Annotated in this window: 63 protein-coding genes (2 of these 63 cut by a window edge); 22 read left to right on the plus strand and 41 right to left on the minus strand. The window is 70.6% G+C overall.

Translation table 11 applies throughout. The annotated features are described in order from the left end of the window. Positions 1 to 1,215, plus strand: partial view of a phosphoribosylformylglycinamidine synthase subunit PurL gene (purL, locus tag ACZ61C_RS39040; RefSeq protein ID WP_465312957.1) — the 3' portion only. Its footprint begins 1,092 nt before the window's first position; only the last 1,215 of its 2,307 coding nucleotides appear in the window; the start codon falls outside the window, past its left edge; the stop codon is at positions 1,213 to 1,215. Positions 1,216 to 1,262: 47 nt separating this feature from the next. Here purL and ACZ61C_RS39045 read toward each other — a convergent pair whose 3' ends face one another. The 5 genes from ACZ61C_RS39045 to ACZ61C_RS39065 form a co-directional block, all read right to left on the minus strand. Beyond that, complete coding sequence (locus tag ACZ61C_RS39045) at positions 1,263 to 2,339, minus strand: pentapeptide repeat-containing protein (protein WP_465312958.1); 1,077 nt, start codon at positions 2,337 to 2,339, stop codon at positions 1,263 to 1,265. Between the two features lie 4 nt (positions 2,340 to 2,343). Continuing rightward, a complete protein-coding gene (locus ACZ61C_RS39050; protein ID WP_465312959.1) occupies positions 2,344 to 3,273 on the minus strand; it encodes a hypothetical protein in 930 nt (309 codons plus the stop codon). Between the two features lie 175 nt (positions 3,274 to 3,448). Then, positions 3,449 to 4,318 carry a lysozyme gene (locus ACZ61C_RS39055; RefSeq protein WP_465312960.1) on the minus strand — a complete coding sequence of 290 codons (870 nt, stop codon included), beginning with the start codon at positions 4,316 to 4,318 and terminating at the stop codon, positions 3,449 to 3,451. Between the two features lie 287 nt (positions 4,319 to 4,605). After that, entirely contained in the window at positions 4,606 to 5,409 is an 804-nt protein-coding gene (locus tag ACZ61C_RS39060) for a lysozyme (protein WP_465312961.1), read from the minus strand. A 98-nt stretch (positions 5,410 to 5,507) separates the two neighbouring features. Continuing rightward, positions 5,508 to 6,197: a type VII secretion system-associated protein gene (locus ACZ61C_RS39065; protein WP_465312962.1), complete on the minus strand. Its 690-nt coding sequence runs from the start codon at positions 6,195 to 6,197 to the stop codon at positions 5,508 to 5,510. Between the two features lie 61 nt (positions 6,198 to 6,258). Here ACZ61C_RS39065 and ACZ61C_RS39070 point away from each other — a divergent pair, with 61 nt between their 5' ends. After that, positions 6,259 to 6,639 carry a sterol carrier family protein gene (locus ACZ61C_RS39070; RefSeq protein WP_465312963.1) on the plus strand — a complete coding sequence of 127 codons (381 nt, stop codon included), beginning with the start codon at positions 6,259 to 6,261 and terminating at the stop codon, positions 6,637 to 6,639. Here ACZ61C_RS39070 and ACZ61C_RS39075 read toward each other — a convergent pair whose 3' ends face one another. Then, positions 6,640 to 7,437 (minus strand): SAM-dependent methyltransferase, encoded by a 798-nt coding sequence (locus ACZ61C_RS39075; protein ID WP_465313124.1) that lies wholly within the window; start codon positions 7,435 to 7,437, stop codon positions 6,640 to 6,642. It abuts the gene before it with no gap. 200 nt (positions 7,438 to 7,637) lie between these two features. Between ACZ61C_RS39075 and ACZ61C_RS39080 the strand changes: the two genes are divergently transcribed. The 6 genes from ACZ61C_RS39080 to arfB all read left to right on the plus strand — a co-directional run bounded on the left by ACZ61C_RS39080 (position 7,638) and on the right by arfB (position 12,466). Then, positions 7,638 to 8,516: a helix-turn-helix domain-containing protein gene (locus ACZ61C_RS39080; RefSeq protein ID WP_465312964.1), complete on the plus strand. Its 879-nt coding sequence runs from the start codon at positions 7,638 to 7,640 to the stop codon at positions 8,514 to 8,516. A gap of 197 nt (positions 8,517 to 8,713) precedes the next feature. Further along, on the plus strand, positions 8,714 to 8,953 hold the full coding sequence (locus ACZ61C_RS39085) for a DUF397 domain-containing protein (RefSeq protein WP_364522306.1): 240 nt from the start codon (positions 8,714 to 8,716) through the stop codon (positions 8,951 to 8,953). Continuing rightward, on the plus strand, positions 8,940 to 9,245 hold the full coding sequence (locus tag ACZ61C_RS39090; protein WP_465312965.1) for a hypothetical protein: 306 nt from the start codon (positions 8,940 to 8,942) through the stop codon (positions 9,243 to 9,245). The genes ACZ61C_RS39085 and ACZ61C_RS39090 overlap by 14 nt, the downstream gene beginning before the upstream one ends. A gap of 118 nt (positions 9,246 to 9,363) precedes the next feature. Beyond that, the gene (purF, locus tag ACZ61C_RS39095) at positions 9,364 to 10,890 is read left to right on the plus strand and encodes an amidophosphoribosyltransferase (protein WP_465312966.1); all 1,527 of its coding nucleotides are present in this window, start codon (positions 9,364 to 9,366) and stop codon (positions 10,888 to 10,890) included. A 40-nt stretch (positions 10,891 to 10,930) separates the two neighbouring features. After that, on the plus strand, positions 10,931 to 12,001 hold the full coding sequence (purM, locus tag ACZ61C_RS39100) for a phosphoribosylformylglycinamidine cyclo-ligase (protein WP_465312967.1): 1,071 nt from the start codon (positions 10,931 to 10,933) through the stop codon (positions 11,999 to 12,001). A 48-nt stretch (positions 12,002 to 12,049) separates the two neighbouring features. Continuing rightward, positions 12,050 to 12,466, plus strand: coding sequence for an alternative ribosome rescue aminoacyl-tRNA hydrolase ArfB (gene arfB / locus ACZ61C_RS39105; protein ID WP_465313125.1), 417 nt, complete (start codon positions 12,050 to 12,052; stop codon positions 12,464 to 12,466). Here the strand turns inward: arfB and ACZ61C_RS39110 are convergent. From ACZ61C_RS39110 to ACZ61C_RS39120, 3 genes are all read right to left on the minus strand, one after another. Then, positions 12,463 to 13,197, minus strand: coding sequence for a GNAT family N-acetyltransferase (locus tag ACZ61C_RS39110; RefSeq protein WP_465312968.1), 735 nt, complete (start codon positions 13,195 to 13,197; stop codon positions 12,463 to 12,465). The two genes, arfB and ACZ61C_RS39110, sit on opposite strands and share 4 nt — an antisense overlap. 181 nt (positions 13,198 to 13,378) lie before the next feature. Beyond that, complete coding sequence (locus tag ACZ61C_RS39115; RefSeq protein ID WP_465312969.1) at positions 13,379 to 14,035, minus strand: VanZ family protein; 657 nt, start codon at positions 14,033 to 14,035, stop codon at positions 13,379 to 13,381. Positions 14,036 to 14,302: 267 nt separating this feature from the next. Beyond that, entirely contained in the window at positions 14,303 to 15,208 is a 906-nt protein-coding gene (locus ACZ61C_RS39120; protein WP_465312970.1) for a Gfo/Idh/MocA family protein, read from the minus strand. 66 nt (positions 15,209 to 15,274) lie between these two features. Between ACZ61C_RS39120 and ACZ61C_RS39125 the strand changes: the two genes are divergently transcribed. From ACZ61C_RS39125 to ACZ61C_RS39145, 5 genes are read left to right on the plus strand one after another with little or no spacing between them, the layout of a single operon-like run. Next, positions 15,275 to 15,904, plus strand: a complete 630-nt coding sequence (locus ACZ61C_RS39125) for a hypothetical protein (protein ID WP_465312971.1) — start codon at positions 15,275 to 15,277, stop codon at positions 15,902 to 15,904. Continuing rightward, on the plus strand, positions 15,894 to 16,991 hold the full coding sequence (locus ACZ61C_RS39130; protein ID WP_465312972.1) for a CbiQ family ECF transporter T component: 1,098 nt from the start codon (positions 15,894 to 15,896) through the stop codon (positions 16,989 to 16,991). Before ACZ61C_RS39125 ends, ACZ61C_RS39130 begins: the two co-directional genes overlap by 11 nt. Then, entirely contained in the window at positions 16,988 to 18,598 is a 1,611-nt protein-coding gene (locus ACZ61C_RS39135) for an ABC transporter ATP-binding protein (protein ID WP_465312973.1), read from the plus strand. The genes ACZ61C_RS39130 and ACZ61C_RS39135 overlap by 4 nt, the downstream gene beginning before the upstream one ends. Beyond that, a complete protein-coding gene (locus tag ACZ61C_RS39140) occupies positions 18,595 to 18,903 on the plus strand; it encodes a hypothetical protein (protein ID WP_465312974.1) in 309 nt (102 codons plus the stop codon). Before ACZ61C_RS39135 ends, ACZ61C_RS39140 begins: the two co-directional genes overlap by 4 nt. Further along, the gene (locus tag ACZ61C_RS39145) at positions 18,900 to 19,745 is read left to right on the plus strand and encodes an ECF transporter S component (RefSeq protein ID WP_465312975.1); all 846 of its coding nucleotides are present in this window, start codon (positions 18,900 to 18,902) and stop codon (positions 19,743 to 19,745) included. The genes ACZ61C_RS39140 and ACZ61C_RS39145 overlap by 4 nt, the downstream gene beginning before the upstream one ends. Here the strand turns inward: ACZ61C_RS39145 and ACZ61C_RS39150 are convergent. From ACZ61C_RS39150 to ACZ61C_RS39160, 3 genes are all read right to left on the minus strand, one after another. Further along, entirely contained in the window at positions 19,727 to 20,545 is an 819-nt protein-coding gene (locus tag ACZ61C_RS39150) for an alpha/beta fold hydrolase (RefSeq protein WP_465312976.1), read from the minus strand. The two genes, ACZ61C_RS39145 and ACZ61C_RS39150, sit on opposite strands and share 19 nt — an antisense overlap. 307 nt (positions 20,546 to 20,852) lie before the next feature. Further along, positions 20,853 to 21,707 (minus strand): 3-hydroxybutyryl-CoA dehydrogenase, encoded by an 855-nt coding sequence (locus tag ACZ61C_RS39155; RefSeq protein WP_465312977.1) that lies wholly within the window; start codon positions 21,705 to 21,707, stop codon positions 20,853 to 20,855. A 113-nt stretch (positions 21,708 to 21,820) separates the two neighbouring features. Further along, positions 21,821 to 22,009 (minus strand): DUF3073 domain-containing protein, encoded by a 189-nt coding sequence (locus ACZ61C_RS39160; protein WP_465312978.1) that lies wholly within the window; start codon positions 22,007 to 22,009, stop codon positions 21,821 to 21,823. 207 nt (positions 22,010 to 22,216) lie between these two features. On the opposite strand from ACZ61C_RS39160, the gene ACZ61C_RS39165 reads away from it, so the two are divergent. Then, positions 22,217 to 23,113, plus strand: coding sequence for a DUF8083 family protein (locus ACZ61C_RS39165; RefSeq protein ID WP_465312979.1), 897 nt, complete (start codon positions 22,217 to 22,219; stop codon positions 23,111 to 23,113). On the opposite strand, the gene ACZ61C_RS39170 is transcribed toward ACZ61C_RS39165, so the two are convergent. Genes ACZ61C_RS39170 through ygfZ form a run of 3 tightly spaced genes read right to left on the minus strand, consistent with a single transcriptional unit; the run spans position 23,110 to position 25,791 of the window. After that, positions 23,110 to 24,045, minus strand: a complete 936-nt coding sequence (locus ACZ61C_RS39170; protein WP_465312980.1) for an asparaginase — start codon at positions 24,043 to 24,045, stop codon at positions 23,110 to 23,112. The two genes, ACZ61C_RS39165 and ACZ61C_RS39170, sit on opposite strands and share 4 nt — an antisense overlap. After that, positions 24,042 to 24,611, minus strand: a complete 570-nt coding sequence (locus ACZ61C_RS39175; RefSeq protein WP_465312981.1) for an RsiG family protein — start codon at positions 24,609 to 24,611, stop codon at positions 24,042 to 24,044. The genes ACZ61C_RS39170 and ACZ61C_RS39175 overlap by 4 nt, the downstream gene beginning before the upstream one ends. Positions 24,612 to 24,660: 49 nt before the next feature. After that, positions 24,661 to 25,791, minus strand: coding sequence for a CAF17-like 4Fe-4S cluster assembly/insertion protein YgfZ (ygfZ, locus tag ACZ61C_RS39180; protein WP_465312982.1), 1,131 nt, complete (start codon positions 25,789 to 25,791; stop codon positions 24,661 to 24,663). A gap of 134 nt (positions 25,792 to 25,925) precedes the next feature. Between ygfZ and ACZ61C_RS39185 the strand changes: the two genes are divergently transcribed. Continuing rightward, positions 25,926 to 26,774 (plus strand): aminodeoxychorismate lyase, encoded by an 849-nt coding sequence (locus ACZ61C_RS39185; RefSeq protein WP_465312983.1) that lies wholly within the window; start codon positions 25,926 to 25,928, stop codon positions 26,772 to 26,774. Here ACZ61C_RS39185 and ACZ61C_RS39190 read toward each other — a convergent pair. The 5 genes from ACZ61C_RS39190 to ACZ61C_RS39210 all read right to left on the minus strand — a co-directional run bounded on the left by ACZ61C_RS39190 (position 26,753) and on the right by ACZ61C_RS39210 (position 30,859). After that, positions 26,753 to 27,172 (minus strand): hypothetical protein, encoded by a 420-nt coding sequence (locus ACZ61C_RS39190; RefSeq protein ID WP_465312984.1) that lies wholly within the window; start codon positions 27,170 to 27,172, stop codon positions 26,753 to 26,755. The two genes, ACZ61C_RS39185 and ACZ61C_RS39190, sit on opposite strands and share 22 nt — an antisense overlap. 113 nt (positions 27,173 to 27,285) lie before the next feature. Further along, a complete protein-coding gene (locus tag ACZ61C_RS39195) occupies positions 27,286 to 28,161 on the minus strand; it encodes a 5-oxoprolinase subunit C family protein (RefSeq protein ID WP_465312985.1) in 876 nt (291 codons plus the stop codon). Further along, complete coding sequence (locus tag ACZ61C_RS39200; RefSeq protein WP_465312986.1) at positions 28,158 to 28,754, minus strand: 5-oxoprolinase subunit B family protein; 597 nt, start codon at positions 28,752 to 28,754, stop codon at positions 28,158 to 28,160. Before ACZ61C_RS39200 ends, ACZ61C_RS39195 begins: the two co-directional genes overlap by 4 nt. A gap of 4 nt (positions 28,755 to 28,758) precedes the next feature. Beyond that, positions 28,759 to 29,373, minus strand: coding sequence for a heme-binding beta-barrel domain-containing protein (locus ACZ61C_RS39205; RefSeq protein WP_465312987.1), 615 nt, complete (start codon positions 29,371 to 29,373; stop codon positions 28,759 to 28,761). 127 nt (positions 29,374 to 29,500) lie between these two features. Further along, entirely contained in the window at positions 29,501 to 30,859 is a 1,359-nt protein-coding gene (locus tag ACZ61C_RS39210; protein WP_465312988.1) for a DHA2 family efflux MFS transporter permease subunit, read from the minus strand. Between the two features lie 45 nt (positions 30,860 to 30,904). Between ACZ61C_RS39210 and ACZ61C_RS39215 the strand changes: the two genes are divergently transcribed. Beyond that, positions 30,905 to 31,315, plus strand: coding sequence for a MerR family transcriptional regulator (locus tag ACZ61C_RS39215; RefSeq protein ID WP_465312989.1), 411 nt, complete (start codon positions 30,905 to 30,907; stop codon positions 31,313 to 31,315). Positions 31,316 to 31,337: 22 nt separating this feature from the next. On the opposite strand, the gene ACZ61C_RS39220 is transcribed toward ACZ61C_RS39215, so the two are convergent. The 5 genes from ACZ61C_RS39220 to ACZ61C_RS39240 all read right to left on the minus strand — a co-directional run bounded on the left by ACZ61C_RS39220 (position 31,338) and on the right by ACZ61C_RS39240 (position 34,543). Beyond that, complete coding sequence (locus ACZ61C_RS39220) at positions 31,338 to 31,649, minus strand: DUF1416 domain-containing protein (protein WP_465312990.1); 312 nt, start codon at positions 31,647 to 31,649, stop codon at positions 31,338 to 31,340. Then, a complete protein-coding gene (locus tag ACZ61C_RS39225) occupies positions 31,649 to 32,485 on the minus strand; it encodes a sulfurtransferase (RefSeq protein ID WP_465312991.1) in 837 nt (278 codons plus the stop codon). The genes ACZ61C_RS39220 and ACZ61C_RS39225 overlap by 1 nt, the downstream gene beginning before the upstream one ends. Before the next feature lie 30 nt (positions 32,486 to 32,515). Beyond that, entirely contained in the window at positions 32,516 to 32,947 is a 432-nt protein-coding gene (locus ACZ61C_RS39230; RefSeq protein WP_465312992.1) for a DUF4395 domain-containing protein, read from the minus strand. Between the two features lie 263 nt (positions 32,948 to 33,210). Continuing rightward, entirely contained in the window at positions 33,211 to 33,636 is a 426-nt protein-coding gene (locus ACZ61C_RS39235) for a TlpA family protein disulfide reductase (RefSeq protein ID WP_465312993.1), read from the minus strand. Positions 33,637 to 33,646: 10 nt separating this feature from the next. After that, on the minus strand, positions 33,647 to 34,543 hold the full coding sequence (locus ACZ61C_RS39240; RefSeq protein ID WP_465312994.1) for an LmeA family phospholipid-binding protein: 897 nt from the start codon (positions 34,541 to 34,543) through the stop codon (positions 33,647 to 33,649). A gap of 152 nt (positions 34,544 to 34,695) precedes the next feature. Between ACZ61C_RS39240 and ACZ61C_RS39245 the strand changes: the two genes are divergently transcribed. From ACZ61C_RS39245 to pstB, 6 genes are all read left to right on the plus strand, one after another. After that, complete coding sequence (locus ACZ61C_RS39245) at positions 34,696 to 35,442, plus strand: winged helix-turn-helix transcriptional regulator (RefSeq protein WP_465312995.1); 747 nt, start codon at positions 34,696 to 34,698, stop codon at positions 35,440 to 35,442. Positions 35,443 to 35,579: 137 nt separating this feature from the next. Further along, complete coding sequence (gene mshD / locus ACZ61C_RS39250; RefSeq protein ID WP_465312996.1) at positions 35,580 to 36,485, plus strand: mycothiol synthase; 906 nt, start codon at positions 35,580 to 35,582, stop codon at positions 36,483 to 36,485. Positions 36,486 to 36,710: 225 nt separating this feature from the next. Next, positions 36,711 to 37,841 (plus strand): phosphate ABC transporter substrate-binding protein PstS, encoded by a 1,131-nt coding sequence (gene pstS / locus ACZ61C_RS39255; RefSeq protein WP_465312997.1) that lies wholly within the window; start codon positions 36,711 to 36,713, stop codon positions 37,839 to 37,841. A 38-nt stretch (positions 37,842 to 37,879) separates the two neighbouring features. Beyond that, the gene (gene pstC / locus ACZ61C_RS39260) at positions 37,880 to 38,947 is read left to right on the plus strand and encodes a phosphate ABC transporter permease subunit PstC (RefSeq protein WP_465312998.1); all 1,068 of its coding nucleotides are present in this window, start codon (positions 37,880 to 37,882) and stop codon (positions 38,945 to 38,947) included. A 3-nt stretch (positions 38,948 to 38,950) separates the two neighbouring features. Further along, complete coding sequence (gene pstA / locus ACZ61C_RS39265; protein WP_465312999.1) at positions 38,951 to 39,865, plus strand: phosphate ABC transporter permease PstA; 915 nt, start codon at positions 38,951 to 38,953, stop codon at positions 39,863 to 39,865. A 10-nt stretch (positions 39,866 to 39,875) separates the two neighbouring features. Beyond that, a complete protein-coding gene (gene pstB, locus ACZ61C_RS39270; RefSeq protein ID WP_465313000.1) occupies positions 39,876 to 40,652 on the plus strand; it encodes a phosphate ABC transporter ATP-binding protein PstB in 777 nt (258 codons plus the stop codon). Positions 40,653 to 40,721: 69 nt separating this feature from the next. On the opposite strand, the gene ACZ61C_RS39275 is transcribed toward pstB, so the two are convergent. From ACZ61C_RS39275 to ACZ61C_RS39350, 16 genes are all read right to left on the minus strand, one after another. Further along, positions 40,722 to 40,871 carry a hypothetical protein gene (locus ACZ61C_RS39275; RefSeq protein WP_465313001.1) on the minus strand — a complete coding sequence of 50 codons (150 nt, stop codon included), beginning with the start codon at positions 40,869 to 40,871 and terminating at the stop codon, positions 40,722 to 40,724. A gap of 106 nt (positions 40,872 to 40,977) precedes the next feature. Next, a complete protein-coding gene (phoU, locus tag ACZ61C_RS39280; RefSeq protein WP_465313002.1) occupies positions 40,978 to 41,643 on the minus strand; it encodes a phosphate signaling complex protein PhoU in 666 nt (221 codons plus the stop codon). An 83-nt stretch (positions 41,644 to 41,726) separates the two neighbouring features. Then, entirely contained in the window at positions 41,727 to 43,124 is a 1,398-nt protein-coding gene (locus tag ACZ61C_RS39285) for an LCP family protein (protein WP_465313003.1), read from the minus strand. Positions 43,125 to 43,558: 434 nt separating this feature from the next. Further along, positions 43,559 to 43,897, minus strand: coding sequence for a hypothetical protein (locus ACZ61C_RS39290; RefSeq protein ID WP_465313004.1), 339 nt, complete (start codon positions 43,895 to 43,897; stop codon positions 43,559 to 43,561). 713 nt (positions 43,898 to 44,610) lie between these two features. Then, positions 44,611 to 45,294, minus strand: coding sequence for a GGDEF domain-containing protein (locus ACZ61C_RS39295; protein ID WP_465313005.1), 684 nt, complete (start codon positions 45,292 to 45,294; stop codon positions 44,611 to 44,613). Between the two features lie 120 nt (positions 45,295 to 45,414). Continuing rightward, entirely contained in the window at positions 45,415 to 45,978 is a 564-nt protein-coding gene (gene idi / locus ACZ61C_RS39300; protein WP_465313006.1) for an isopentenyl-diphosphate Delta-isomerase, read from the minus strand. Between the two features lie 87 nt (positions 45,979 to 46,065). Next, a complete protein-coding gene (locus tag ACZ61C_RS39305) occupies positions 46,066 to 46,899 on the minus strand; it encodes an alpha/beta fold hydrolase (protein WP_465313007.1) in 834 nt (277 codons plus the stop codon). A gap of 72 nt (positions 46,900 to 46,971) precedes the next feature. After that, complete coding sequence (locus ACZ61C_RS39310) at positions 46,972 to 47,415, minus strand: hypothetical protein (RefSeq protein ID WP_465313008.1); 444 nt, start codon at positions 47,413 to 47,415, stop codon at positions 46,972 to 46,974. Further along, on the minus strand, positions 47,412 to 47,708 hold the full coding sequence (locus ACZ61C_RS39315; protein WP_465313009.1) for a hypothetical protein: 297 nt from the start codon (positions 47,706 to 47,708) through the stop codon (positions 47,412 to 47,414). Before ACZ61C_RS39315 ends, ACZ61C_RS39310 begins: the two co-directional genes overlap by 4 nt. A 7-nt stretch (positions 47,709 to 47,715) precedes the next feature. Next, the gene (locus ACZ61C_RS39320; RefSeq protein WP_465313010.1) at positions 47,716 to 48,393 is read right to left on the minus strand and encodes a Crp/Fnr family transcriptional regulator; all 678 of its coding nucleotides are present in this window, start codon (positions 48,391 to 48,393) and stop codon (positions 47,716 to 47,718) included. A 54-nt stretch (positions 48,394 to 48,447) separates the two neighbouring features. Beyond that, the gene (locus tag ACZ61C_RS39325) at positions 48,448 to 48,981 is read right to left on the minus strand and encodes a cysteine hydrolase family protein (protein WP_465313011.1); all 534 of its coding nucleotides are present in this window, start codon (positions 48,979 to 48,981) and stop codon (positions 48,448 to 48,450) included. Next, positions 48,978 to 50,414, minus strand: coding sequence for a purine-cytosine permease family protein (locus ACZ61C_RS39330; RefSeq protein ID WP_465313012.1), 1,437 nt, complete (start codon positions 50,412 to 50,414; stop codon positions 48,978 to 48,980). Before ACZ61C_RS39330 ends, ACZ61C_RS39325 begins: the two co-directional genes overlap by 4 nt. Continuing rightward, positions 50,411 to 51,283 (minus strand): PfkB family carbohydrate kinase, encoded by an 873-nt coding sequence (locus ACZ61C_RS39335; RefSeq protein WP_465313013.1) that lies wholly within the window; start codon positions 51,281 to 51,283, stop codon positions 50,411 to 50,413. Before ACZ61C_RS39335 ends, ACZ61C_RS39330 begins: the two co-directional genes overlap by 4 nt. Next, entirely contained in the window at positions 51,280 to 52,275 is a 996-nt protein-coding gene (locus ACZ61C_RS39340) for an ADP-ribosylglycohydrolase family protein (RefSeq protein ID WP_465313014.1), read from the minus strand. The genes ACZ61C_RS39335 and ACZ61C_RS39340 overlap by 4 nt, the downstream gene beginning before the upstream one ends. Beyond that, a complete protein-coding gene (locus ACZ61C_RS39345; protein WP_465313015.1) occupies positions 52,272 to 52,964 on the minus strand; it encodes a GntR family transcriptional regulator in 693 nt (230 codons plus the stop codon). The genes ACZ61C_RS39340 and ACZ61C_RS39345 overlap by 4 nt, the downstream gene beginning before the upstream one ends. Before the next feature lie 32 nt (positions 52,965 to 52,996). Further along, on the minus strand, positions 52,997 to 53,145 hold the 3' portion of the coding sequence (locus tag ACZ61C_RS39350; protein WP_465313016.1) for a VC0807 family protein. 514 nt of this gene lie beyond the right edge of the window; the window shows 149 of its 663 coding nt (coding positions 515–663); its start codon lies off the right edge, out of view — the gene reads right to left on this strand; the stop codon is at positions 52,997 to 52,999.

Below are 53,145 nucleotides of genomic sequence, written 5' to 3' on the forward strand. Positions count from 1 at the left end.
ATCGCCACCGACATCGGCGAGGTCACCGACGGCGAGCACCTGGTGATCACCTGGAACGACGAGGTCGTCGTCGACGTCCCGGCGCACACGGTGGCGCACCAGGGCCCGGTGTACGACCGGCCGATCGAGCGACCGTCCTTTCAGGACGCTCTGATCGCGGACACGTCGGCGTCGCTGCCGCGTCCGTCCACTCCGGACGAACTGCGCGCGGACATCCTGCGGTTGATCGCGTCGCCGAACCAGGCGTCGAAGGAATGGGTGACTTCGCAGTACGACCGCTACGTGCGCGGTAACTCCGTGCTGTCCCAGCCGTCCGACTCGGGGATGATCCGGATCGACGAGTCGAGTGGCCGCGGGGTCTCGGTGGCGACGGACTGCAACAGCAAGTTCGTCTACCTCGACCCGTACCGCGGCGCGCAGCTGGCGCTGGCAGAGGCGTACCGCAACGTCGCGACGGGCGGCGCGACCCCGGTGGCGGTGTCGGACTGCCTGAACTTCGGCGCGCCGACCGACCCGGGCGTGATGTGGCAGTTCGAGCAGGCCGTGCACGGTCTGGCGGACGGCTGCGTCGAGCTCGGCATCCCGGTGACGGGCGGCAACGTGAGCTTCTTCAACCAGACGGGCTCGACGGCGATCCTGCCGACGCCGGTGATCGGCGTCCTCGGCGTGATCGACGACGTCACCCGCCGCATCCCGACGGGCATCGGCGCGGAGGCGGGCGAAACCCTGCTGCTGCTGGGCGAAACGCACGACGAGCTAGACGGCTCGGCCTGGGCCCGCGAGCTCCACGGCCACCTCGGCGGCGTCCCCCCGCGCGTGGACCTTGCCCGCGAGAAGCTCCTGGCGGACGTCCTGGTGGCGGGCTCCCGCGATGGCATGATCTCGGCGGCCCACGACCTCGCGGACGGCGGCCTGATCCAGGCGTTCATCGAGACAGTCCTCATCGGACAGTGCGGCGCGCGAGTGTTCCTTGACAGCGACGAGGACCCGTTCGTGCAGCTGTTCTCGGAGTCGTCGGGCCGCGTGCTGGTGGCGGTCCCGCGCACGGAGGAGCTGCGCTTCACGGAGATGTGCACGGCGCGCGGCCTGCCGTGGCGCAAGACCGGTGTGGTGGACCCGGAGTCGGGGACGTTGGAGCTGCAGGGGATTACGGAGTTCACGTTGGACGAGCTGCGGACCGCTTGGGAGAGCACGCTTCCCGCGCTGTTCGACTGACCTACGAGGGCGAAGGCGGCGGAACCCGCCGTCTTCGCCTCGTGGGCTCAGCCGAGCTCGGCGACGATCCGTGACTCGCCGTCGCGCAGTTCCTCCAGCTTCCAGCCTGCCGGCAGGCGAACGTCCTTTTCGGATCGAACGCGGGTGTTGTACAGCGAGACCGACTCCGGCAGCGTGGCGAACCGCAGGTCGGTCTGGCCCTCGAAGCCGGTCCGCCGCAGGTCGAGCTCGCACGAGGCGACCACGCCGGTGAACACGGCGTCCTTCCGGAACTTCGCGTCCTTGAACGTCGTCTTCCCGGCGAACGTCGTGTCCGTGAACTCGGCGTCCTCGGCGAAAGTCGTTCCGCTGAACCAGGCGTGGCTTTCGAACACCGCGCCGCGGCAGCGGAAGTAGCCCAGCAGCCGGCCCGAGCCGGTGCCCGCCGCGGTGAGGTACACCCGGCCGGTGAAGCGGCTGCCGCTGAGGTTCGTGCTGCTGTGCAAGGACGCGTACCGCAGCAGGAGGCCGCCGACGAGCTTGCCGGAAAGGTCGAAGTACTCCAGCGACGCGCCGGTCAGGTCCAGGTCGTACGCCGGAGCGTCGTCGTCTCGCGGGGGCAGCAGGTCGGCGACCAGCCGCTGCGCCGTGAGCCGGACCGTCAGCTCGCGCTCCGGTTCCGGGTCGGCGCCGGCATCGGCCGCGGCGGACGGACGGGTGAACGGCCGTCGCAGGTACGAGCACAGCACGTCCAGCACCGTCTGCGTGTACTCCGGCCGGCTCCGCGCCAGTCCCGCCAGCGCGTGCAACGCCCCCACCCGCACCTGGTCGGCGTCGTGCCCGAGCAGCTCGACCGCTTTTGCGAACCGCTCGTCTGCGACGCGCTCGCGGTCCTGCTCCGCGCGCTGCGACTCCAGTTCGTGCCGCCGGCGCTCGATGTCCTGACGCCGTTCTTCGACGCGGCGGCGCCGGTCGTTCAGCCACAGCGCGTACAGCGCCACGATCGCGCCGCCTGCCAGGCCGCCCGTCTTCAGCGCGTCACTGCGGCTGGTGGCGGGGTCGGTCAGCAGCCAGCCGCCGACCCCCAGCAACAGCACCAGCGACGCGAAGAACGTCCACGCCAGCGGTGATCGCCACAGCTTCACCCGCTCAGGAAACCAGCATGGTGCTGATGCAGAAACCCTTGTCGTCGAAGTTCGTCGCGCTCAGCGTGCCCTTGACGTTCTTGCCCGCGGACGTCCCGGTGACCGGGCCCTCGACCAGGAACTCGTCGTCCGGCACCGCACCGAGCTGCAGCTTCAGCGGCGGCTTGAGGAACGTGTCGAGCCACGAGTCGAGCAGTTCCTTCGAGTCGGCGCAGCCCAGCGCGATCGCGCCGGTCTTGTCGTCCGCGTTCAGCTTGTCGATGAAGCTCTGCAGCACCGCCTTGGCGTCCGAGCTGCCGTCCCCACCGGTCGGCGGCTTGGACGCCGACGTCGTCGTCTTCTTCGGGGTCGTCTTCGGCGCCGTCGGCTTCGCGGACGTGCTCGACGCCGGCGGGGCCGCGACGTTCGTGTTGTCGTCCTTCGACAGGAAGAACCCCGGCGCGACAAAACCGGTCACACCCAGCGCCGCCAGCACGACCACCACGGTGGCGCCGACGGCGATCCACATCCCGGTCTTGCTCTTCTTCGGCGGCGCCGGCGGCCCGCCGAAGCCCTGCGAGTAACCGCCGGTCGCCGGGTCCCAGCCCGACATCTGGCCACCCTGGTTCGGGTCCCAGGCCTGCTGGCCGTACTGCTGCGCGTTCGGGTCCGCCCACGCCGGCTGCTGCTGCGCATTCGGGTCACCCCACTGCTGCTGGGTGTTGGGGTCGCCCCACTGCGGCTGCGGGCTCGCCGGGAACCCGCCCGACGGATACCCCTGCTGCTGGCTCGGGTCCCAGCCCTGCGGGTACTGCTGCGTCGGGTAGGGCTGCTGCTGGTTGGGGTCCCACCCGCCCTGCTGCGGGTACGGCTGCTGCTGGAAGCCGCCGGACTGCGGCTGCTGCCCGTACGGATCGGGCTGACCGGGCTGGCCCGGCTGAGGCGGGTACGTCATCTTTCGTGCCTTCCGGGCGCTGGCTGTTCGTGCGCTTCCGACGTCCGGCAGCCCCGTGCGGTTCCCCCAGACGTGTGCGCAGCATTCTGCAAGCTCGGACGGTACGGCATGAAACCGGCTCCCGGCCGAGCCGACGCGAAGTCGTCACGATCCGGGAGCCGGGGGGCGGTGCGGGTCAGCCGTTGGCGAGGGCCTGGAGCCGGTCGTAGGCACCGTTGAAGGTGTCCTGGTCGAGCGGGCTCGAGGTGTACTGCCAAACGGTGTAGAAGCCCCAGTTGTAGGGCAGGGTGCCGACCGACGACGCGTACCGCGCGACCCACAGCGGGGCCGTGCTGGAGAAGTCACCGCTGACGCACTGGCTCCACCAGCTCTGCGACGTGTAGATCACCGGGTATCGGCCGGTCAGGGAGTGGTAGGTGTCGTGGAAGTCGAGGATCCACGACGTCATCCCCGCCTTGCTCAGGCCGTAGCAGGTCGCGCCGTACGGGTTGTACTCCATGTCGAGCGCGCCCGGCAGGGTCTTGCCGTCCTTCGACCAGCCGCCGCCGTGGGCGACGAAGTACCGGGCCTGCGCCGCGCCACTCGCGGTGTTCGGGGTCGCGAAGTGGTAGGCGCCGCGGATGAAGCCCTGGTTGAAGGAGCCGTTGTACTGCTGCGCGAAGTACGGGTTGGTGTAGCTGGTGCTCTCCGTGGCCTTGGTCCAGACGAACCGCTTGCCCTGGTTCCAGTAGGTCGCCCAGTTGACGTTGCCCTGGTAGCTGGCGACGTCGATGCCGGCGACGGTGGCCAGCACCTGGCCGGGGATGGCCTGGCCGGGCTGCGGCTGCTGCGCCGCCTTCTGCGAGTCCGGCGTCGACGTGTCCCCTTCGACGCGCCGGATCTGCGACCCCAGTTCGTGGTTGTGCTGAGCGATGTCCGCGTTGATCGCGGACACGGGGTCGACTTCGGGGGAAAAGGTCGTCGCCTGGGCCGTGCTGCCGAGCAGGAGCAGCGTGGCCGGGACGACGAGGGCAGCGAACAGCCGCCCTCTTCGGGGAATGGACATCGTTGAATCCCTTCACGGATACCCTCGCGGAGGGCGGCTTACTGCAGGTAGCCGCCCGTGCACGATTGTTAAGGACGAAGTGGCGTTTGTCACTCAGTTCCGTGAAATTGGGTATACGTGTGGGTGATTTTCCCGGGAAGACGATCTTCAATTGGTGACTGGTTAACACCTATTACCGGGATGCTGCGCCGTTCGGCCGAGCGTGGGAACCCGCGATCGGGCGGTGCTCAAAACGCCGGCGCGCCGCGGCGGTGGGTCCGAAGTGGCCGCTCGATGCGCGCCCGCCGTCAGCCGAGGGCGAGCGCCCGCAACCGGTCGGCCGAGCCGTTGAACCAGTTCTGGTCGCCCGGCAGGGTGCCGCGGTCGGCGAACTGCCAGATCGTGTGCACCGCCCAGCCGGCCGGGAGCTCGCCGACGAACGTGTTGTAGCGGGCGATCCACAGCGGGTTTCCGCCGAAGCCGCCGTTGTTCGCCGTGCAGCGCTTCCACCAGCTCGTCGACGTGTAGATCGTCGGGTACCGGCCGGTGGTCGCGCGGTAGGTCTCGGAGAAGTCGCTGAGCCAGCGGACCATTCCGGCCGCGTCCTTGCCGTAGCAGGTTTCGCCGTACGGGTTGTACTCCGCGTCGAGCGCGCCCGGCAGGGTCCGGCCGTCCGCCGACCAGCCGCCGCCGTGGGCCAGGAAGTAGCGGGCCTGGGACGCGCCGTCGGAGATGTCCGGGCGGGCGAAGTGGTAGGCGCCGCGGATCAGGCCCGCGTTGTAGGAACCGTTGTACTGCTGGGCGAACTGCGGGTTGACGAAGCCGGTGCCTTCGGTTGCCTTGACGTAGACGAACTTCGCGCCCGACCCCGCGGCGCCGGACCAGTCGACCGGGCCCTGGTGCCCGCTGACGTCGTGGCCGAGCTGCTGGTCTTCGGTCGCGTACAGGACGCCAGGCACCGCTTCGACGCCTTCGACTCTGGCGATCTGCGAACCGGCGAAGTGCTCTTCGGCCCCGGCGTAGACGTCGTCAGCTGTCGCCGGGGCCTGCCCGGCGAAGAGCAGGCCCACGGCCAGGACGACGGGCGGCAGCGAACGACGTTTCACCCTCATGCTCCCCACCGGTCCCGTGAGTTTCCTTCAGCCTCACGATGCACCGGTGTCGCCGATCCGGCGAATCGATGATCACTCGATGGGGTGGTACCCGCAGGTCAGCGCATCTCTTCGGCGAGGGCCTTCACGAGGTGCTCCGCCGGCACCACGGCCGTGATCAGGTCGTGCGGGTTGATCGCGACCGGGTGGCCGCCGAGCAGCCCGACCATGTCGCGGCCGAGCACCGCGCGGGCGTGCGGCCACTCGCGCGGGACGAGCGTCTTGCGCGTGTACGCGGGCACCATCACCCGGCCGTCGGTGTTGTGGAAGCCGATCACGGTCCGCTGCACCGGCGACATCGCGTAGACGAACAGCGTCGCGTCGAGGACGATCTTCGGCAGGTCCGACGCCGGGCGGTGCTCGGTGCGGACGAGCTGCAGCGCGTGCTCGAGGTCGTTCGACGGCTCCGGGAAACCGAGCGCCTTGGGCGAGGGCCGGTAGCGGTCGTTGGGGTGGAAGTCCGCGACGACGTCGCCCGCGCCGTTCACCGGGTACGCCCCGACGACCGCCCACGACGGGACCGGGCCGTTCGGGTCGAAGGCCTCGTCGATGACGTAGAGCCAGCTGTTCGGGTTGGCGCGGGCGTTCTCGCGCATCTCCGCCGTGATCTCGGGTGTGCCGTGCTTGCCGGACCGCCGCGCCTGACGGCCGCCGCGCCGCGCCGCGCGGCTGTGCTTGCCGGGGTGGTCGGCCCCGCTTCCGGTGGGCTGCTGCGAAACCATCCGATCTGCCTCGTCCCGCTGCGCCATCTCATCCCCACGTTCTCGGGTGTGCCTGAAAACTCTTGGTGCGCCACTCTACTGTTTGCCCATGGCCTCTTCGCGTTCGGTCGACCCCGGACAGTTACGTGCGGCGGTGCTGGCGATTTCCCCGTGGCTGCAGGGCGATGCGCCCGACCCGGCGCGGCCCGATCTGGCCGCCGCGGTCCGGCTGAGTCTCCGCGCGCTCGCGGCCGACGCTCCGGGGCGGACGGTCGAGGTGCGCGTGCCGCCGTTCGCCGCGGTGCAGTGCGTGGCCGGGCCGCGGCACACCCGCGGCACGCCGCCGAACGTCATCGAGACCGACCCGCGCACGTGGCTCGAGCTCGCCACCGGCCGGTTGGACTGGACCACTGCGGTGGCCGGCGGCCGGGTGTCCGCTTCGGGCACCCGGGCCGACCTTGCGCAGTGGCTGCCGATCGTCCGCGTCTAGCTACGGCTTGCGGCCGACGCCGCCGGCGATCGTCCGCTGGGCGACGTTGAGCTCCTTGAGCCGCGGGCCGTCCGGCCACCAGTCGGCGCACAGCGTCACGCCGGGGTCGACCATTTCGAGGCCGGGGAACAGCTCTTCGATCTCCTGCTGCGTCCGGAACGTGCCGGAGCCCATCGGGCTGTGCACGAAGAAGTCCTCCATGCGGCGTGCGGTTTCGGAGTCTTCGTTCTCGGGGTCGAAGAAGTGGCTGAGCCCGACGAAGGAGCCGGACGGCAGCGCGTCGACGTACTCCTTCATGATCTCCTTCGGCCGGTCCTTGTCGCCCTTGAAGTGGTGCAGCGTGCCCATCTGCAGCAGCACCAGCGGCTGCGTGAAGTCGATGTGCTCGCGCACGACCTCGTTCTCGATGATCCGCTGCGGCTCGAAGATGTCTTCGGCGACGAAGTGGGTGTGCTCGTTCTCCTCGAGCAACGCGCGGCCGTGCGCCAGGACCACGGGGTCGTTGTCGACGTAGACGACCGTGGCCTCGGGGTGGATGCGCTGGACGACCTGGTGCGTGTTCTCCGCCGTCGGGAGGCCGGATCCCAGGTCCAGGAACTGGGTGATGCCCGTCTGGCCGGCGAGGAACCGGCACGCCCGGATCAGGAAACCGCGGTTTTCGAAGGCGAGGTCCTGTGCCTCCGGAGCGGCCTTCTGCACCTGCCCCAGGACCTCGCGGTCGATCTCGTAGTTGTCCTTCCCGAGCAGGAAAGCGTCGTAGACACGCGCGATGCTCGCTCGGGTCGGGTCGACCCCCACGGGAACTCGTTCGGTCCGGGTCGCGGCGTCGGGCATCTTGAACCTCGCAAGTTCTGTGTCGAAAGTCTCGTACTCTACGTAGAGTAGGACTACACACGCATGCGGTAAACCGGGTCACCTCTTTGCGCAGGACGGCCCAACGTGTACTTTCGGTAGTCGGGCTAGAACCCCCTGGTGACGTGAGCGCGGAAGGTCCGGGAATGAACGCGGTGAACGCGTCCGCAGGCGAACAGAACATCGGCCCCACGGCGCGCCGGATGATCCTGGGCTCCCAGCTTCGGCGGCTCCGTGAAGAGGCCGGCATCACCCGGCAGCAGGCCGGGTACAACATCCGCGGCTCCGAGTCGAAGATCAGCCGGCTCGAGCTGGGCCGGGTCGGTTTCAAGGAACGCGATGTCACCGACCTGCTGACGATGTACGGCGTCGAGGACGAAGGCGAGCGCCAGAGCTTCCTCGACATGGTCAAGCAGTCGAACGAGCCCGGCTGGTGGCGGCGGTTCGGCGACACCATGCCGAACTGGTTCACCGACCTGGTCGGCTTGGAGGAGGCGGCCGCGCGGATCCAGATCTGGGAGCCGCTGTACGTCTCGGGACTGCTGCAGATCGAGCCGTACGCCCGGGCGATCTTCAGTCACGGCCGCTCGGAGATGGCGGACGAGAGCGTCGACCAGCTGGTCGCACTGCGGATGCGGCGCCAGAAGATGTTCAGCAGGCCGGACGCCCCGCGCGTGTGGATGGTGCTCGACGAGTCCGTGCTGCACCGGCCCATCGGCGGAACGCGCGTGCTGAAGCAGCAGCTCGAGTACCTGCTCGAGATGAGCGCGCTGCCGAACGTCTCCGTGCAGGTCCTGCCGTACGAGCGCAGCGGGCTGTCGGCCGAGCACGCGTTTTCGCTGCTGCGGTTCGGTGAGCCGGAACTGCCCAACATCGCTTACATCGAGTACCTCACCGGCGCGCACTACGTCGAGAAGCGCGAAGAGATCGAAAAGTACAGCCGGCGGCTGGACATGCTGGCGGTCGACGCGGCCACTCCCGAGCGCAGCCGTGAGTGGATCTCGAAGCGTCGCCAAGAGATCTAAGATCACTGGTCAGACCGGTCACGTGGCGTAGTTTTCACTGTTCATTGATCCGGTGACGTTCACTCTATAGAGTTACTGTGCACAAAATTCTGCACGTGCATTTACCGTTGCAAGAACACGTGCTAGCGTTCGTCACGCGGGCAAATGCACATGCAGATGCATCGCCTTGAAATCTTCCGCATGGAGAGGTGGGACCCATGGCTGAGCGATTCGAAAACGGCATCCCGGCCGACCGGCTGTCCGGAGCCGCGTGGCGCAAGGCGAGCTACAGCGGTTCGGTCGGCAACTGCGTCGAGGTCGCCCCGCTGTCCAGCGGCGAGATCGCGATGCGCAACTCGCGCTTCCCGACCGGCCCGGCGCTCGTCTACACCCGCGCCGAGATGGCGGCGTTCCTCGCGGGCGCCAAGGACGGTGAGTTCGACGATGTCCTCGGCTGAGGCCGTCGCCCCCGTCTTCGACATCGAGACCGGCCTGCAGGAGCTGGTGGCTCGCGGCTACCAGTTCGTCCACCCCGCCGACGAGCGCGGCGAGGTCCTCGCCGTCGTCGGTGTGCGGGTGCACGACGACGTGGTGGACGTCGTCCGGCTCAACGCCGAGGACGACGTGGTGGCGACCCGGATGCCCGGCACCGAAGACAACATCTTCGAACCGGAGCGCTGGCTGTGGCGCCGCAGCGGTGAAGGAGCCCAGGTGCTCACGGAGATCCTCTCGTTGCCGGACGCGTGTTAGTCAGCACTGTCTGCAGGCCCTGTCCGAAGTGGTCGGAACCACTCCGGGCGGGGCCTGACTCATGTCCGGACCGTCTACACTGAAATCGGCCTGACCACGTCTTCCTGGGAGCACCTCGGTGGTTTCCGACCCGCAGCTCGTGTCCGACCAGCCCGACCCGGAACCCCGCGAGGAGTGTGGCGTCTTCGGCGTCTGGGCTCCCGGGGAAGAAGTCGCCAAGCTGACCTACTACGGCCTCTACGCTCTGCAGCACCGTGGGCAGGAGGCCGCCGGCATCTCCGTCTCCGACGGCTCGCAGATCGTGGTCTTCAAGGACCTCGGCCTGGTCAGCCAGGTGTTCGACGAGCAGATCCTGCAGTCGCTGCAGGGGCACATCGCCGTCGGGCACTGCCGGTACTCGACGACCGGCGCCACCGTCTGGGAGAACGCCCAGCCGATCTTCCGCACGACCGAGACCGGCAGCGGCCTTTCCTTCGCGCACAACGGCAACCTCGTCAACACGGCGGAGCTGCGCGAGCGCACGATCGCCGCCGGGCTCAAGCCGCACGCGGGCCTGACCGGCTCGTCCAGCGACTCGGACCTCATCTGCGGGCTGCTCGCCGCGAACGCCGCGGACAAGGGCATCGAAGCCGCCGCCATGGAGCTGCTGCCCACCCTCCAGGGCGCGTTCTGCCTGGTGTTCTCCGACGAAAACACGCTGTACGCGGCGCGCGACCCGCACGGCGTGCACCCGCTGGTGCTCGGCCGGCTCGAACGCGGCTGGGTCGTCTCCAGCGAGACCGCGGGCCTCGACATCGTCGGCGCGTCCTTCGTGCGTGAAGTCGAGCCGGGCGAGCTCATCGCCATCGACGCCGAAGGCCTGCGCTCCTCCCGGTTCGCGAACCCGGACCCCAAGGGCTGTGTCTTCGAGTACGTCTACCTCGCCCGCCCCGACACCACGATCGCCGGCCGCGGTGTGCACGCCACCCGCGTCGAGATCGGCCGCCGGCTCGCCACCGAGCAGCCGGTCGAAGCCGACCTCGTCATGCCGGTGCCGGAGTCCGGCACCCCCGCCGCGATCGGTTACGCGCAGGGCTCGGGCATCCCGTACGGCACCGGCCTGGTGAAGAACGCCTACGTCGGGCGCACGTTCATCCAGCCGTCGCAGACCATCCGCCAGCTCGGCATCCGGCTGAAGCTGAACCCGCTGCGCGACGTCATCCGCGGCAAGCGCCTGGTCGTGGTGGACGACTCGATCGTCCGCGGCAACACCCAGCGCGCGCTCGTCCGGATGCTGCGCGAGGCCGGCGCGCTCGAGGTGCACGTCCGGATCGCGTCGCCGCCGGTGCGCTGGCCGTGCTTCTACGGCATCGACTTCGCCTCGCGGGCCGAGCTGGTCGCGAACGGCGTCGACCTCGACGGCATCCGCCGCTCGATCGGCGCCGACTCCCTGGGCTACATCTCGCTGGACGGCCTGGTCGCGGCCGCGGAGCAGCCGAAGTCGCGGCTGTGCACGGCGTGCTTCTCCGGCGAGTACCCGATCCCGCTGCCGGAAGACGCGCTGATCGGGAAGCACCTGCTGGAAAGCCTCGACGCGGTCAATGGCGCGGCGAAGCCGGTCAGCGCGGCCGGGTACGGTGCCGAAGACGCCATCCGGCGTCCCTAGCCCGTCCGGGCCAGTCCTTCCAGTTGGGAGTCCTTCAGCCGTGAGCGAGTCCACGAGCGCCACGTATGCCGCCGCCGGCGTCAGCATCGACGCCGGCGACCAAGCCGTCGAGCTGCTCAAGCCCCACGCCGCACGGGCGACGCGTCCCGAGGTGATGGGCGGCGTCGGCGGCTTCGCCGGGCTCTTCTCGCTGAGGCTCGACAAGTGGAAGGAACCGGTGCTCGCGTCGTCGACCGACGGCGTCGGCACGAAGCTCGCCGTCGCGCAGGCGCTGGACAAGCACGACACCGTCGGCATCGACCTGGTCGCGATGGTGGTCGACGACCTGGTCGTGACCGGCGCAGAGCCGCTGTTCCTGCAGGACTACATCGCGGTCGGCAAGGTGCACCCGGAGAAGATCGCGGCGCTGGTCGGCGGCATCGCCGAGGGCTGCGTGCGGGCGGGTTGCGCGCTGCTCGGCGGCGAGACGGCCGAGCACCCCGGCCTGATGGGCGAACACGACTACGACATGTCGGCCACCGGGGTCGGCGTGGTCGAGGCGTCCGCGCTGCTTTCGCCGGAAAAGGTCCGTCCGGGTGACGTCGTGCTGGCGCTCGGCTCGTCCGGACTTCACTCGAACGGGTACTCCCTGGCCCGGCACGTGCTGCTGGACATCGCCCGGATGCCGCTCGAGGGGCACGTCGAGGAGTTCGACCGCACCCTCGGCGAGGAGCTGCTGGAGCCGACGCGGATCTACGCGAAGGACTGCCTCGCGCTGGCCGCGGAGACCGAGGTCCGGACGTTCGCGCACATCACGGGCGGCGGCCTGGAGGCCAACCTCGCCCGCGTCATGCCGCGCGGCCTGGTCGCCCGGCTCGACCGCGGCACCTGGACGCCGTCGGCGGTGTTCGCCCTGATCGGCCAGCGCGGCAAGGTCGAGCGCGCCGAGCTGGAGAAGACGTTCAACATGGGCGTCGGCATGGTCGCGATCGTCGGCCCCGAGGACGTCGACCGGGCGCTGGCCATGCTCACCGCGCGGCACGTCCCGGCGTGGGTGCTGGGCGACGTCCAGCCCGCCGACGACGTCGACGGCCCGCGTGCGCTGCTTTCGGGCGACCACCCGCGGTTCTGAAACGCTCTTGCTCACGGCTGTCACACTGATCGGGTGGCAGCCGAAGACGTGGTGGTCGGCTCCCGGTTCACGATCCCGGGAGCCGAGTTGAGCGAGCGCTTTTCGCGCTCGTCCGGCCCGGGCGGGCAGGGCGTGAACACCACGGACTCGCGCGTGGAGCTGTCCTTTGACGTCGCCGCGTCGCCGTCGATCCCCGACCACCTGCGTGACCGCGTGCTGGCCGGGCTCGGCCCACGCCTGGTCGACGGCGTCCTGACGATCGCGGCCAGCGAACACCGCTCCCAGCTGCAGAACCGCGAAGCCGCGCGAGGCCGGCTGACGAACTTGCTGCTCGACGCGTCGGCCCCGCCGCCCGCCAAGCGACGCCCCACGAAGCCGTCTCGCGGTTCGAAGGAGCGTCGCCTGGCGTCGAAGAAGCGCCGGAGCGACGTGAAACGAGGCCGCTCCGGCCGCTTCGACGACTAGCTCAAGGACAGGTGCACACACTCACCCGCCGGCCGATAGCCGACCCGGGCGTAGATGCTCCCGATCCCCAGGTCACCGGGGGTGAGGAACGCCGTGTGCGCGCCGGCTTCGTGGGCGTCGCGGGTGAGCCGGGCGGTGAGCGCGGCGGCGATGCCGCGGCCGCGGTACGCCTCGAGCACGCCGATTCCGGCGATCTCGGTGGTGCCGTCGACGATTTCGAGCGCGACCCCGCCGCCGACGACCACGCCGCCGTCCTCCGCGAGGAGGTGCCGCCCGCTGGTCTTCGCCTGCTCGATCTCGTCGTCGCCGACTTCCGCGGGTTCGCCGAATGCCATGTTCTGCGCCGACCGCATGCGCCGGAAGTCCTCGTCGGACTCCGGTGCGCGCAGCCGGATCCCCGCGGGGACCGGCTTGTCGACCCGCTCGGCAGGAGCGCACGTCATCAGCGGCACCCGCCGTTCGAGCTCGTACCCCGCGTCGAGGAGCAGTTTCTCCAGGTCGGGGGCGATTTCGGTGAAGTACTCCAGCCGCGGGAGCAGGTCCCGCCGCCGGTAGGCCCCGGTCAGCGCGTCGATCTCGGCCGCCGTCGGCCGCGCGCCGTCGTCCGGGATCGCGTAGTTGAGCATCGGGTGGTCGGTGCCCACCGAGTAGGTGGCCAGGAACGGGCCGACCCGCTCGGTGTCCCGGCCGCGGGGCGCCGTTTTGCGGACATAGGTCTGGATGGCAGACATTGCTGGGTTGGAGCCTTTCGAGAGCGTGTCAAGGAACCGCGGCCCGGAACGGGACCGGCGGGGTGGACGCTGGGCGTCGGGCCTAGCGCGGGCCGACGCCGGGAGCGGCGCCAGGCATAGGCGGTCATTCCTTGACTCGAAGGGGCTCTTCCGGGCCAGTGTCGCAGGGCCCGCAACCGGTTTACTGCCGGTCCGGGTGCGCGATGGCCGCGTAGCGCGTGTCCCACACCGAACGCGGAACGCGCAGGGTGAGCGTCGGGGACTCGCAGATCCGCCGCCGCTGGGCCGGGACGGCCACCGGCACCGGTGGTGGCAGGTCCAGCGCCCGCCAGCCGCGCCGGCTCAGCGCGGCGCCGAGCGTTGCGCCCGCGGTGTTGAGCAGGACGTCGTCGGTGGAGGTCACCCGGCCCGTGTGGATCAGATATTGCGTACCTTCCACCAGTAGCGACGCGGCCAGGGCGGCCAGCGCGACCTTGGCCAGCGTGCGCAGCCGGCGCATCCGCAGCGGGAGCAGCGCGCCGAGCGGCGCCAGCAGCAGGACGTTGCCGATCACCTGCCAGAGCGACCCGTCGTCGGCGAAGGCGGCGGTGATGTCGGCGCCGGGCACCAGGTCGAGCGTGCTCGCGTGCGAGTTGCCGACCGGCATGATGACCAGGCAAAACACCAGGAACGCGACGAGCAGGACGGCGCTGTCGACGCCGGCCGTCGCGGTCGCGTAGCGGGCCGGAAGTCTTCGGCGGCGCCGGGCGGCGAGCAGTGGCCAGCCGAGCAGCGCGTACGGCAGCGCGATGGCCGAAACCGGAATCATCCCCCAGAAGGCGCGCAGCAGGGCTTCCATGCGCCTCCCTTCTCGAACCCCTCAAGATCTTCGATGCGCGATGAAAACAGCCCTCCCAAGATCACCTTCGCATCACAAGATCGTCTCGGCAGTCCGAGCGGGCCGCACTATTCGGTGATCTTTGCGGTGGCGCGACGGGGCTTTCCGTGGTTCGGTCGGTAGGCGCACTGTCCACAGTGGATGCTGTGGACAACCCTGTGGATGAATTCGGGGAGTTTGTGAAGAAGCCTTACTTCACAACGTGAATCCGGCGAGGAGGCCTGTGTACTACTCGGCGAGCTCGCGGGCCTGCTCGAGCAGGTTCTGCAGGTGCAGACCACGCCGGACGTCGCAGGGGTGCGCCGTGGTGCCGCTGGCGATCATCGCCGCGAAGTCGTCGAGCAGGGCGGTGTAGGACTCCTGTGCCGAGCCCGGTTTGCGCCCGAGTGTCCGGTAGCCGTGCTGACCCCAGACGGCGACCTCGACGACGGTCGGCTGCACCGGCAGCCGCAGCGAGAGCGTCGCCGTGCTGACCACGCCGTCTTCGTGCGCCAGCATCAGGTGCCAGAGGTCGCCGGGGCTCCGCCGCGCCGCCACGACCTGCGTGATCGGGCCGAGCGCGGCGTCCAGCATGTCGAGCGCGTGCGGGCCGATGTCGTACAGCGCGCCGCCGTCGTCCTGCCGCCACTCCGAAGCCGCGTACTGGCCGCCGAGCAGGGCGCCGGACAGCCAGCGCGCGCCGCCGCCGGCCCAGCCGCCCGCCTGCGCGAGGCCGGCGAGCCACTCCTGGGTCTGCGCCGAATACCGCAGGGTCAGCACGACGAGCGCGGCGACGTCGGCGGCAGCGACCGCGTCGGCCAGCCGCTGCGCGCCGGCGAGGTCGGCGGCGATCGGCTTCTCGAGGATCAGGTGCTTCCCGGCCTCGGCCGCGCGCACGCCCAGCTCGGCCTGGATCGCGGGTGGCACGGCGAGCGCCACCGCGTCCACCTGCTCGAACAGCTCCTCGACGCTGCCGGCGGTGGCCGCGCAGTGCGTCTCCGCAAGCGCTTGCGCCGCCTCCGGCCGCCGGGCCCAGACCGCGGTCAGCGCGGTGCCGGGGTGGTCGGCCAGGCCGGGCGCGTGCACCGTCGCCGCCCAGGGCCCGGCGCCGATCAGGCCGACGCGCAGCTGTCCGTCCGCGATGAGCTGTCCCACGCGCCGCAGTCTAGGTGTGTCCCTCGTCGCGCCGGAACCGCGTCTTCCACTGGCTAAGGTGCCAGCATGATCGCCGCGCGCTTCGCCCGTTTCTCCGCCGCCTGTGCCCTGCTGCTGGGCGCCGCTCTGGTGGGCGCCGCGCCCGCGTCGGCGGCGGACTCCGACGGCTCGTGCCCGGACGGCGGCGGGGTCACGGTGATCGTCGACTTCGGCGACCTGGGCCCCCAGCCCCTGGTCCGCTGCGCGCCGGGGACACCCGCGACCGGCATCGCCGCCCTGCAGGACGCCGGGATCGACGTCGCCGGCTCGCAGAAGTACGGCCTCGCCGTGGCCTGCCGGATCAACGGCAAGCCGGGCCCCGACGTCGAGTCCTGCGCGGGCATGCCGTCGGCGACGGCCTACTGGAGCTACTGGCACGCGGCGCCGGGCGGCGCCTGGACGTCCAGCCAGGAAGGCGCCCAGACCTCGAAGCCGGCGCCGAACGGCTTCGAAGGCTGGGCGTACGCGAAGCCGAAGACGGCCAACGACCTGCCCGCGCCGCCGCGTGTGGCGCCGGTCCGGCAGGCGGCGTCGCCGGCTCCCGCACCCGCTGACCAGGGCAGTTCGTTCCCGTGGGGTGTGGTGATCGGGGCCGTGGTGATCGTGGTGGTCGGGGGCGCGGGCGTCGTCGTGGCGCGACGGCGGCGTGCGCAGTAGGGCGCTGCACCCGGGCGCCTGGTGGGTCTGGGCGCTCGCGCTGGCCATCGCGGCCAGCCGGACGACGAACCCGCTGCTGCTGGGGCTGGTCATCGCCGTCGCCGGGTTCGTCGTCGCGAACCGGCGGAGTGACGCGCCTTGGGCGCTGGCGTTCCGGCTGTACGCGTACGTCGGCGCGCTGATCGTCGTGTCGCGCGTGCTGTTCCGGATCCTGATCGGCGGTGAGGACGGCGGGTACGTGCTGTTCACGCTGCCGCGGATTCCGCTGCCGGCGTTCGCGGCCGGGGTGTCGCTGCTCGGGTCGACGTCGGCGGAGGAGCTGCTCGGCGGGTTCTACGACGGCCTGCGGCTGGCGACGATGGTGATCTGCGTCGGCGCGGCGAACGCCCTGGCGAACCCGAAACGCCTGCTCAAGGCCGTGCCCGGGGCGCTGTACGAGGTGGGCACGGCCGTGACGGTCGCGCTGACCGTGGCGCCACAGCTGGTCGAGAGCGTGCAGCGCGTGCGGCGGGCCCGGCGGCTGCGGGCGGGCCGGGCTCGCGGGCTGCGGGCGGTCAAGGGCATCGTGGTCCCGGTGCTGGAAGACGCGATGGACCGGTCGCTGCGGCTGGCGGCCGCGATGGACTCCCGCGGGTACGGCCGCCGGGCGTACCTGAGCCGCGGCGTGCGGGTGCTGATCGCGTCCTGTGTCCTGTTCGGGCTGGTCGGGGTGTGCGTCGGCGTCTACGGGGTGCTCGACGGGACGTCGACGTGGCTCGGCGTGCCCCTGCTGGCGGCCGGGCTCGCCGTCGCCGTGGCAGGGTTTGTCGTCGGCGGGAAGCGGGTGCGGCGGACGGCGTACCGGCCGGATCCGTGGCGGTGGCCGGAGACGCTGGTCGTGCTGGCCGGGGTAGGAGCGTGTGTGCTGCTGTTCGTGACTTCGCGTGTTGATCCGGAGAACCTCTACCCGTCGTTGAGCCCGTTGCGCTGGCCCGAAGTGTCGGTGGTGCACGCGTTGTCGCTGCTGGTCGCGGTGCTGCCGGCGTTCGTCGCGCCACCGCGGCCTTCGTTGTCGTCGTCTTCGTCTTCGTCGGAGGTGGGCCGGTGATCGAGTTTTCGCAGGTCACGGTGACCTATCCGGACGCCGCGCGGCCGGTGCTGGCCGACGTCTCGCTGACGGTCGAGGAGGGGGAGCTCTGCCTGGTCGCCGGGCCCACCGGTGTCGGCAAGTCGACATTCCTTGGTGCGATCAACGGGCTCGTTCCGCACTTCACCGGCGGGCGGCTGGCCGGGCGCGTGCTGGTCGACGGGATGGACACGTCGGTGTACCCGCCGCGGGAGCTGGCTTCGGTCGTCGGAGTCGTCGGGCAGGACCCGCTGGCCGGGTTCGTGACCGACACCGTCGAGGAAGAGCTCGCCTACGCGATGGAGCAGCTCGCGGTCGCGCCGGATGTCATGCGCAAGCGGGTCGAGGAAACCCTGGACCTGCTGGGGATCGCGGAGCTGCGCAACCGTCCACTTCGGACGCTTTCGGGCGGGCAGCAGCAGCGCGTCGCAATCGGCTCGGTGCTGACGGCGCACCCGCGCGTGGTGGTGCTCGACGAGCCGACGTCCGCACTGGACCCGACCGCCGCCGAGGACGTGCTGGCGGTGATCACGCGGCTGGTGCACGACCTCGGGACGACGGTGGTCGTCGCGGAACACCGGATGGAGCGCGTCGCGCAGTACGCCGACCGGCTGCTGTACCTGCCGGGCGACGGCTCGGTGCGGTCCGGGCCGCCGGCGGAAATCCTGGCGACGTCGGAGATCGCGCCGCCGATCGCGGAGCTGGGCCGGCTGGCTGGGTGGTCGCCGCTGCCGCTTTCGGTGCGGGACGCGCGGCGGGTCGCGGGGCCGTTGCGGACGCGGCTGGCGTCACGCCGTCAGAAATTGTCGGTGGTGGGTTCTACTCTCTCGGTGACCGGTCAAGCACTGGACGTGAGAGGGGTGGTGGTCCGATACGGAGATGTCCTGGCGGTGCGCGGGGTCGACCTGCGCGTCGGGCAGGGGGAGATTGTCGCGCTGATGGGACGCAACGGCTCCGGCAAGTCGTCGCTTCTCTGGGCGGTGCAGGGCAGCGGGCCGAGGTTGGCGGGGAAGGTCGACGTCGGCGGAGCGGATCCTGCGACGCTCAAGCCACGAGTGGCCCGTCGGCGCGTCGGACTGGTTCCGCAGACCCCGGCCGACCTGCTGTACCTCGATTCGGTCGACGCCGAGTGCGTACAGGCCGACACCGAATCCGAGGTCCCGGCGGGAACGGCCCGGGCGCTGCTGGACCGGCTCGCCCCCGGGATCACCGGTGAAGCGCACCCCGGTGACCTGTCCGAAGGGCAGCGACTGGCGCTGGTGCTGGCCGTCCAGCTGGCGGCGGCCCCACCGGTCGTGCTCCTCGACGAGCCCACACGCGGCCTCGACTACCACGCAAAACGGCGCTTCGCGGCGACCCTGCGCGAGCTTGCCTCGCAGGGTCACGCGGTGGTGCTGGCCACCCACGACGTCGAGTTCGTGGCCACGGTGGCCCACCGAGTGGCGGTCCTGGCCGACGGCGAGGTGGTGGCCGACGGCCCGACGAAGGAGGTCATCGTCGCCTCACCGGCGTTCGCGCCACAGGTGGCGAAGATCTTGTCGCCGGAGCAGTGGCTGACGGTGGACGAAGTAGCCGAGGCGCTGGCATGAGCGGGTTTGTGGTGCTGCGCGGGTCCGGCGTGGCCAGCTCTGTTGTGCTGCGCGGGTTCGGCGTGGCCGGCTCTGTTGAGCTGCGCGGGTTCGGCGTGGCCGGCTCTGTTGAGCTGCGCGGGTTCGGCGTGGCCGGCTCTGTTGAGCTGCGCGGGTTCGGCGTGGCCGGTTCCTGCGTGCTGCGCGGGTCCAGCGTGGCCGATTCCGGTGTGCTGCGCGGGTTCGGCGTGCCCGGTTCCGCCGTGCTGCGCGGCTCCGGCTTGACCGGCTTCGTCGTGCTGCCCTGGTCCGGTGGTCCGGCGTGACCGGCTTCCTCGGCCCACCGCCGCGGGCGGTTCGGCTTACCCTTCGGCCCGCGTTGGTCCTCGGGGTCGCCAGCCTGCTCGGCATCGCCATGTTCTGCTGGCCGCTCTTCGCGCACCCGCGGCCCAGCGGCGCCGCGCACACCGCGGACGCGCCGTTCGTCTTCATGGCGACCCTGCCCGTCCTGATCCTGGTCGTGCTGGCCGAGCTGTCACGCGGCGGCATCGACGCCAAAGCGCTCGCGCTGCTCGGCGTGCTGTCGGCCGTCAACGCCGGGCTTCGGCCGCTCGGGGCCGGGACCGGGGGTATCGAGCTGGTGTTCTTCCTGCTCGTGCTCGCGGGGCGGGTGTTCGGGCCGGGGTTCGGGTTCGTGCTCGGCTCGACGTCGATGTTCACCTCGGCGCTGCTCACCGCCGGGGTCGGGCCGTGGCTGCCGTTCCAGATGCTCGCTTCCTCGCTGATCGGGCTCGGGGCCGGCTTGCTGCCGAAGCGACCCCGCGGCAAGGCGGAGATCGCCGTGCTGGTGGTGTACGGCGTTGTCGCGGCCTACTTCTTCGGGCTCCTCATGAGCCTGTGGACGTGGCCGTTCCTGGCCGGCTCGTCGTTCAGCGGCTCGCACGCGGGGCTCGGGTTCGTGCCCGGCGCGCCGCTGCTGGACAACCTGCACCGGTTCGCCGTCTTCACCGTGCTGACGTCGACCCTCGGCTGGGACACCGGCCGCGCCATCACCAACGCCGTGGCGATCCTGCTGCTGGGGCCGGCCGTCCTGACGGTCCTGCGCCGGGCGGCTCGGCGGGCGGCCTTCGACGCGCCCGCCGAGTTCGATCAGGCCAGCTTGTCGTAGATCGCGACCAGCTCGGCGAGCTTGCGCGCGTCCGGGACGTGGCTCGTGTCGAGGTCGAACACGCGGAAGCGGTTGCCCGGCGTGGCCGCGTCGGCCTCGCGGATCATGCGGTCCTGCAACGGGAGCGGGACGATCCGGTCCCGCAGGTGCCGGACGTACACCCGCGGCACGCGGCCCCACCGCGCGCGGTCGCCGCGGGACGGGGTTGCGCCCTTGGTGAGTAGGTCGTCTGGCGCCATCGTGTTGAGGAACGCGTAGAACTCGGCGTCCGTCGCGTCTGCGAGGAACGCCGCTTTCGCCGCCGCGAGCAGCTTCGGGTCCGCGAGGCGCCAGTTGAACCGGACCGCGCCGATCACCGCCGGGTCGGCGGCGAGGAAGCCGAGGAGGTCGCCGACCCGGGACGTCGACGCCTCGGGGGTGGCCATGTACTCGTCCGGGGTCGCGAGGTCGATGCAGCAGAACGCCGTGTCGTACACGAGAAGGTCGATCAGATGCGGGACGGCGTTCGCGACCAGGCTGATCATCGCGCCGCCGATGCTCGCGCCCACCAGCACGACCGGGCCGTGCGCGGCCGCGCGGCGGACCGTCTCGACGGTGGCCGCCACCTGGTCGGCGACCGTGACGCCGGCCAGCGCCGACGGCTCCGTCGCGAACGCCGCGAGATCCTGCGGCGCCTGGTAGGAGCGGCGGAACTGCTGGCCGGGCTGGTCGACGCCGACTCCGCGATGGCCGCGCAGAACCAGCTCGTTCGGCGCGGCCGAGACACCGTTGGCGCCGGCGGCAAAGACGAACGTGGTCACGCGACCGCGCGACGGCCGCCCCGCGACGGGCGAGTCGGCTTCGGCAGCTGCGGCGGCACCAGCGGCTGCCGCGCGCCCCGCGGCAGCGGCAGGCGAGGCGGCACCAGCGCGTCCCGCGGCAGGCAAGGCGGCGGCGGGCGTGGCGGCCAGCGCGGGCGTCACGACTCCGAGACCGGCGGCGGCCAGGGCGGTACGACGGCTCAACTCAGGCATACCTGACAGTGAAGCGAGCCCACCCGCTCCCGCCCAAGACGACAAAGTCGCCGCCCGGACCACCAAAAGTTGGTCGGGCGGCGACTAACGTCGATCAGCTGTAGGAGTAGAAACCCCGGCCGGTCTTCTTGCCCAGCAGGCCCGCGTCCACCATGCGCAGCAGCAACGGCGGGGACGAGTACAGCGGCTCCTTAAACTCCGCGTACATCGAGTCCGCGATGGCCTTGATCGTGTCCAGCCCGATGAGATCGGACAGGCGCAGCGGGCCCATCGGGTGGGCGGTGCCCAGCTCCATGCCGCGGTCGATGTCCTCGGCCGAGGCGAAGCCCGACTCGATCATCCGGATCGCCGAGAGCAGGTACGGCACCAGCAGCGAGTTCACGATGAACCCGGCGCGGTCCTGCGAGCGGACCACGGTCTTGCCCAAGGCTGTCGTCGCGTGCTCTTCCGCGCGGCGGGCGGTCTCCTCGCTCGTTAGCAGCGAGGGCACCAGCTCCACCAGCGGCAGCACCGGGACCGGGTTGAAGAAGTGGATGCCGACCACCTGCTGCGGCCGGCTCGTCGCCATGCCCAGCTTCATGATCGGGATCGACGACGTGTTGGACGCGAACAGCGCGTCCTCGGCCTCGACGATCTTGTCGAGCTGGCGGAAGACGTCGACCTTCGCCTGCTCCTGCTCGAGGATCGCCTCGATGACCAGTTCGCGGTCGGCGAACTCGGCGATGTCCGTGGTGAAGCGGAGGCGGCTCCGCGCCGCGTCGGCGTCTTCGGAGGAGATCTTGCCGTTCTTGACGCCGCGTTGCAGAGACTTCTCGATGCGGGCCTGGCCCGCGTCGAGCGCCGGCTGGTTCACCTCGGTGACCACGACGTCCAACCCGGACCGTGCGTGCACCTCGGCGATGCCGGACCCCATCAGTCCCGCTCCGACGACTCCAACCCGACTTACCACCGGCTCACTCCTTCGTCCGCTTCGCAGCCCGCACCCTGTTCGAGGGCAGCACGCAGCGCGCGAGGGCGGTCACCGAGTTGTGCCCGGCTACGCCCTCGCGCGGTTACGCGTGCTCAACGACGGTACTCGTCGTACCCGTCGTCGTACGGGTCTTGATCATCGCTGTCCGGCTCCTCGTAATGACCACTCGAGGAACCACTCGACAGCTCGCGCTGCAAAGCATCGAAGTCGGTCTCGTGCGAGCTGTACTTGAGCTCGCGCGCCACCTTCGTCTGCTTGGCCTTAGCCCGGCCGCGCCCCATGGCTCGACCCCCTCGCACAGGGGCGGGGCGGCCGGGGGAATCGGCGGCCCCGCATCGTCTCGACAATTCTTTCCTGCTCACACCGTACCGTGTCCGGGGGGTTCGATGCGACGTGGCACGGTGTGCTGGTCGTGACAGTGTCCGCCGGACACCGGTTACCGGCCGGTCGGTGGCGATCGGCGCAGGTAGACGTGCCACGATCTACTGGTGCTCCGTCCCTTCGTGGCCTACCTACGGGTGTACGAACCCCTGCTCGCCCTGGGCGACCAGCCGGACGAACGGCTGCGCGCGGCCGTCGCGGCGGCCAAGCTGCGGCGGACCGAAGCGGGCGCTCGCGAGCAAGCCATGTGGCTCAAGTCACAGGTCGCCGCGCCGCGCCGGCTGCTGCCCGCCGAGCTCGCCGACGGGCGGCCGGCGCCGAGCCTGCTGACCGACGTCCTGGTGCTCGACCCCCAGGACGTGCCGGAGGGCAAGGCGGGCAGTGGCCCGTTCGTGTGCCCGCTGGAACTGCGGGCCCGCTCGGCCGCCGCGCTCGTCACCTTCCTGGGCGACGCGCACCCCGCGCTGAAGAACGTCGTCCTCGACGAGGGCGGGTTCACCCAGGAGACGATCCGCGCCCGGACGAAGTCGGCGATGGCGGACCTGAGCACCTCGGCGGCGCACACGCTCTCCACGACGTGGACCGTCCCGCTGCCGTGGTTCGTCCTGGTCGACCCCGAAGAGCGGCGGCTCGTGCTCGGCCGTGGCCGCGACGATCCCGAGCGCGAGATGTCCTGGCGGACCACCCTGGCCGACGCCCAGCACCGGGCGCGCGAAGCCGGTGAGCTGCTGGAACAGACGTTCGGCGACTCCGGGCCGGGACGCGTGCTGTTCGAGACGCGGCGGTGGCTGGACAACTTCCACGCGGACTCCGTGGTCGAGCTCGACTACGGCGGGCTGGTGCAGCTGTTCACCGATTCCATCCTCGAAGCCGACAACACCGCCGAAGAGGTGCACGACATCCTGGACGCGCTGCGCTCGGGCAACGTCGAGGAGCTCGCCGAACTGTTCTCCGACCTGCGGGAGTTCTGGGGCGACCTGGCCGCCCGCGAACGCTCGAACTAACCGCGCAGCTCCGGCACCCGGAGCTCGCCGACCGGGCGGCCGCCGCCGAGCACCGAACCGCGCGCCAGCTCGGTGAGGTCCGAGACGTCGACGCCGAGGTACCGGAGCGCTTCGACGGCCAGGGGCGCGCAGGTCCGCTTCGCGCCGTCGTCGATCTTGATCGCCACCGCGAACCCGTCCGGGAGGGCGAACGCCTGGACCCCCTCGGCGCCGCCCTTCGCGACGAGACCGTCCACGGCGGACATCAGCTCGGTGTCTTCGCGCCCGGTGCCGGCGACCAGCCACGGGTGCGCGCGCATCGCGGACGCGACCGTCCACTCGGGTCCGTCGGTCGCGCTCGCGACCCGGCCGAACGCGCGCGCCAGCGCCGTCAGGGAAAACGCGAAGAGCGGGGCGCCACAGCCGTCGACGCCGGTGTGCGCGATCGGCTCGCCGGTCAGGTCGGTGACGGCGACGGCGATCGCCTGCTGCAGCGGGTGGTCCGGCGCCTCGTAGCCCGCGGTCGGCCAGCCTGCGCGGACGCAGGTGGTCAGCATCCCGGTGTGCTTGCCGGAGCAGTTCATCATCACGCGCCGCGGCTCGGCGGCGTCGCGCATGCTCGGCACGTGCAGCGGGAAGTCGGGCGGGCAGGCGAGGTCGTCTTCGTGCAGGCCCGCGGCCTCGAGCAGTTCGAGGACCCGCTTGACGTGCCCGGGCTCGCCGGAGTGCGACGCGCATGCCAGCGCGAGGTCCTCGCCGGTGAAGCCGAGCCCGGCCCGCAGCATGCCGACCGCCTGCAGCGGCTTGTTCGACGAGCGCGGGAAGACTGGCGAAGTGACGTCGCCGAGCGCCATCCGGACGTCGCCTTCGGGGCCGGTCACCACGAGCGCGCCGCGGTGGACGCTTTCCACAAAACCGGATCGGACGACTTCGGCGAGGACGGGGTTGGTCACTGAGCCTCGCCGCGTCCGCCTTCGCTCTCCAGCAGCTCGTCCACAGTGGCCGAACCCTGCTGGTAGCGCTTCGCGATCTCCGCGTTGAAGGTGTCCATCACGCCTTGGACCTCACGCCGGAAGGACGACACCGACAGCTCTTCGCGGGCGTAGGTGTCCAAAGCGGAGGCGAGCTTCTCGTCCGAGAGGGACCCGACGTCGGTCAGGTCGGTGTCGCCGATCAGGGCCTCGGCGTGGCGCCGGTGCTCGCCGGCGCGGGAGGGTTCGAGCTGCTGGTGACGTCCGGAGCCGGCCGCCGGACCGAGCGCGTTGTCGGCCAGGATCGTGGCGAGCTGGTCGACGATGCTGTCTTCGCCGCCGGAGCTGCGCCGAGCCTGCTCCGCGCGCACGATGTCGATCCGGGCGTGCAGGAGCCGGCGCAGGTAAGACAGGTCCGTCTCTTCCTGCGCGGCTTCGTCGCGCCGCTCGCGCAGCACCTTCAGCGGCAGTTCACCCAGGCCGCTGAGGTACCCCGGGCCGAGCACGCGGTCGATCCGCCGCCTGCCGCCGGGCCGCACTTCGATCACAGCGCAGTTTATCCCGGTTGAGGGTGATGTCGCTGTCAGGGGCTTTTGTTCAGCCACGAAGTTGGGCCGCCGCCGCACGCCCCGGCGCGGGCTGCTCCGACGGGACGGAGTCGGGGTCGATCGCCGCCTGGACGAGGTTGTCCTCCGACCCGGTCAGCAGCTCCGCGCCCACCGGCGTCGAGCGTTTGACCAGGGCCAACGCGATCGGCCCGAGCTCGTGGTGCTGGATCACGGTGCCGACGCGGCCGACCGTCCGGCCGTCGAGCAGCACCGGGTCGCCGGGCTCCGGCCGGATCTCGGGGGAGCCGTCGAGGTGCAGCAGGAGCAGGTTCCGCGGCGGACGGCCGACGTTGTGCACCTTCGAGACCGTCTCCTGGCCGCGGTAACAGCCCTTCGCGACGTGCGCGGCGGAGCCGACCCAGCCCACCTCGTGCGGGATCGTGCGGTCGTCGGTGTCGACCCCCAGCCGCGGCCGGACCGACTCGACGCGCAGGGCCTCGAACGTCCAGCTGCCGGCCGCCCGCGCGCCCGCGTCGGTGAGGCGCTTCCACCAGTCGGCGAGGGCGTCGCGCGGCACCGCCAGGTCGACGCTGGAGCGGCCCGGCCACGGCATCCGCCGGGCGAACCCGCCGCCGGAAAGCGCTGTCACCGCGTACGGCTCCGGGCCGACTTCGGCGCCGGCGGCGCTCAGCACGCGCTCGGCGTCCGGGCCGAGCACGGTCAGCAGCGCGAGCTCGCCGGTCGCGTCGCGGATGTCCACCTTGGACCAGAACTTCATGGCCTCGAGGTATTCACGCAGTGTTTGGGGACCGCCCTTGGGCAGCGCGCTGGTCACGCTCGTGCCCGGGTCGGTGTCGAGCCAGACGGTGCCGTCGAGGTGCGCGAGCACCATGTGCGTCTCGACGCGGCCCTGGCTGTCGAGCACCAGCGCCTCGGTGCCGGTGCCTTCGGCGAGCTCGGTCACGTGCTGCGAGATCACCAGGTGCAGCCACGAGAGCCGCTCCTCGCCGGTGACCGCGATGAACTCCCGGTGGGAGCGGTCGATCACGACAGCGCCACGCGACGCCGTGCGCTGCTCCGCGAAGGGGTCTCCCCAGTGCCAGGGGACGCCGGCTTCGGGGTGGTCGTCGGGCGGAGGGATGGATCCGGGCACGTCCAGCAGCGGCGAGCGGTACGGCATACCGCCCAGCCTAGGTGAGGACTGATCCGGCCAAAAGCAGGCCGACACCTCGTACGGCACGTGACTGTCGCAGCAAAGCCATTCGGCCGTGACTGTGGTCGGATCAGTACCGGTCGGCGCAGTACCGTGCTTGTATGCGCGTGCTCGTCTTCCTCGACGGAACCCCGGCCGACCCCGACACCGCCCAGATCAAGGCCGACGACCTCGGCCTGACCCGCGGCGACGGCGTCTTCGAGACGATTCTCGTAGTCGACGGGAAGCCCCGCGAACTGCGGCCCCATCTCGAGCGGCTGGCGCGTTCGGCGGCCATGCTCGACCTGCCGGAGCCCGATCTCGCGGCCTGGGAGCACGTGGTCTCGGTGGTGCTCGACCGGTGGGCCGGCGGCCCCGAAATGGCGCTGAAACTGGTGTACACCAGGGGTTCCGACGGCGACCCCGACGCGGTGCCGACCGGGTTCGCGCTGGGTTCGGAGGTGTCGCCGTCGATCTTGCGGGCCCGTGCCGAGGGGGTCGCCGCGGTCACCCTGGACCGGGGTTTTCCGCCGGACCTCGCCGAGCGCGCGCCGTGGCTGCTGCTCGGCGCGAAGCCGTTGTCCTACGCGGTGAACATGGCCGCCGTGCGGGAGGCGGGCCGCCGCGGGGCCGACGATGTGATTTTCACCGCCACCGACGGCTCGGTGTTCGAAGGTCCGACCTCGACCGTGGTGCTCGCGAAGGGGCGGACGCTCTACACCCCGCCGCCGGCCATCGGGATCCTGCCGGGCACGACCCAGGCCGCGCTGTTCCGCGGCGCCGAGAAGGCCGGCTGGGCGGTCAAGGTGGAACCGCTGCGCGTGGCCGACCTGGTGGCGGCCGACGGGGTGTTCATGGCGTCGAGCGTGCGCAAGCTGACGCGGGTGCACACGCTGGACGGTGCCCGCCTGCCCGACTCGTCGGCCGTGTTCGCCGAGCTGCTGGCGGCCTACGAGGGTGAATACGCCTGAGTGATCCGCACGATCGCGGGGGCGACCTCTTCGGCGCGGTAGGCGGCGATCTTGTGGTGGCCGTCGATGATCAGCTCGCGGTCACCGTCGGCCAGTACGACGGCGACCGGGCGGTGGCCGCTGCGGATCGCGGTCCGGTAGTAGCCGACGCGGGCTTCGTCGGACGGCGGCCAGACGTCGGTCGGGGTGAGCAGCTGGTCGTCCGGCAGCCGCTCGGGGCCGCTCACGCGGTAGTCGCCGTCGACGAGCAGGTCGAGCACCGGGCCGAGCGTGGTGGCCAGCGGACGCCGGAGCTGGCCGGTGGCGAGCGCGATCCGCAGCGCTTGGGGCAGCTCGGCCCGCGCCCGGTTGTTCACGTCCAGGAAACCCGTGCCACCGCTGATCGTCACCTGTTCCACGCCTATCAGGACGGGCGACGGCGCGACATGGTTCCAGCCGCTACCCGGAAGGGTGCACCGGGTGACCCGGGTCTCACCCGCGCGGCGGTACAGCCCGGCGAGACCCCGCACTTTCACGTGAAAGTGCGGGATGGGGACGGGCGGAAGCGGATCCGGGTGCCCGGCCGGGCTTGCGCGAGCGCGCCCAGCGCGGCCCCGCGCACGACGGCGGCGACCGGGTAACCACCCGTGGTCGGGTGGTCGGCGAGGAACACCACGGGAAGGCCGTTCGGCGGCACCTGGATCGCGCCCGTGACGACGCCTTCGCTGGGCAGCTCCTCTTCGGCGAACTCCGCCGCTCGCCGCAACGCCGTCCCGTCGAGCCGCAGGCCGACGCGGTTGGACTCCGCCGTCACCGTCCACCACGCGGCCAGACCGCCGGCCGCGGAAGCGAGCCAGTCGTCACGCGGGCCGAGCGTCACCGGCACCACCAGCTCGTCCGGCGCCGAAACGGGCACCACGACGTCCGCGCCGGCCGGGATTCCGGTCGGCGCGCCGAGCGGAAGCACGTCTGACGCGCGAAGCGGCGAAGGGCCGATGCCGGACAGGACGTCGCGAGATCGGCTGCCCAGCACGGGCTCCACCGCGATCCCGCCGGACACCGCCAGGTAGCAGCGCAGCCCGGCCGGCGGCGTCCCGAGGGTGAGCGTCTGGCCCGCTCGCACGGGCACCGGCACGTGGGAGCCGAACGCGCGGTCGTCGACGACCACCGAGACCGGCGGGCCGGTCACCGCGACCGTCGCGGACGCCGTGAAGCGCACCGAAAGGCCGCCGAGCAGGGCTTCGATCCCGGCCGACCCCGCCGGGTTGCCGACGAGCCGGTTCGCCAGCCGCAACGACGCCGTGTCCAACGCCCCCGACGGCGCGACGCCGAGATGCGCGTAACCCGGCCGGCCCAGGTCCTCGACCAGCGCCTGCGGCCCCGGCGCGAGGACCTCCAGGGACCTCACCGGACGCTCCGGAACCGCACGCGGTCACCCGGGGCGAACAGCGCGGGCGGGTCCGCGCGCGGGTCGAACAACGTCGCCGACGTGTGCCCGAGCAGCCGCCAGCCGCCGGGTGACTCGCGCGGGTAGACGCCGGTGAACTCACCGGCCAGCCCGACCGACCCGGCTGGGACTCGGGTGCGGGGTGACTCCAGCCGCGGCTGCCGCAGCGACGGCGGAAGACCGGTCAGGTAACCGAATCCGGGCGCGAAGCCGGTGAACGCGACGGTGTAGGCCGTTTCGGTGTGCAGCGAAACGACGGCTTCCTCGGACATCTCGGCGTCCGAAGCGACGAGCGCGAGGTCCTCGCCGTCGTAGCGGACGTCGAGGGTCACCTCCCGCGGCTCGCCGGCGGGCGGGTGCGTCAGGTCGGCGTCTTCGAGCAACGCCCGGACCGCCGCCACCCCGCCGACGACCAGCAGGCTGCGGGCGCCGGGCACCAGCTCGACGACGTCTTCGGGGCGGGCCGCGCAGACGGTCGCGTGGGCCGCGCGCATCTGCTCGAGCGAGTCGCAGTCGAGCAGGGCGGCGTCCTCGCCACACCGCCGCCAGCGCACGCTGTCAGCCGACGACGCGGCGAAGCAGGGCCGAAGAGTGGGGCTGCATCTCCTGGCCCACCATGGCGCGCTCCTCGACGTAGCCGAGGGAGCCTTCGATCAGGCCGTACAGCCGCTGGGCCGCGGTGACGTCCTTCGCGGTGGCCGTGCGGATCACCGCGTCGGTGCCCAGCTCCCAGGACGTCTGGTTGCGCGGCTTGCCGTAGTAGAGCTCGACGACGCCGGTGTTGTGCGTGAGCAGCAGCTCGATCGTGTCGTCTTCCTGCGGCCGCCAGAACCCGGACTCGCGGGCGGCAGGGCGGATGACCTTGCCGTCGTCGTCCAGCAGCCACGCGCGCGACTCGTGGACGAGGAACGGCCGGCCGTCGTGCGAGATCGTCAGCTGCTGCGCGAACTTGCGCGGGCCTTCGATGGTCGGGTAGTCGACCTCGCCCTCACCGCGCCAGACACCGACGAGCGGCAGCAGCGCGAGGCAGGCGTCGTTGAGGTTCGGCCCCTCGCGCAGGTTCGCGGTGTCGTTGGGGATGGGCAGGTCGTCCCACAGCGGAAGGTTGCGCTCGCGGGTGCTCTCCGCGCGCATCTCCGCTGCTGCGATGGCGTCGTCGCCGCTGGCGGTCATGGGTCAGCGCTGGTCCGCGTAAAGCCGGTAGACGACGTACACGGCGAACCACGTGATGGCGACGCCCGCCAGCACCAGCAAGGTCGTAAACAGAGCTTCCACGTCCAGCAGGATAGTCCGCCGCCGCTCACCCGGCCCGGCGCAGGGTCGTCGCGGTGAGGACGGTCACCGCGAGCAGCACCACCCCGGCCACGCCCATCGCCGCGTGCAGGCCGCTCGGCAGTGTCGGACCGGCGGCCAGCAGCGCGCCGAGCGCGGCGACCCCGAGGGCGGTGCCGGTCTGGCGGGCCGCGTTGACCGTCGCCGACGCGATCCCGCTGCGGTTGCCCGGCAGCCCGGCCAGCCCGACGATGTTCGACGGCGTCACCGACAGCCCGACCCCGGCGCCGGCCAGCGCGAACGCGACCGCCACCAGCCAGTACGGGCTTTCGGCGTCGAGCAGCAGGAACGCGAAGGAGCCGACGGCCGCGACGAGGTAGCTGACCGGCAGGAGCCGCTCCGCGCCGTAGCGCGCCGAGAGCCGTCCGGCGGTGAACGCGGCGACGACGTTCGTGAGCACGTACGGCAGCATCTGGACGCCCGCCTCGGTCGCCGTCGCGCCGCGGGCCTGCTGCAGGTAGACGCCGATCAGGAAGACCGCCGGATAGGCCGCGAACCCGAGGCTCCAGGCGGCGAAGATCGCCACCGAGAACCGGGTCCCGGCGAACAGCCGCACCGGCAGCATCGGGTGCGGCACGCGCAGTTCGACCACGATGAACGCGGTCAGCGCGGCGAGCCCGAGAACCCCGGTGAGCAGCACGGACGTGCTCAGCCCCAGCCGTCCGGCCTCGATCACGGCGAAGGTCAGCAGGCCGATCCACAGCGCGCCGAGCACCTGTCCGGTCAGGTCGAGCGCGCCGTGCGCCGGGTCGCGCGACTCGGTGATCCCGCGGCGGCCGAGGACCACCGCGACCACGCCGATCGGCAGGTTGATCAAGAAGATCGCGGGCCAGCCGAAGGCGTCGGTGAGCGGGCCGCCGATCAGCGGGCCCAGCACCAGCGCACAGCCCGCGACCGTGCCCCACAGGCCCATCACCCGCGCCCGCTCGGCCGGCGCCGGGAAGGCGTGCGCGAGCAGCGCGACCGAGCCCGGGATCACGGCGGACGCGGCGAACCCCTGGACGATCCGGGCGGTGACCAGCAGCTCGAGGGTCGGCGCGAGCGCGCAGCCGACCGACGCGACCGTGAACAGCGACAACCCGGTGAGGTAGACGAGCTTGCGACCGTAGCGGTCGCCGAGCGTGCCGCCGGAGAGGATCACGGCGGTGAGCGCGACGGTGTAGCCGTCGATGATCCACTGCAGCCCGCTGAAGCTCGTGCCGAGCGTGCGTTGCATGGTCGGCAGCGCGACGCTCACGACGCTTACGTCGAGGAGGGCCATGAAGCTGCCCAGGAAGACGGCGGCGAGCAGGCCGGCGCGGCGCGTCACGGGAGCGGTAAGGGTCACCTAAACAGCTTGCGACCTCAACCCGGCTTGAGGTCAACTCATCGCATGCTTTCCATCGGTGAAGCGGCCTCGACGGTGGGGGTCGCGGTGTCCGCGTTGCGCTACTGGGACGAGCGCGGGATCGTGCGCCCCGCCGCGCGCCGCGGCGGCAAGCGGTTCTACGGACCCGACGAGCTGCACCGGCTGGCCGCGGCGAAGATGCTGCAGGACACCGGCCTCTGCAGCCTCGACGAGATCGCCGCCGTGCTGCGCGGCCCGGAGCACGGCGACTGGCGGGCCGTGGTCCGCGCCCGGATCGCCGAGCTCGCCGAGCGGCGGCGGAAGCTCGCCGTCGCGGAGACGTTCCTCGACCACTTCCTGCGCTGCCCGCGGGACCACCCGATCGAGACGTGCCCCTCGCTGCGGGACCACACCGACCGGGTCCTGAACGCCGCGAAGGCCTCCCCACCGGAATAGGGAGGCCTTCGCGAAAAGTACGTCAGGCGACGGAGATGGCCAGCTGGTGCACGCCCGGCCCGTCGGCCGTCACGGACGCTTCGCCGTTGCCGGTGCGGTGCAGCGCGCGCACCGTCCAGTCGCCGGGCGCCGCGTAGAAGCGGAAGTCACCGTCGGCCGAGGAGACGACCTCGCCGGTGAAGTCGCCGCCGCCGTCCAGGAGCCGGACGAACGCGCCGCCGACCGGCCCGTCCGCGCCGGTCACCTTGCCCGCGAGCACAACCTGCCCGCGCGTGTCGTAGTCCGCCGGCGTGGCCTCCTGAACCGGTGCGCCGCAGCTGTCGTCAACCGCCATCACTTGGCTCCCAACTCGACCGGCACGCCGACGAGCGAGCCGTATTCCGTCCATGAACCGTCGTAGTTCTTGACGTCTTCGTGCCCGAGCAGCTCGTGCAGCGCGAACCACGCGATGGACGACCGCTCGCCGATCCGGCAGTAGGCGATGGTGCCCTTGCCGGCGTCGATGCCCTGCTCCTTGTAGAGCTCGTCGATCTCGCTCTCGGTCTTGAAGGTGCCGTCCTCGTTGGCGACCTTCGCCCACGGCACGTTCAGCGCGCCGGGGATGTGGCCGGGAACCTGGGACTGCTCCTGCGGCAGGTGCGCCGGGGCGAGCAGCTTGCCGGAGAACTCGTCCGGCGACCGCACGTCGACGAAGTTCTTCGCGCCGATGGACTGGACGACCTCGTCGCGGAACGCGCGCAGGGACAGGTCCTGGTCCTTGGCCTTGTAGTCGGTGGCGGCGCGCTTGACCTCGTCGGAGCTCAGCTCACGGCCGTCGAGCTCCCACTTCTTGCGCCCGCCGTCGAGCAGCTGGACGTTCTGGTGGCCGTACAGCTTGAAGTACCAGTACGCGTACGCGGCGAACCAGTTGTTGTTGCCGCCGTAGAGGATCACGCGGTCGTCGTTCGAGATGCCCTTCTCCGAGAGGAGCTTCTCGAAGCCCTCCTTGGAGACGAAGTCGCGGCGCACGCCGTCCTGCAGGTCCTTGCGCCAGTCGAACTTCACCGCGCCCCGGATGTGGCCGCCGTCGTACGCGGTGGTGTCCTCGTCGACCTCGGCGAACACGACGCCGGGGGTGTCCAGGTTCTCCTCGGCCCACTGGGTGGTGACCAGGACGTCTTCACGGCTCATGGAACGGACTCTCTTTCTGGGGTTGAACTTTCAGGACGCGCGGGCGGGGGTGAAGCGTTTGATCAGCAAGAACATTTCGCAGCCGAGGCAGAAGTCGAAGGCCGCGTTGAGGAAGGCCGCGAAGAGCGCGAAGGCCGTCGCGACGATGCCGAGCGGGGTGACGTCGAGGGCGAAGCCGATCGTGCCGACGAGCGCGAAGACGAACCCGACGGCCTGGGCGAACCGCAGCGGCGCCGCGTCCTCCCGCTCGTCGGTCGGGCCGAGGCGCGGGGCGACGACCGTGCGGTACACGATCGAGTAGGGCGCGGGCTTGAGCCCGACGAACGCGCCGATGGTGAACACGACGGTCTGGATCGCCAGCAACGGCCACCACTGGGTGACCAGGACGACCGCGAGCACGACCGTGGTCAGGATGGCGGCGAACCGCGGGCCCCGCGGGTCGACGGCCGGTCCGGCGGACATGGTTCCTCCAGCTGGAGCAGAGGGGGTGCGTGCGAACGGCACGCTTCAGCGGCTTCGGGGCTGGCTGGTTCCGGGCGTGGTTCAGCTCCGGTCGGACGGAACGCGACACAGGCTGCTGCGGACGCGGCAGAGGTCGACTGCGCGTCGCTGCGTGAGGAAGTTGGTCAGCCTGGTCACGGGTGCGAGCGTACCCAGCTCTCCCTCAGAGTGGGAACCACGTTCACACTCTGGGAGAAGTTCCGCCATCTGGGACACAGCCCTGGTCAGGGGGTCCGAGCCGTGAGATACGGGCGCAGCGCGTCCAGCAGTTCGGGGCCCTTGGGGACACCGCCGACGCGCAGCAGCTCCCGGCCGTCCGGGGTCAGCGCGATCGTGGTCGGCGTCCGGAGCACGGCGAGGGACTGGGCGACCTCGGGCTGGTTCGTCACGTCGAGCTCGACGTGGTGCAGGCCGTCGGTCCGCTCGGCGAGCGGCGCGAGGACGGCCTTCGCGTGCCGGCAGGGCGCGCAGAAGGTGGTGGAGATCTGGACCAGCGTCACCGCGGACGCCGGGTCGAGCACGGCGGTGACGGGACCGGGCAGCTCACGCACGGGCTTCGCCGCCCGCACCCGGCCGTTGCGCGCCCGCAGCAGCAGCCCGGCGGCCGACCCGGCCACCAGCACCGCCACGAGCACCCACAGCCCCGTCACGCACCGCTCCCTACTTGCTCAAGTCCGCGAAGGACACGTTGGTCGCCTCGCCCTTGATCGTCACCGAACCGCTCTGGACGCGCACGCCGGTCGGGGTGACCGACAGCGGCAGGTCCTTCGTGCTGATCGACGCCCTGAAGTTCGGCAGCAGCGCGTTCTGCACCGCCTGGGGAACGACCGTCGTCTCCTGGTCGTTCCCGAACTGGAGCCGCTTGGGCACGAAGTTGATCGTCCCGCCCTTCGCGTCGGCCTCGATCATCGCGAAGCAGAAGATTTCCAGGTCCTTGCCCGCGAACGAAAGGTGTCCCGAAATGCGGACACCGGTGGTCGACTCGTCGACGGTCTGGCCGTCGGTCGTCGTCGTGGGGGTCGGGGTCGCCTCGGCCTGCCCGGAGTCGCCGTTCTCGACGTAGTCCGTGGTCGCGGGCTCGATCCGCAGCTCCTTGATCTTGTCCAGCGGCGCGAGGCGGGACAGGTCGGCGGCCTTGATGGTGACCGAGCCCGTCAGCTGGCCGATGGTGATCGCCTTCGTGTTGCCGGAGGTGATGTCCGACAGCGGCGCCGTGACGTTCTCCAGCTCGGCGTTCACCGCGACGTCCTGGAGCTTGTCGGCGACCGGCACGCCGGCGGCCGACACGCTGATGTGACCGTACTCACCGCCGAGCGCCTGCGTGAGGAACGGGAAGCCGTGGATCGTCACCGACGGGTCGTCGGTCAGCTGCAGCTGCGTGCGCGCCTTCTGCGAGATCATGTGCTCGGCGTACGCGGCGGCCCCGAAATCGGCGCCGACCAGCAGGAGCGCCAGGACGACGAGGGCGATCACCCAGCGACGCAGCCGGCGCCCCCGGCGTCGCGCGTCCGGCCTCGGTGCGGGTCGGTCGTCCCGGGCCACGGGCCTGCTCACCATCGCGTCCGTACTCCTGTTCGTCGGGTCCACCGGGGTTTCTCCAGGTGTGATCGATCCAGCAAGGGTTAGGTGCCCGGCCGTCGAGCCGCTATTCTCACTTAGCACCGAACAACGCCACCGTGAGGCGACGATTTGTGAAGGCGGTGCGGCTCATGAGCCTGGACCTTCTGGTGCTGACTGCGGAAGCCGATGCCACTTCGGTGCTGCCCGCCCTGGACCTGCTGCCGCACACCGTACGCGTACGCGCTCCCGAGGTGACCGCCCTGCTCGACGCGGGCCACCGTGACGTCATCGTCCTGGACGCGCGCAGCGACCTGGCCTCGGCGAAAAGCCTCTGCCGCCTGCTGAAGGGAGCCGGCGAGGACGAGGCGTCCACCCCGATCATCGCGGTCGTCGGTGAAGGCGGGCTCGTCGCGGTGAGCGCCGAGTGGCGCACCGACGACATCCTCCTGCCGACCGCCGGCCCGGCCGAGGTCGACGCCCGGCTGCGGCTGGTCACCACGCGCGACGGCGGGTCCGCGCAGGTCGACGCCGAGCTGCGGGTCGGCGAGTTGGTCATCGACGAGGCGACCTACACCGCCCGCCTCCGCAAGCGCACCCTCGAACTGACCTACAAGGAGTTCGAGCTGCTCAAGTACCTCGCGCAGCACGCCGGCCGGGTGTTCACCCGCGCCCAGCTGTTGCAGGAGGTGTGGGGTTACGACTTCTTCGGCGGCACGCGCACGGTCGACGTCCACGTGCGGCGGCTGCGCGCCAAGCTCGGCCCGGAGCACGAGCAGATGATCGGCACCGTGCGCAACGTCGGGTACAAGTTCGAGCGGCCGGCCAAGGGTGGCGCGCGTCCGGCGGTGCCCGCGCAGGCCGAGGCCCCGGCGGAGACCCCCGAACTCGCACACTGACGCCACCATCTCAGGACGCCTCGCCAACCCTCGCGTTGCCTCGCCCGCCGAAGCGGCACTTTCACGTGAAAGTGCCGCTTTGAAACGCAAAGCCGCACTTTCACGTGAAAGTGCGGGCTCGCGGGTACGGTCACGGGGTGACCGGAGAAGGCGAATGGCGGCAGGAACTGGACGGCAAGCAGCTCGAGGACGTCCGCGGGCTGCTGCTGGCCGTGCGGGAAGCGGACGGCCGGCCCGAGGTCGCGGCCGAAGGCCCGCTGCCCGGTGAGTTCGACGGCGGTGAGCACCTCGTCGCCTGCGTCGAGGGCGAGGTCGTCGGGTACGTCCACCTCGACACCACCGGCGACTCCTTCGGCCACCAGGTCGCCGAGCTGTTCGTGCACCCCGCCCACCGCAGCCGCGGGTACGGCGCGAAGCTGCTTCAGGCGCTCGACGAGCGCGCCGCGGTCGGGTTCCGGGTCTGGGCCCACGGTGACCACCCCGCGGCGCTCCAGCTGGCCGTGAAGACCGGTTTGGAGCGCAAGCGCGAGCTGCTGATCCTGCACACGGACGTCGAGGGCGCGGACTGGCCCGAGCCGGTGCTGCGCGAAGGCGTCACGCTGCGGACGTTCGTGCCCGGCCAGGACGAGGACGCCGTCGTCCGGGTCAACGCGCGGGCCTTCGACTGGCACCCCGAGCAGGGCGCGCTGACCGCCGAGGACCTCCGCGCCGACGAAGGGCGGGCCTGGTTCGACGCGGACGGCTTCTTCCTCGCCGAGCAGGACGGCAAAGTGATCGGCTTCCACTGGACGAAGGTTCACGAGCCGACGCCGGGCCGGTTCGGCGGCGAGCGTGTCGGCGAGGTCTACGTCGTCGGCGTCGACCCGGCCGCGCAGGGCGGCGGGCTCGGCCGGGCGCTGACGCTCGCCGGGCTGCGGCACCTCGCCGGGCGCGGGCTGCGGCAGATCATCCTGTACGTCGAGGGTGACAACGCACCGGCATTGGCGGTCTACACCAAGCTGGGGTTCGCGCGTCACGAAACCGACGTCCAGTACGGCCGGTGAGCGTTACAAACGCCGTGCCAACAGTCCGTCACAGTGTGCGAACGCCCAGGTCACGGCGGGGACACGACACCCTTTCGGGCTAGTAGCACTGCTCACATCCGGGGCCTTGTTCAACTTCCGTTCACCTGGACAGGGGCGACCGTCCACCGGGGCTGCCTAATGTCCGGATCCGGCGCGGCAGCACGCCGCGACGACCCGGTCAAGCTCCTGATGGAGGAAACAGCAGTGAAGATCATGCGGCCCCTGAGCGCGGTGGGCATCGTCGCGAGCGCCGCCCTCGTGCTCGCCGCCTGCGGTTCCGATCCCGCGGCGTCGAACAGCAGCAGCTCGAACTCGGCTGCCGCCCCGGCCGCGACGGGCACGGCCGACGTGGCGTGCGGCGGCAAGAGCCCGCTGTCCGCGGAAGGTTCGTCGGCCCAGAAGAACGCCATCGACATCTTCACGCAGCAGTACAGCAAGAAGTGCTCCGGCCAGCAGGTCAACTACAACCCGAGCGGTTCGGGCGCGGGCGTCAAGCAGTTCAACGCCAACCAGATCGACTTCGGTGGCTCGGACTCGCCGATCACCGGCGCGGACCTCGAGGCGGCCAACAAGCGCTGCGCGAGCGACGCCTGGAACATCCCGATGGTCGTCGGCCCGGTGGCCGTAGCCTACAAGCTGTCCGGTGTGGACAAGCTGACGCTGACCCCGTCGGTCATCGCCAAGATCTTCTCGGGCTCCGTCACCAAGTGGAACGACCCGGCCATCAAGGGTGTCAAGGGCAACGAGAGCCTGACCCTGCCGGACAAGGCCATCCAGGTCGTCTCCCGCTCCGACGAGTCGGGCACCACCGACAACTTCCAGAAGTACCTGGGTGCGGCGGCGAAGGCCGACTGGACCAAGGGTGCCGGCAAGAAGTTCAACGGTGGCGTCGGCAACGGTGCGCAGGGCTCCAACGGTGTCGCGACCGCGGTGAAGGCCGCCGACGGCGCCATCACCTACGTCGAGGGCGCGTTCGCCAAGGACGGCCTCACCCCGGCCCTGATCGACAGCGGCTCGGGCGGTGTCGAGCTCAACGCGGCGAACGTGGCCAAGTCCCTCGAAGCGGCCAAGTTCCTCAAGGAAGGCTCGAAGGACCTCGCGCTCGACCTCAACGGCATCTACGCCAGCAACGTCGCGGGCGCCTACCCGCTGCTGCTGACGACCTACGAGATCGTGTGCTCGAAGTACGCGAACCCGGACGTCGCGAAGGCCGTCAAGGCGTTCCTGACGGTGTCGGCCACCGACGGCCAGCAGCCGCTGTCCGCCAAGGGATATGTGCCGATCCCGCAGTCGCTGCAGACGAAGGTCCTGGACTCCATCAAGGCCATCGCCTGACCCGCGTCACGAATGACAAGGCTGGACAGAACTAGTCGATGAGCGAGTCATCCTCGACGCGAACGCCCACCGGCGACCCCGGTGGGCGTTCGTCGTCCGCCACAACGCCCCCGGAGGATCCGATTTCGGAGCAACCAGCCTCGGCGGCGGCGCCCGAGCCGCCCGCGAGCGACAAACCGAAGAAGGCGCGGCCCGGTGACCGCATCTTCCAGAACCTGACCACCGGGGCCGGGATCTTCGTCGTCGCCCTGATCGGCCTGATCGGGCTCTTCCTGCTCATCCAGGCGATCCCGGCGCTGCAGGCGGACAACGTCAACTTCCTGACCAACCACGGCTGGTCGACGAACGACCCGGCGAACATGTCGTTCGGCATCCTCGACCTCCTCGAGGTCACGGTGGCGACGTCGCTCGTGGCGCTGGTCATCGCGATGCCGGTCTCGCTGGGCATCGCGCTGTTCCTCACGCAGTATTCGCCGAAGCGCTTGGCGCGGCCCTTCGCCTACGTCATCGACCTGCTCGCCGCCGTGCCGTCGATCATCTTCGGCCTCTGGGGCATCCTGGTCTTCGCGCCGGCCATCGAGCCGTTCTCGCAGTGGATCAACACCACGTTCTCGTGGTTCCCGCTGCTGGCGCCGGGCAACGTCGCGCCGAGCGTGCGCGGCACGATCTTCACCGCCGGCATCGTGCTGGCCGTGATGATCCTGCCGATCATCACGTCGCTCTCGCGCGAGGTCTTCGAGCGCACGCCGACCCCGCACATCGAGGGCGCGCTGGCGCTCGGCGCCACGCGCTGGGAGGTCATCCGCACCACGGTGCTGCCGTTCGGCAAGGCCGGCTACATCGGCGCGTCGATGCTCGGCCTCGGCCGCGCGCTCGGTGAGACGATCGCGCTCGCCGTCATCCTGCTGATCCCGCAGGGCCGCAACTTCGACTGGAGCCTCTTCGACGGCGGCTCGACGTTCGCCTCGAAGATCGCGGCCAACTACAGCGAGTTCAACAACGAGATCTCCGCCGGCGCCTACATCGCAGCCGGCCTCGTGCTGTTCGTGCTCACCTTCCTGGTGAACTTCGCGGCTCGGTCCGTCATCGGCAAGAAGGGAGACTGAGCAATGTCCACCACGCTCGAAGCCCCTGCCACGGCGCCTGCGTTCCAGCAGGTCAGCATGGCCCGCAAGGTCAAGAACGGCCTCGCGACCGTGCTCGTCTGGCTGTCGTTCCTGGTCGCCGTCGTCCCGCTGGTGTGGGTGCTCTACACGGTCGTCGCGAACGGCATCAAGCGCATCCCGTACTCGAACTGGTGGGGCCAGGACCTCGGCAACTACCTGTCCGACGAGGTCGGTGGCGGGGTGCTGCACGCCATCATCGGCAGCCTGCTGCAGGGTCTCGTCTGCGCGATCATCGCGGTGCCGATCGGCATGCTCGTCGCGATCTACCTGGTCGAGTACGGCCGGGGCAAGCTCGCCAAGGCCACGACCTTCATGGTCGACATCCTCTCCGGTGTCCCCTCGATCGTCGCCGCACTGTTCATCTACGCGCTCTGGATCACGACCTTCGGCCTGCCGCGCAGCGGTTTCGCCGTGTCGCTGGCCCTGGTGCTGCTGATGATCCCGGTGGTCGTCCGCTCGTCGGAGGAGATGCTGCGGATCGTCCCGGACGACCTGCGTGAGGCCTCCTACGCGCTGGGTGTGCCGAAGTGGAAGACGATCATGAAGATCGTGCTCCCGACGGCGTTGTCCGGCATCATCGGCGGCATCATGATGGCGCTGGCCCGGGTCATGGGCGAAACCGCGCCGCTGCTGGTCCTGGTCGGCTACTCGGCCTACACGAACTGGGACATCTTCCACGGCGAGCAGGCGGCGCTGCCCCTGCTGATGAACAACGAGCGTGTCACCAACTCGATGGACCCCGGCTCGGTCGGCTTCGACCGGATCTGGGGTGCGGCGCTGACGCTGGTGCTCATCATCGCGATCATCAACCTCCTCGCCACCGTGTTCGCGCGCCTTGTCGCCCCGAAGAAGAAGTGAGCTGTAAGCCATGGCCAAGCGAATCGACGTCAAGGACGTGGACATCTACTACGGCAAGTTCCACGCCGTCGACAGTGTCACCCTTGCCGTGCCGCCCCGCAACGTCACCGCGTTCATCGGCCCGTCCGGCTGCGGCAAGTCGACGGTGCTGCGCACGCTGAACCGCATGCACGAGGTCATCCCCGGCGCCCGCGTCGAGGGTGACGTCCTGCTGGACGGCGAGAACATCTACGCGTCGTCGGTCGACCCGGTGCAGGTGCGCCGCACGATCGGCATGGTGTTCCAGCGCCCCAACCCGTTCCCGACGATGTCCATCAAGGACAACGTCGTCGCGGGCCTGAAGCTCGGTGGCACCAAGGGCAAGAAGACCCTCGACGAGATCGCCGAGCGCGCCCTGCGCGGCGCGAACCTCTGGAACGAGGTCAAGGACCGCCTCAACAAGCCGGGCGGCGGTCTTTCGGGCGGGCAGCAGCAGCGGCTGTGCATCGCCCGCGCGATCGCGGTCCAGCCGGACGTCCTGCTGATGGACGAGCCGTGCTCGGCCCTGGACCCCATTTCGACGCTGGCGATCGAGGACCTGATCGGGGAGCTGAAGAAGGACTACACGATCGTCATCGTCACGCACAACATGCAGCAGGCGGCCCGGGTTTCCGACCAGACGGCGTTCTTCAACCTGGCCGGGGTGGGCCAGCCGGGACGTCTGGTCGAGCTCAACGACACGGAGAAGATCTTCTCCAACCCGGACGAAAAGGCTACGGAAGACTACATTTCCGGCCGTTTCGGCTGAGTCGTCGTTGTGGTCGAAGGCCTTTCTCGCCGGTGCTCGGGGTCGGCGAGAAAGGCCTTCTTCTTTTTGTCAGTCCTTTGTGGATCGGTTCTGTCCGCCGGTTCTGGAAAGCGGTTGTCCCGCACCGATCGCCGTCAGGTAGAGCTTGATCCAGTACTCGTCGACCAGGCCGGCCCGGACGAAGTCCTGCCCGATCGGGAACCCTCCGAAGAGCACCATGTCCTTGCCCGGCAACGCCTTCAGCTCGCCCGCCGGGCCGGCCAGGTGAACCGGCCGGCACGCAAAAAGCCCCCGGCCGGACGGCCAGGGGTTTTTCGCGCAGTGCTCAGATGTCGTCGTCGGTGCCGTAGCCCGGCATCCGGCCGGTGACCACGAAGATCATCCGCTTGGCGACCGACACCGCGTGGTCGGCGTACCGCTCGTAGAAACGGCCGAGCAGCGTGACGTCGACCGCCGCGGCCACGCCGTGCGGCCAGTCGCGGTCCATCAGGACGGTGAAGAGGTGGCGGTGGATGTCGTCCACCTGGTCGTCTTCGGACTCGAGCGTCTTCGCCGCTTCGACGTCCTTCGACTTGATGACCTGCTCGGTCTGCCGGGCCAGCTTCACCGCGACCTCGCCCATCTCGGCGAAGTACCCGCGCACCGCGTCCGGCAGCACGGGTTCGGGGTGGCGCCGCCGCGCGGCCTTCGCCACGTGGAGGGCTAGGTCGCCCATCCGCTCGAGGCTTTCCGCGGCGTGGATCGCCGCCAGCACGGTGCGGAGATCGGTCGCCACGGGCGCCTGCAGGGCGAGCAGCGCGTACGCCTGCTCCTCGCACAGGGCGCGGGCGTCGTCGACCTTGGCGTCGTCGCTGATCACCTGTTCGGCGAGACTGAGGTCGGTCTCCAGCAGTGCCCGCGTGGCACGCTCCATGGCGTCGGCGACCTGGACCGACATCGCGGCCAGGTTGTCGGCGAGCTGTTCGAGTTCGACATGGTAAGCCTCACGCATGGCCCAACCCTACGGGCAACCGTGACCAAACACCGCATCGCCGGGTGAACCGCACGTGAACCCGGACTAACGATCCTCGCGGGTCAGCCCGTGCTGCTCGTCTTCTTGCTGGTCGTCGTCTTGGAAGTGGTCTTGGACGACGACTTCGACGTGCTCGTCGGCGGAGCCTGCTCGCTCGCCGGGATCGGGGCGTTCGGGTCCGGCAGCGGGGTGTTGTTGCGCAGCGCGTCGAAGAGGGCCTTCGTCTTGCTGCGGACGAGGACCTCGTTGCCGCGGCTGTTGGACTCCCCGGTCGTCGGCACGGTGAGGAAGGTGATCTTCGACTGGTCGAGGCCCTTCATGGACTGCGCCAGCGTCATCATCTGCTTGACACCGAGGTTGTCGCCGAAGGTGGCCTTCGCGAAGGCCGTGATGAAGTCGCTGAGCTTGCCGGGGTCGAGCACGACGTCCGACGACATGACCTTCTTCAGCAGCGCGCCGATGAACTCCTGCTGCCGCTTGATCCGGCCGTAGTCGGACGTCGGGTCGCCCTTGACGTGCCGTGCGCGCACGAAGTTCAGCGCCTGGTCGCCGGAGATCGTGACGTCGCCGGTCTCCAGCAGCACCTTGCCGAGGATGGTGTCGTCGATCGGGATCTCGTTGTGGATGGTGACCCCGTGCACGGCGTCGACCATCTCCTTGAAGCCGTTGAAGTCGATCCCGACGAAGTGGTTGATCCGCAGGCCGGTGATCTGCTGGATGACCTTGGTCACGCACGACGGACCGCCGACCGCGTACGCGGTGTTGAGCTTGGCGATCTTCTGCCCGGGGACCTTTTCGTCGGTGTTCTTGTTCTGCGCGGGGTCCCAGCGCTGGCAGTCGGGCCGGTTGATCTCGAGGTCGCGCGGGAACGACGTGACGACGACCCGCTGCCGGTCCGCCGGGATGTGGGCGACCATGACGGTGTCGCTGCGGGCGCCGGGAGTGCTGTCGGCGGTGCCGACCCCTTCCTCGGCGGCCGCGCCGTCCCGGGTGTCGGAGCCCACCATGAGGAAGTTCTCGTCGTTCGCCTGGCCGGCGGCGTCCTGGATGTCGGCGGAGTTCTCGTCGAGCGCGGAGATCTGGGTGAACTTGGCGTCGAAGTAGGTCTGCGCGCCCCACGCACCGCCGATCCCGAGGAAAACGAGCCCCGCGATCACGGCGGCGGCGATCCGGCCGAACCGGATCGAGCGTTCGATCTTCCGCTGCTTCTTCTCCTGGAGCCGGGTCTGCGCGGCCTGCTCGGCCTCTTCTTCGGGAGAAGGCGCAGTGGTGACGACGCGCTGAAGCGCCGTGCGAGTGCTCTCGATCAGCGAAGCCGGCGAGAGACGCTCACGGCGTTCGCGCCGCTTCGCCTCTTCGGCTTCCATCTCGTCGTGCGCGGCCGAGAACCGGGCGAGGGTGTGGTCGATCTTGCGGCGGTACTGGGTCGCCTCGTCGATCGCTTCCATCTCGTCGGTCATGGTCAGCGGATCAAGAGCGGCCCGCGGTGGGACGGCACTCGCCGGTCGCTTGGTCGGAGCGTCCGGGGACACGGCGGCTGCCTCAGCGGCGGCCGTGGCGGCTGCCGCTGCGGCGGCTCGGCGCGGTGCGGGCCCGTCGGGTCGCTGCGACTCGCTCTCGGGAGCGCCCGGACGGCGGGGAGCGGCGCCTTCGGAGGCCGCGCCCGGACGGCGAGGCCCATCGGCGGGGGCGCGGCGAGGTGCGGCCCGGCGCGGGCCAGTGCCTTCGGCCGAGGAACCGGCGCTTTCAGCGGCGGCGCGGCGAGCCGCGGGTCCATCGGGACCGGCTCCGCGGCGGGGGCCAGTGCCCTCGGCCTGGGAGGCCGAGCTTTCGGCAGCGCGGCGAGGTGCGGACCCATCCGGACCGGCTGCGCGCCGGGGGCCAGTGCCCTCGGCTAGGCCGCGGCCCGGCGGGCTGTCAGGTGCGGGCCGGCGGGGACCAGCGGCTTCGGCCGAGGAACCGGCGCTTTCAGCGGCGGCGCGGCGAGCCGCGGGTCCATCGGGACCGGCTGCGCGGCGAGGACCAGTGCCCTCGGCCAGGCCGCGACCCGGCGGGCTGTCAGGTGCGGCCCGGCGAGGACCAGCGGCTTCGGCCTGGGAGCCAGCGCTTTCGGCGGCCCGACGAGGCGCAGGCCCGTCCGGACCAGCCGCACGTCGAGGACCAGCGGCTTCGGCCTGCGAGCCAGCACCTTCGGCAGCCCGACGAGGCGCGGGCCTGGCCGCCGCGCGACCATCAGCCGGAGCTGTACGTCGAGGCTGCTCTGCCTCCTCGGCAGCCGCACCCGGGCGGCGAGGGGCCGTCCCCTCCGGGCCTTCAGGCGCCGGGCGGCGCATTCGCCGTGGGGGCTGGGGTGCCGCCGAGGTCTGCTGCGGGCCCGGGTTGGCCGCCGGCGGGCGGCGCTGGAGGGGGGCCTCCGGCTGGGGGGCCGCCGCCGTCGTGCGGCGGGGCTGGCGGGGGCGGGGCGGGCGCGGTTGACGTGTCGCGTCCGTGGGTACCGAGTTCTCCGCAGGGGCCTGTCGCGGCGTGCGCGGCGGCTGCGGAGCGGGCTCCGCGGCCCGGCGTCCTGGCTGGTCAGGGGGCACGGGGCGAACCCCGGTGGTCTTTGCGACGACGTCCGAAACGCTGAGCCCGCCCTGGTCCTCCATCGACCGGCGTCTGCCGGTGCGGGGACGCGCGGGACCATCGGTGCGGCGACCGGTTCCCGGGCTGTCGTGCTCGTCCGGCACTCGGTCTCCTTTCGCACGGTCGAGGGTTGGGCTCTGGTTGGCCGTCTTCCCCCACAGGAGGTGATCGTTCCCCCGGCGGTTTTCGTTATCGTACGGATACCCCCCGTTCGTGACGACACCCTCCCGGAATTTTCTTCACCTTGAGTCGACGAACGGCCGCTGGGCGTCGACAAACGGGTGAAGGCCGGCATCGGCAATCCGGAGTAATGCCGCGTTTACGTTACTCAGAGTGTGTTATTAACTGCGTGCTTTGCGCGTCGTGATAGGCGACTTTGTTCCGGCCCGCACGTTTCGCCGCATAAAGCAGGGAGTCCGCGCTGCGCAGCTGCCGCTCGGGTGACGTCGGCGCGCCCGCGTGCGCCAGTCCGGCGCTGATGGTGACGTTCAGTCCCGGCTGGAGTTCTGACCAGGGGTGACGGGCGACCCGCAGCCGGGCGGCGTCGACGATGCGCACCGCCTGCCCGGCGTCGACCCCCGGCAGCCACAGCACGAACTCCTCGCCGCCGTAGCGGGCGCAGAAACCGTCCGGCGGCAGCTCCTCCTGGAGGAGGTCGGCCACCCGGCGGAGGACACGGTCGCCGACGAGGTGACCGTACGTGTCGTTCACGCGCTTGAAGCGGTCGAGATCGATGAGCGCGAGGCCCAGCGGCGGCCGCGGCCGGGCCGTCTGGCGGTCGGCGAACGGTCCGTACAACCGCTCGTCGAGGTAACGGCGGTTGTAGCTCGACGTCAGCGCGTCCCGCAGGCTGCCGTCGCGCGCGATGTCCAGCGCGGAGCGAAGGTGCTGGTAGGCGCGGCGCCAGTCGCCCTGGGTGGCGAACAGGCCGGCGATGGCCTCGTGGAGCCGGAGCAGGTCCGGCGCCCGCGGGCTCCGGCGCAGCGCGCCGTCGTCCTCGGCGACCATGCCCACCTCCACCACGCATTGGTTGTCGTCGCAGTGGAGACCGCGCTTGAGGTGTCGGCCCGGCCGAAAGGCGAATTTAGCTCAACGGGACGACGATGGTTACTCTGAGGAGTTGCGCGTTCAGAGTCCGACGAAGGGCTCAAGGCCCTTGAGCTGGGAATATTGGTCTTTGGCCCAGTAACTCACATTAGCCGTTTTGTCGGTCAGCAACTGCTGGTAGTCGCTCCAAGAGACCCAGCGCCAGTCGCCGACCTCGGCCGGGTTGGGCTCGGGCTCGACGTCGGCCCAGGCGGCGAACACCGGGCAGAACTCGTTCTCGACGATCCCCTCGAACGGCGGCGTCCGGTACCGGTACTTCGGCAGCACGCAGTGCAGCCCGGACAGCGACGGCAGCCCGAGCTCGTAACCGGCACGCCGGCTGACGGCGTCCTCGAGCGACTCGCCGGGCGCGGGGTGGCCGCAGACGCTGTTGGTCCAGACCCCCGGCCAGACCTTCTTGTGCAGCGCGCGCTGCGTGATCAACAGTGCGTTGTCGCTGCGACGCAGGACGTAACACGAAAAGGCCAGGTGCAACCGGGTGTGCTCGTGGTGGCTGGCGAGCTTCGGGCCGGTCTCGCCGGTGGGCACGCCGTCCTCGGTGACGAAGACGACCTGCTCGGTTTCGGGTTCGGTCGCGGTATCCACGCGCCCCAGTGAACACGACGGGCCCGAGCGCCTCGTACCGCAAGGCGGGTGGGTTACCGGCGGTCCGCCCGCCCGGGTGACGGGCCGTCACCGCGCGTCGAGGTGCTCCACGATCAGCGAAGTGACGGCTTCCGGCGCCTCTTCCGGCACCCAGTGCGTGACGTCTTCGAGCATTTCGAAGCGGTAGGGCCCGGTGACCCGGTTCGCGGTGTCGAGGGCGGCGGTCGAGCCGAACGAGACGTCTTCGGTGCTCCAGATGTAGAGCGTCGGGACGGAGATCGGCCCGATCTTCCCGCCCGGCCGCCCGGCGCGGTACCAGTTGAGCGCGGCGGTGAGCGCGCCCGGCTCGGACAGCCGCCGCACGTAGTCGTCGACCTTGCTCGGCGAGACGCGCCGCTCGAACATGTCCCGCAGCGCGCGGGCGTCGTTCTCGAGCATCCGCCGCTCGGTGACGCGCGTCTGCCGCCACTCGGTCATGTACTGCGTCCGCAGGTACTGGTCTTCGTCGTTCTTCATGGCATCGGCGAGCGCGGCGGGATGCGGCGTCGAGACGACGGTGAGGCTGCGCAGCCGCTCGGGGTGCATGTCGGCGGTCCACCAGGCGACAGCGCCACCCCAGTCGTGCCCGACGAGGTCGAACTGCCCCCACCCGAGCCGCTCGGCGACGGCGACGACGTCCCCGACGAGGTGGTCGATCGAGTAGTCGGAGGCCGCTTCGGGCCGCACATCAGGCGAATAACCCCGCTGATCGGGCGCGACGGCCCGGTACCCGAGCACCCCGAGGGTGGCGACCTGGTGCTCCCATTCGGTCGCGGCTTCGGGAAAACCGTGCAGCAACAGCACGGGCCGCCCGTCTTCGGGCCCGGCGGCGATGGCGTCGAAGGAACCGGCCTCGGTGGGGATGCTGATGTGGTCGATCACGCGCCCGAATCTACTTCGCGCGGTTGAACGGGTGGTGGCCGGTCAGAACCGTTCGCTCGGTCGAGGAGGCGGTCAACACACCGACGGTGGTGGTGACCTGATCTTGAGAGACAGCGTGCGGATGTCCTCGATGTCCTTCGGCCTGCGCAGCATCTGCTTGTACTTCAAGACGTCCGCGAGCGGGGCGAACGGGATGCCGTCGATGAGTTCAGCACGCGCGATCAGGTCGTCGGTATCCCAGTCAGGCGAGATCCAGCGCTCCGAGAACTCGATGCGGCCGCCGCCGAGCTTCCGGAGCCGGTCACCGGTCACCGAGCCTGTGCCGGCGACGCCGTGAGTTTCGGCGAAGCGCCAGGCATCGCCGCGTGCAACAACGTCCAGGTCGTTCAGTTTCTCGGTGAGGTTGTGCGCGAACATCGGCGCGCCGCCGAAGACAACATAGTCGCGGGGGTCCAGACCGAACTCGGTCAACTGCCGGAAAAGCGGATGGTGGCAAAGGCTGATGACCACGGTCATTCCTTCGGTGGTGCGGGCGTGCGGTGGCGGCGGAGCCAGTCGAGCAGGATGCGCTCCTCCGCTTCGGGATCGGCTGCTTCATCCTGGGGTGATGGCAAGGCGCCCAGCGCACGGATGATCTCCGGGCGCTCTGTAGGCGCGCTGCCCTCCAGCGCCTTCTGCAGTCGATCAGTTTCGAATCGTTCCTGTACTTCGGTACGGCGCAACCGAAGCCACGCCTTCGTCACCATCGACAGTGCCACAACGAGGGGGACGGTGATCCATTCCGGGTGGCCGAACAGGATGGCGGACACCGCCGGCTCACAACGTCGCCGTACGGTTGCCCTCGGCGATCTCCGTGAGGGCGTGGTGGTCATGGACATAGAGCACTTGGCGGCCGGTGCCGATCACGTGCTGCTCCTTGAACGCCCGGACGATCTTCTTGACGGAGTCGAGTGAGGCGCCCGTCAACGCCGCGACGTCCTGCTGGCTCAGCGGCACGGCGAGCCCGGTGTCGGTGGTGCGACCGATGCCGTTCTTGGCCAGCTCGAGCAGGGCCTTGGCGACCTTCTGCTCCACTGCCAGGTCGGATTCGACGATCTTGTTCGTGGCCTGAGAGACGCGCTCGTCGGCGGCCACGAGCTGGGCGTACATCGCACGGGGGTGATCAAGGAGGAACTTCCGCCACGCCGACGCGGACAGGTGCAGAACTTCCACCGCATCCATGGCGATTGCGCTGGCGGTGCGCGGCTGTGGTCGGACGGCGGCCATTTCGCCGACTGTTTCCCGGGGCCCGCGAATGGCGACGATCCGTGGTCGCGTACCCAGGACCACCTTGATGTGACCCTTCTTGATGAGCAGGGCGAAGTCCGTCGCCTCGCCTTCCCGGAAGAACGTGTGTCCCTCCTCGCGGTGAAGGACCTGGCCCACCTTGTCCAGGTGGAGCAGTTCCTCCTCGGTGAGGAGCGGTTGCGCTTGATCTTGGAGCGGATCCGCCATGTTTGAAAGGATAGAATTACACTTAGGCAGGGGTCAAGTACTCCACTTGGAAGCTTATCCTTCCGCGAGAAGGTCGCTGACCTGCGTGATCTTGATAAGCGGTCCGTACAGCCGCATGATGTCCAACGCCTTTGTGTGGCTCTCGTCGTCGACACCCGCGCAGGCGTCCGAAACCACGGTCACGGACACGCCCGCATCCGCCGCAGCCAATGCCGTCGACAGCACGCAGCAGTCCGTTGACACTCCCGCCAGCAGCAGCCGGGACCCACCCACTCGGGTCGCCATCCGTGGGGTCCACTTGCCGAACGTCGTCGCGTCCACTGTGGACGACGGCTGGAATCCCGCCACCACCTGGTACAGCCGTGAATCCGGTGGCTGCAACGCGAACGGCCACCGCTCGTAATACTGCTTCCACGCCCCGTCCGGACGCGCGGGTGCGACGAACCGCGTGAACACCACGTTGTCGCCGAAGGCCGTCACCAGGCGCTGGATCGGGGGAACCACCTCGGCGAACCGCGGGGTGAACCACGGGCTCGCCTGGTCGGCGAACACGTTCTGCAGGTCGATGACCGCCAGTACCGATCTCACACGGCCTCCTGTGCCCGGATGCGTTGCCGGGTAACCAAAGTCGCCAGGAAGCCCAGGGCCAGTGCCAGCAGCACGCCGAGGTTCGCGAACGCCCACGAGCCGTCGCGGCCGCCGAGGCCGAACGGCTCCAGCAGGTAACCCTGCCACTTCAGCCAGTCCGCCGACGTGTTCGTCACCAGGCCCCAGCCGAGCGCCGTCGCCACCAGCACCACGGCGATCGGCCCGACGCGGATGTCGCCGTAGCGGCCGGCCCGGTCGAACAGCTCCCGCTCCGCGTAGTCGCGGCGCCGCAGCAGGACGTCCGCGAGCATCACGCCGCACCACGCCGCCACCGGCACGCCCAGCGTCACCAGGAACCCCTGGAACTGGCCGAGGAACTCGCCGCCGAAGAACACGATGTAGACCGTGCCGAGGATCATCAGCACACCGTCGACCAGCGCCGCCACCGGACGCGGCACGCGCAGGCCCGCCGACAGCAGCGCCAGCCCGGACGAATAGATGTCCAGCACCGCGCCGCCGACCAGGCCGAGCACCGCGACGATCGCGAACGGCACCAGGAACCACAGCGGCAGCAACGTCGTCAGCGCGCCGATCGGGTCCTTCGCGATCGCGTCGTTGAGCGAGGGTGACGACCCGGCCAGCAGCAGCCCGAACACCAGCAGCACCAGCGGCGCCACCGACGCGCCGAACGTCGTCCAGCCGACCACGCCGCGCCCGGACGACGAGCGCGGCAGGTAGCGCGAGTAGTCCGCCGCCGCGTTGACCCAGCCGAGGCCGAAGCCGGTCATCAGGAACACCAGCGCGCCGACCCACTGCTGCGCCGAGCCGGACGGCAGCGCGCGCACCGCGTCCCAGTGGATGTCGCCCACCACGAGGACCACGTAGACCACCGTGAGCACCCCGGTGATCCAGGTGATCCACGTCTGCAGCTTCATGATCGCGTCGAACCCGAGCACGCCGGCGGCGACGGTCAGCGCGGCGACCACGACCAGCGCCACCACCTTCGTCGCCGTGCCGCCGCCCCAGCCGAGACGTTCGAACACCGTCGACGTCGCCAGTGTCGCGAGCGCGGTTAGCACGGTTTCCCAGCCGACCGTGAGCAGCCACGAGATCGCGGACGGCAGCCGGTTGCCGCGGACGCCGAAGGCCGCGCGCGAGAGCAGCATCGTCGGCGCCGAACCGCGTTTGCCGGCGATCGCGATGAACCCGCACAGCAGGAACGAGAACAGGATGCCGACCACACCTGCGACCAGCGCCTGCCAGAACGAGATGCCGAAGCCGAGCGTGAACGAGCCGTAGCTCAGCCCCAGCACCGAGACGTTCGCGCCGAACCACGGCCAGAACAGCTGCCGCGGCGTGCCGCGGCGCTCGGCGTCGGTGATCACGTCGAGGCCGTTGGTCTCCACCTTGAGCTTGCGTTCGGTACCGGTCATGACCCGTCCCTGGTCAGTAGGTGGTCGATCGCCGCGCGGTCCGGCGCGGTCGCCGGGCCGCGGCGGGTCACCGAGAGCGCGGCCGCCGCGTTCGCGCGCACGGCGGCGTCGAGGAGGGTACTGCCGCGGAGCAGCTCAGCGGCCAGAACTCCACAGTGCGTGTCGCCCGCGCCGTTGGTGTCGACGGCGTCGACCGCGAAGCCCGGGACCTCGGTGGTCCGGCCGTGCTCGTGGACCCGGCAGCCCTTCGCGCCGTCGCGGACGACGGCGACCGGCGGAAGCTCGCCGAGCACGGCGGCTTCGCGTGTGTTGCAGCTCAATATGTCTATTGTGGACAGTAGGGCATGGAGGTCTCCAGGGGTGATGTCGCTGACGAGGGGGCCGGGATCGAACAGGATCCGCGTGCCGGGAAACCGGGGCAGCCAGTCGAGAAGCGCCGCACGGTTGGTCTTATGCAACAGACTGTAGCCGGTCACGTACACGATGTCGTCATCCTTTGGGACGACATCGTCGAGCGCCTTCAGTCGTCCCTCGGCGCCGGTGCCGGTCGCGAAGGTGCGTTCGCCGGTCGGGTCGACCAGCGCGACGACCACGCCGGTGTCCAGGTCCGGCGTCGGTTCGTGGGCAAGTTCGACCCCCTCGGCGGCCAGCGCGGTCCGGGCCAGGTCGCCGAGGCCACCGACACCGTGGCTACCCGCGTAGAGCACGCGGGCGCCGGACCGCGCGGCCGCGGCCATGACGTTGAAACCGCCGCCCGGCACCAGGCTCGTCGAAGACGCCAGCACGTCGCCGCCGGGCGGCGGCAGGGCCGGCACCACCATCACCAGGTCGAGGACGACCTGGCCGGTGTGCACCAGCCGCCCGGTCATCGCCGGCGCAGCCGCAGGAGCTCGTCGACGAGCGGCCCGAACTCGAGCCGGTTCACGGAAAGCACGGTCTCGACGACGTCCGGGCGGAACGCGCCGACTCCGCGCGTGGCGCCGAGCATCGCCCCGCAGATCGCCGCGACGGTGTCGGTGTCCCCGCCGAGCCCGGCGGCCAGGCGCAGCGCCGCCGGCGGGTCGTCACCCATGGCCTCGGCCAGCGCGAACGCGGCCACGACGGACTCCTGCGACGCGACCGACGTGCCGATCACCCGGGCGACCGCGTCGGCGACGGCGGCCGGCGCCATGCCCCGCACCCAGCCGCGCGCCCAGCGGATCCGCGCGGCGATCTCCCCGCCCGGCGCCCAGTGCCCGCGTTCCCCGCCGACCACGGCGGCGCGCTCACCCGCGTCGAGCGCTTCGGCCGGCTCGGCGCCGTCCACCCCGGCCGAGACGACGGCGGCGACCGCGGCGGCGGCCGCGATGCCCAGGCTGGTGTTGTGCGTGACGCGCGCGGTCGCGACGACGGCGTCGACCAGGCGGTGCAGGTCGTCCGAGGGGGTCGCGATGCCGACCGGCGTGACCCGCATGGCGGCGCCGTTGGTGGTGCCGGTGCGCCCGGCCTCGTCGGCCGGAACACCGTCCTGCAGGCGGGAAAGCGCGCGTTTGGTCGACGGGCCGAGCAGGTCCGCGGAGCCGCGGCGGACCATGTCGGCTTCCCAGATGAGCAGCGCGTCGGCGAACACGTGCGGTTCGACGGTGCCGCGGCCGTCGATGAGCAGCCGCGCCAGCAGCACGGCCTGCTCGGTGTCGTCGGTGACCGAGCCGGCGGGCATCAGCGGTGCGACCGGCTGCTCGGCGACGGCGGTGAGCAGCCCGGTGACCGGCCCGTAGGCGGCGGCGATCGCGGCCCGGGACATCGACTGCGTCGGCATCCCGAGCGCGTCGCCGACCGCCAGCCCGGTGAACGCACCGAGCGCCCGGTCCCGCGCGTTCACCGGTGTCCGAAGGTGAGGTGGAACTGGAAGCGGTCCGGGTCCAGCAGGCTGACCACGTGCTCGACCAGCCGGCCCTCGACGTCGACGGAGGTGCGTTCGGCCCGCAGGAACAGCTCGCCGATGGAGCGGCCGAGGAGCTCGGCGCCGCGGGCGTCCAGCCGTTCGGTGCTGATCCACTGGTCACCGCCGACGGAGATCCGGCCGGCGGCTTCGAGCGTCTTGGTCAGGGAGCCGTCCCGCAGGCCGGTCTCGGGGAGCTCGGCGAGCGGGCCGACCGCGGGCACGGTGGCGGTTTCGAGCGAGACCCCGCGGTGGTGCTCCCGCCGCAGCCGCCGCACGGCGACGTAGGTCTTCTCGCCGAACTCTTCCTCGAGGGCCTGGTCTTCGACGGTCTCGATGCCGAGGAGCTCGGTGGTGACGGGCGCCCCGGCGTCGGCGAGCGCGCGGGCCCAGCCGATCCGCTGGTCGAGCTGGACGCCGTCGAAGGTGACGAACGAGCCGACGCCGGCTTGGGTGGAGATGAGCTCGAGCTGCTGCAGTTCGGAGAGCGCGCTGCGGACGGTGCCGCGGCTGACCTGGTACTGCAGGGCGAGCTGGTTCTCGCCGGGGAGGCGCTCGCCGTGGGCGAGGCGCCCGGAGCGGATCAGCTCCGCGAGGTCGCCGACCAGGTGCTGCTTCTTGCCGTACATGTACACACCTGTACACCGGCGGCGAGGCCTGGTCAAGCGGCGACGAGCGTCCTGACCTCGGCCGATGCCTCCCGGGCCACCAGCTCACCGGCTTCCTTGGCCGCGGCGCCGGCGACCACCATGATCACCGCGAACGAGCCGACGAAGAGGACCGTGCTCAGCCACACCATGGTCGAGATGG

It is taken from the genome of Amycolatopsis sp. NPDC104587, assembly GCF_055583645.1.

Excerpts from the sequence above, each read along its gene's own strand:
- ACZ61C_RS39050 (WP_465312959.1), bottom strand. The coding sequence starts at position 3,273 with ATGACGTACCCGCCTCAGCCGGGCCAGCCCGGTCAGCCCGATCCGTAC.
- ACZ61C_RS39055 (WP_465312960.1), bottom strand. The coding sequence starts at position 4,318 with ATGTCCATTCCCCGAAGAGGGCGGCTGTTCGCTGCCCTCGTCGTCCCG.
- ACZ61C_RS39060 (WP_465312961.1), bottom strand. The coding sequence starts at position 5,409 with ATGAGGGTGAAACGTCGTTCGCTGCCGCCCGTCGTCCTGGCCGTGGGC.
- ACZ61C_RS39065 (WP_465312962.1), bottom strand. The coding sequence starts at position 6,197 with ATGGCGCAGCGGGACGAGGCAGATCGGATGGTTTCGCAGCAGCCCACC.
- ACZ61C_RS39070 (WP_465312963.1), top strand. The coding sequence starts at position 6,259 with ATGGCCTCTTCGCGTTCGGTCGACCCCGGACAGTTACGTGCGGCGGTG.
- ACZ61C_RS39080 (WP_465312964.1), top strand. The coding sequence starts at position 7,638 with ATGAACGCGGTGAACGCGTCCGCAGGCGAACAGAACATCGGCCCCACG.
- ACZ61C_RS39085 (WP_364522306.1), top strand. The coding sequence starts at position 8,714 with ATGGCTGAGCGATTCGAAAACGGCATCCCGGCCGACCGGCTGTCCGGA.
- ACZ61C_RS39090 (WP_465312965.1), top strand. The coding sequence starts at position 8,940 with ATGTCCTCGGCTGAGGCCGTCGCCCCCGTCTTCGACATCGAGACCGGC.
- ACZ61C_RS39110 (WP_465312968.1), bottom strand. The coding sequence starts at position 13,197 with ATGTCTGCCATCCAGACCTATGTCCGCAAAACGGCGCCCCGCGGCCGG.
- ACZ61C_RS39115 (WP_465312969.1), bottom strand. The coding sequence starts at position 14,035 with ATGGAAGCCCTGCTGCGCGCCTTCTGGGGGATGATTCCGGTTTCGGCC.
- ACZ61C_RS39125 (WP_465312971.1), top strand. The coding sequence starts at position 15,275 with ATGATCGCCGCGCGCTTCGCCCGTTTCTCCGCCGCCTGTGCCCTGCTG.
- ACZ61C_RS39140 (WP_465312974.1), top strand. The coding sequence starts at position 18,595 with ATGAGCGGGTTTGTGGTGCTGCGCGGGTCCGGCGTGGCCAGCTCTGTT.
- ACZ61C_RS39160 (WP_465312978.1), bottom strand. The coding sequence starts at position 22,009 with ATGGGGCGCGGCCGGGCTAAGGCCAAGCAGACGAAGGTGGCGCGCGAG.
- ygfZ (WP_465312982.1), bottom strand. The coding sequence starts at position 25,791 with ATGCCGTACCGCTCGCCGCTGCTGGACGTGCCCGGATCCATCCCTCCG.
- ACZ61C_RS39185 (WP_465312983.1), top strand. The coding sequence starts at position 25,926 with ATGCGCGTGCTCGTCTTCCTCGACGGAACCCCGGCCGACCCCGACACC.
- ACZ61C_RS39205 (WP_465312987.1), bottom strand. The coding sequence starts at position 29,373 with ATGACCGCCAGCGGCGACGACGCCATCGCAGCAGCGGAGATGCGCGCG.
- ACZ61C_RS39215 (WP_465312989.1), top strand. The coding sequence starts at position 30,905 with ATGCTTTCCATCGGTGAAGCGGCCTCGACGGTGGGGGTCGCGGTGTCC.
- ACZ61C_RS39220 (WP_465312990.1), bottom strand. The coding sequence starts at position 31,649 with ATGGCGGTTGACGACAGCTGCGGCGCACCGGTTCAGGAGGCCACGCCG.
- ACZ61C_RS39225 (WP_465312991.1), bottom strand. The coding sequence starts at position 32,485 with ATGAGCCGTGAAGACGTCCTGGTCACCACCCAGTGGGCCGAGGAGAAC.
- ACZ61C_RS39230 (WP_465312992.1), bottom strand. The coding sequence starts at position 32,947 with ATGTCCGCCGGACCGGCCGTCGACCCGCGGGGCCCGCGGTTCGCCGCC.
- ACZ61C_RS39240 (WP_465312994.1), bottom strand. The coding sequence starts at position 34,543 with ATGGTGAGCAGGCCCGTGGCCCGGGACGACCGACCCGCACCGAGGCCG.
- ACZ61C_RS39245 (WP_465312995.1), top strand. The coding sequence starts at position 34,696 with ATGAGCCTGGACCTTCTGGTGCTGACTGCGGAAGCCGATGCCACTTCG.
- pstC (WP_465312998.1), top strand. The coding sequence starts at position 37,880 with ATGAGCGAGTCATCCTCGACGCGAACGCCCACCGGCGACCCCGGTGGG.
- pstA (WP_465312999.1), top strand. The coding sequence starts at position 38,951 with ATGTCCACCACGCTCGAAGCCCCTGCCACGGCGCCTGCGTTCCAGCAG.
- pstB (WP_465313000.1), top strand. The coding sequence starts at position 39,876 with ATGGCCAAGCGAATCGACGTCAAGGACGTGGACATCTACTACGGCAAG.
- ACZ61C_RS39275 (WP_465313001.1), bottom strand. The coding sequence starts at position 40,871 with ATGGTGCTCTTCGGAGGGTTCCCGATCGGGCAGGACTTCGTCCGGGCC.
- phoU (WP_465313002.1), bottom strand. The coding sequence starts at position 41,643 with ATGCGTGAGGCTTACCATGTCGAACTCGAACAGCTCGCCGACAACCTG.
- ACZ61C_RS39285 (WP_465313003.1), bottom strand. The coding sequence starts at position 43,124 with ATGACCGACGAGATGGAAGCGATCGACGAGGCGACCCAGTACCGCCGC.
- ACZ61C_RS39290 (WP_465313004.1), bottom strand. The coding sequence starts at position 43,897 with ATGGTCGCGCGGCGGCCAGGCCCGCGCCTCGTCGGGCTGCCGAAGGTG.
- ACZ61C_RS39295 (WP_465313005.1), bottom strand. The coding sequence starts at position 45,294 with ATGGTCGCCGAGGACGACGGCGCGCTGCGCCGGAGCCCGCGGGCGCCG.
- ACZ61C_RS39310 (WP_465313008.1), bottom strand. The coding sequence starts at position 47,415 with ATGACCGTGGTCATCAGCCTTTGCCACCATCCGCTTTTCCGGCAGTTG.
- ACZ61C_RS39320 (WP_465313010.1), bottom strand. The coding sequence starts at position 48,393 with ATGGCGGATCCGCTCCAAGATCAAGCGCAACCGCTCCTCACCGAGGAG.
- ACZ61C_RS39330 (WP_465313012.1), bottom strand. The coding sequence starts at position 50,414 with ATGACCGGTACCGAACGCAAGCTCAAGGTGGAGACCAACGGCCTCGAC.
- ACZ61C_RS39335 (WP_465313013.1), bottom strand. The coding sequence starts at position 51,283 with ATGACCGGGCGGCTGGTGCACACCGGCCAGGTCGTCCTCGACCTGGTG.
- ACZ61C_RS39345 (WP_465313015.1), bottom strand. The coding sequence starts at position 52,964 with ATGTACGGCAAGAAGCAGCACCTGGTCGGCGACCTCGCGGAGCTGATC.